Genomic DNA, 57,671 nt, shown 5'->3' with positions numbered 1-57,671 from the left:
CTTCCCACTATTGTTTAGGGGCGCCTTTTCCTCTATCAACTTTACAACAGGGAGCTGATGTCGTTGTTCAATCTGCACATAAAATGCTGCCTGCATTAACGATGAGCTCATTTCTTCATATAAATGAAAAACAATCTGATGCTTTTAGGCATAAGATAAAGGAAGCACTGACTATGTTCCAATCAAGTAGTCCTTCTTATTTGCTAATGGCGTCATTGGATGGAGCAAGAGCCTATATAGAAAGTCTCTCGAAAACAGAAATTGCTACAATTTTAGCAGGAGTTGAAGCGGTAAAAAAAGAATTATCTAACATTAAGCAAATAAAGGTTGTTAATTGGAATGACAACTATCATTGTGATCCATTAAAAGTTACAATAAAGACAACAACCAACTTAACAGGATTTGAGCTTCGAGATATTTTTATAGAACACAATCTTTACCCTGAACTTGCAGACGAAAAACATGTATTGCTTGTTTTTGGATTAGGTACAATCGAAGTTCCTAGCCACTCACTTCAAGCAATTCATCATTCATTAGAAGCTTATGATGTTGTAGAGGAGAGACGTAGTAACCCACTTCTTAACCTGAAGATCGGGGTGCAAAAACTCGAACTTCATTCAGATGAAGTACGCCTTACAATGAAGAAGAGAGTACCACTAGAAGAGGCTGTCGGGTGCATAGCGGCTGAAGCCGTTATACCTTACCCACCTGGTATTCCATTAGTGTTACCGGGCGAGCGAATGACTGAACAAGTGATCGATGAAATAAAGAAATTGCGAAACGTAGGGGCTACGTTTCAAGTTGAACAGGATTTGAAAGATGTTTTGGTAGTTGATGTGGAGGATGACAATGAGTAAAGGTTTTTTTGTAACAGTAGAAGGTGGAGAAGGGGCAGGGAAGACAACTGTCTTAGATCGAATAGAAGCAGAGCTAGTAAGTAAAGGATTCGATGTCATACGTACTCGTGAACCAGGAGGCATTCGGATTTCTGAACAAATTAGAACAGTTATATTAGATGTCACACATACAGAAATGGATAGTCGAACGGAAGCGCTACTATATGCAGCCGCTAGAAGACAGCATCTTGTTGAAAAAGTCATACCTGCCCTACAACAAGGGAGTATTGTCCTTTGTGACAGGTTTCTTGATAGTAGTCTTGCTTATCAAGGATATGCAAGAGGGATTGGGTTCGATGAAGTAAAAGCGATCAATGAATTCGCAATTGAAGGCTATTTGCCTGATTTAACATTATTTTTCGATGTTGACCCGCAAATTGGCTTATCTCGTATTCAAAGTGATGAAGATCGTGAAGTAAATCGACTCGACCAAGAAAAAATGGAGTTTCATGAACGTGTTAGGGAAGGGTACCAAAAAGTGATTGAGGTCTATCCTGAGAGAATTAAGGTTATTAATGCAAATCAGGACGTTGAGACTGTGTATAAAGAAGCAATCAACGAGATCAATCACTTTGTAGGTCGCATACTTTAGTAATAAAGGAGCTGTCTAAAGATGAAACTAATTATGGCTGTAATCCAAGATAAAGATAGTAATAGATTGTCTGATGCATTAGTAAAAGCTGACTACCGTGCAACGAAGCTTGCTAGCACAGGAGGCTTCCTAAAAGCAGGGAACACGACGTTTCTCATTGGTACAGAAGATGAAAATATTGAAGACGTTATGTCAATCATAAAAGAAAATTGTAAAAGTCGAGATCAACTTGTTGCACCTATTTCTCCAATGGGTGGAAATGCTGATTCCTATGTACCTTACCCAGTTGAAGTGCAAGTAGGTGGAGCAACAGTCTTTGTCTTGCCGGTTGAGCAATTTGAGCAATTTTAAAGGTGTTGAAACAGATGAAAACATGGAATCATTTAAAAGAAATACAACCGAGAATCATAGATTTACTAATTAAAACGTTACAAAAGGACCGTCTTGCTCATGCATACCTATTTGAAGGAAGCAAAGGAACCGGTAAGCGTGTAGTAGCTCTTCATTTAGCGAAGAGCTTCTTTTGTGAGAATAGAGACGAGGAGAATCCTTGTTTACAATGTCTGAATTGTAGAAGGATTGAACATGGCAACCATCCAGATGTACATTTCATTGAACCGGATGGTCTATCAATTAAAAAGCATCAAGTAGAGCATTTGCAAAAAGAGTTTTCATACCGAGGTGTGGAATCAGCTAAGAAAGTTTATATCGTTGAACATGCTGATTTAATGACGGTTGGAGCAGCAAATAGTATATTAAAATTTTTAGAGGAACCAGCAACAGAGACATTAGCAATTCTTTTAACAGAACAAGGCAGTAAGGTGCTGCCAACGATTCATTCTCGTAGTCAGCATATGACGTTTGCTCCTTTATCAAGAGATACTTTTTTGGACAAGCTCGTTCAGAATGGAAATTCTAACACAATTTCCAGTTTATTGGCTAGTTTAACAACAAGTTATCATGAGGCGAAGCAGTTATTAGAAGGAGATTGGATTGCACAAGCACGAACCGTAGTGATACAATTGATGGAGGAGCTCTCTACTAGACCGACTCAAGTTCTTTTTACATTACAAGAAAAGTGGTTACCACTTTTTAAAGAAAAATCACAGTTAGACATTGGATTAGATATGATTCTCTTATGGCTTCGTGATCTCATGTTTACAAAGGTCGGCAAGGTTGACTCTTTAAGTTATACTGATCAAATTGATCTATTACAACAGCAAGCCCTATCTAGCTCGCAGGATACAATTAGTCAAAAGATGTCTGCGGTTCTTCTTGCAAAAAGGCAGCTTGTTGCTAATGTTAATCCTCAACTTATGATGGAAAAGCTGTTGCTTAATATACAGGAGGGATAGAAGATTGCATCAAGTTGTAGGTGTGCGCTTTAAGAAAGCGGGCAAAATCTATTATTTCTCCCCTGGTTCATTTCAGCTGGAGAAGGGAGAAACTGTCATCGTCGAAACGTCTAGAGGCGTTGAATTTGGCCGAGTTGTCATTGGCACAAAGATAGTCGGTGAGAACGATGTTGTTCTTCCATTAAAGCAAGTAATCCGGATTGCGACTGAGAAAGATAAGTTAGTCGTTCAGGAAAATGTCGAACAAGCTAAGAAAGCGTTCGAGGTATGTACAGAGAAAATTATTGAACATAAGCTAGATATGAAGCTAGTAGATGTTGAATATACATTCGATCGGAATAAAGTATTATTTTATTTTACCGCTGATGGTCGGATCGATTTTAGAGAGTTAGTGAAAGATTTAGCTGCTGTATTTCGTACAAGGATTGAGCTTCGTCAAATTGGTGTGCGGGATGAAGCAAAAATGTTAGGTGGGATTGGTCCATGTGGTCGAGTTCTTTGCTGCTCATCGTTTTTAGGTGATTTTGAGCCGGTTTCTATTAAGATGGCCAAAGACCAAAGTCTATCACTAAACCCAGCTAAGATATCAGGCTTGTGCGGCAGGTTAATGTGTTGTCTCAAATATGAGAACGACATGTATGAGTCAGCGAAGCAAGAATTGCCTGATGTTGGGAAGAGGGTTAGAACACCTGAAGGAAGAGGAAGAGTGATTGGCTTAAACTTATTGGAAAAAGTCATTCAAGTTGAATTAGTTGAAGGTGAGCGAATAGTCGAGTTTACAATGGACGAACTAATGAGCAAGGAAAGCGTGCCGACTGAAGCCACAGAATAATGAGGTGGGAGCATCGTGGACAAAAAAGCAATTTTTACACAGGTGAGCCAACTAGAAGAACGGCTAGGTGAATTGCATCATGAGTTACGAGGGTTGAAGGAACAGTTGGCCTACTTAATCGAAGAGAATCATTATCTTCATATTGAAAATGAAAACCTTAGAGACCGTCTTGAAGCGCAAGAAGAAGTGCAAGAGGAAGGAAAGAACGATAAGACTAGTACAAAAAAGCCCTTTGTAGGTGAAGGGTACGATAACTTAGCGAGGCTCTATCAGGAAGGATTCCATGTTTGTAATACACACTATGGAAGTATTCGATCAGATGGAGACGACTGCTTATTCTGTTTATCATTTTTACACCAAAAGTAAAACATCAATCAAATAGATTAATTAAGGGGGACAGATCTTGCGTTATCGTTAGGTCTGTCTTTTTAGCCTATTAAAGGAGTGCACAAAAAGCGTGAAATTATTTGATGGAGAACGTTTAGACTATATAGCAGGAACCGACTTAAAAGTTCTTCAGAGTCCAAATGTTTTCTCATTTTCAATCGATGCCATTCTGTTAGGGCGGTTTGTACAAGTACCAATTCAAAAAGGGAATATATTAGATTTATGTACAGGTAATGGAGTCATACCTACCTTACTAACAACTAGGTCAAAAGCGAATATTATTGGAGTAGAGATTCAGAACAAACTAGTTGATATGGCGAGGCGAACAAGTGAACTAAATGAATTACATAATCAAATTCAATTTGTCGAATCAGATCTTAATCATATTCCAAGTGAACTGAAGCGAGGATTCTTTGATGTCGTTACATGTAACCCTCCTTATTTTGAAACTGTCACAGAGCATGAAATAAACCGCAATGAACATTTTGCAATAGCGAGACATGAAATTTATTGCACATTAGAAGACGTGGTCCGTGTTAGTAGTCAATATGTGAAGCAAAAAGGAAAAATGGCGTTAGTACACAGGCCTGAAAGATTAACCGACATTATTCATCATATGCGTACGTATCGTATTGAGCCAAAACGAATTCAATTTGTTCACCCTAAAGCGAATAAGGACGCTAATATGGTGCTTGTTGAAGGAATTAAAGATGGAAAAGCAGGTGTTACTTGTCTTCCACCGATTGTCGTTTACAATGAACAGGGGACATATACAGAACAATTTAGATCAATTTATGAAGGAAAATGAGCGAGGAAGGGATTATCATGAACCAACAAACGAGTTACAGTGATGGGGTGGAAGGAACGCTTTATTTAATTCCGACACCAATAGGGAATCTTGAGGACATGACATTTCGTGCTGTTCGAATGCTTAAAGAAGTCGATGTAGTTGCAGCAGAAGATACGAGACAAACCCGAAAACTGTTTAATCATTTTGAGATTGAAACATCGCTTGTCAGTTACCATGAGCATAACAAGAAAAAAGCTGGCGAGTCATTAATTGATCAAATGAAGGCAGGAAAACAAGTTGCTCTTGTCAGTGATGCGGGAATGCCCGCCATTTCTGATCCTGGTCAAGACCTTGTTCAGGAGGCATTAAAGGAAGGGATGAAAGTGATCTCTTTACCTGGAGCAAATGCAGCAGTAACAAGCTTAGTTGCTTCAGGCTTATCAACAGAACGATTTGAGTTCGTGGGATTTCTCCCACGACAAAACAAGCAGCGTCAAGCAATGCTCGAACAATTAAAAGGCAACCAGACTACGCTGATTTTTTATGAATCACCTCATCGTTTAAAAGAAGCATTAGAGGCGATGTTCAAAGTGTTTGGCAATCGTCAAATTAGCATTAGTCGTGAGCTCACTAAAAAATTTGAAGAGTATCAAAGAGGAACATTAGAAGAAGCAATAGAGTGGTGTGAAACAGGTACGGTTAAAGGAGAGTTTTGCCTTGTCGTAGAAGGAAGCAGTGAAAAGGAAGAAGAGGACAGTTGGTGGGACTCCTTAACAATCCTCCAACATACCAACCACTACATCGAACTTGGCATGCCATCAAAAGAAGCAATCAAACAAGTAGCCCGCGAACGAAATATACAAAAAAGAATTGTATATGCTGAGTACCATAGCTAACAAGAAAAGGGCGATCTTCCCTTTTCTTGTTAGCGAAGCGATGAGCGGAGCCGCCGTAATGTTTTAAGCCTAAAGGAGTGGGTTTCTCCTTTAGGCGCACGGCGAGAGGAGCCATCGCAACATGTTCGCACACGTAAAAAGAAAAAGGCCAGAGGATTCGCTATTTCTGTATAGCAAGAATGAGCGGAGCGGCCGTAATGTTTTAAGCCTAAAGGAGTGGGTTTCTCCTTTAGGCGCACGGCGAGAGGAGCCATCGCAACATGTTCGCACACGTAAAAAGAAAAAGGCCAGAGGATTCGCTATTTCTGTATAGCAAGAATGAGCGGAGCGGCCGTAATGTTTTCTAAACGGGGCAAATTGAACAGCAAAAAGGGTGGCTCACCGAGAACATACCAACAATATCAGGGATTGTGGTAGAACTAGGAGTAGCCACCCTTTTTAACAAGGAGTTAAGCTTGAGTAGAACGAGATACGTACTCTTGAAGCTCTTTAATAATTTCTTTTGCACCTTGTGGGCTTAGAATGATCTTGCCATTAGCAATCGAAAGATTCTCATCAGAAACTTCACCTGTCACTTGGCAAGTCATATTCGGTTTGTATTTTTTTAAGATGATGCGATCATTATCAACATAAATTTCTAATGCATCTTTTTCAGCAATGTCTAATGTGCGACGTAGCTCGATTGGAATAACTACACGGCCTAATTCATCAACCTTACGAACAATTCCAGTAGATTTCATTGAATAAGTCTCCTCTCAGACTAAAAAGTAATTTATTTTTTGGCGTCAATATTCGACAATTTTCTATCTGACTTTAGAGTACCAGTGTTTCCAAATCAAGTCAATTACTTTTTTATGTTAATTTAATATTAAAACAATTCTTTCTCAAAGTGGAAACCGTTGATAAAATAGTACTTTTAGTGCGAGGTGATTACAGTATATGTTAGAAATTAACCATGGTCTTGTAGAAAAACTAAAAAAGATGAATCAAAATTTGTTAACTATTTACCAAAAAACACCTACAGATAATTTAATTATTCGACAAAAACTTCAGTTGTCCAATGCAGAAATTCGACATATTCCTCGTTTTTCGACAAAGGCTTTGTCGGATTGGTTGAAAGGAAGAGAGTTAGCTGCTGTTGATGGCTCTGTTAATCAAACAAAAGGCGAGGCTCCACATATCCTCTACTTGTTTCAAGCGTTAGCGAAAACAACAAAAGGGTATCAGTGCCAAGCTACAGATATTTATTCGCCTTTGCTGCATAGTAAAGTCGAAGAAGACGAAAGCACCCCGGCTAATTACCGTTCACATTTATTAGCTAAATTAGAATTAGAAGTAGCGATACAATTATTAGAAGAAAGACCATTAGCTATTTTGCTTATGGATGGGGCCTTGTATCATTATCGGATTGATGCTCCAGATGAATGGGAAATGCTACGTAAAAAAGCCATAGAGAAGGATGTGTTACTAGTTGGCGTTTCTGAAGAGATAACGACAGAAAATTTAGTAAAACTAGAACCATTTTTACCGTTTGAAAAACAGCCCCATACATATGATCGGGATTTGTTGTTTGGTGTACTTGAGCAGGAGGAGATGGTCTTTGTAGAAAAGATTCAAAGTAAAGCGGGGTTGCAATCGGTCTGGATGAGGTTAACATCGGACCCTGCGATTACAGGCTTTGATGTGTTAGAGGAACAAGCTTCTTATAAAGATGAGATTGCGAGTCTATTATTAACTCTCACACCTCGCGATGGGCGGGGGGTTCCTCTTTGGCTAGACCATATTGATCGAGAGGTAAGAGTGACGGATAAGCTAGTCGAAGCACTTGTAGAACAATATATAGATACTGATATTAGGAAGAAGTTTTTTGAGAAAAAACGAGTTTCTAGACCGTATTAAGTGTGAGTTAGGGAAGAAGGAGGAAAAGTAAATGCAAATTGTAGGTGTTACAACGCAGCATGAAGTGTATGTTGCCTCAAAAACGCATAAATTTCGAATGAATGAGATGCTAGTTATCGAAGATGCTTCCCTTTATCAGCCAAAAGGCGAAGTTGTCGAAACATTTTCATACAATCGCTATATTCCTATGGGATTTGATAAAGGCATTGCTGATGAGCAAGTATTAAAGACACTTGAACATATTGGCTATGATATCGGGGCAGATGATATTCACTTAGCAAAAGTTCGATTATTTGAAGAGGCCATTCAACCAATTCAAACAGGAGCTAGTGTCCGCCATCCCCACTTTGATGAAATATCTGATTTACTAGTAAAGACAGCGCCAGAGGACGGACTTGTTTTAGGGGAGGTGAAATCGACTGATTTTATTGATTCTACATTGCCTGATTCGTTAAAAGGACTGTTGCATATCCACGACCATAATGGTTTGCGTGAGCAAAACGGCGTTCCTTTTGTTTTTGATATAAGAGCAATGCAGCAATATCCGCATATTGGTGTGTTTGGTGGATCTGGTTCAGGAAAATCATTTGGCCTTAGAGTTATGCTTGAAGAGTTAATGAAATTACAAATTCCAACTCTAGTCTTCGATCCTCATTTTGAGATGAATTTTGCAACGGAAGCGTTAGATACAAACGGGGCTATTTCTTATCAAGAGCGTTACACAGTAGTCCAGATAGGGCAAGATGTCGGAGTTGATTTTTCAGCACTTTCAACTAGAGATGTTGAACGGCTATTATCTGCTGCTGGATCGTTAACAGAATCTATGGTTAATGTGATTCAATCTGTTCATAAAAGAAAAGATAGCTATCAGTCTTTTAGCGACCGAATCGCTAATTTAGCGGAGGCGTTAGAACTAGGAAAGCATAAGATTGAAGGAATGCTTAACGATGGGGGAATGACTAGAGATGAGTTAACTCGCTTTTCAACATTCCGGAAATTGCTTGATCAATATGGAAGCCTTCCTTTAGCCTCAGTAAAAGGAATTTCATGGCGCGTCAACCGACTGTATCAAGCTGGTTTGTTCCAGCAAAATATCAGAGCGATTGAGCAAGGAATTCATGCCGGGAAGCTTGTTGTGATTCAAGGGCCCGTATGGTTGTTGCAGGTATTTTCCAGTTACGTCATTGGCGCATTGTACGGGAAACGACGGGCGTTTCGTGACGCCAAGCTTCAACAAAAGCAAGGGGAGTTTTTCCCACCGTTTGTTGTTGTTACAGATGAAGCGCATAATTTTGCACCAAAGGGTTATGACGCACCAGCGAAATCAGTCTTAAAAGAGATTGCGCAAGAAGGGCGGAAGTATGGTGTTTTTCTAATCTTTGCTACGCAGCGCCCGACCTTGCTTGATGAGACGATTACGGCTCAGCTAAATTCTAAGTTTGTGTTCAGGACGGTGCGCGGAACAGATATTCAAACGATTAAAGAAGAAACGGATTTAACGCATGATGAAGGAAAACGTCTCCCTTATTTACGCTCAGGAGATGTGTTTGTCTCATCAGCAATTATGGGACGGACCATGGCCATTCGAATTCGTATGGCACACTCTGCTAGTCCACACACATTAAATCCGTTTGATGAACTGAAAAAAATGAAAGAACAAGACTCGGAACAATTGGTAAAAGCCCTTGATTCTTATTTTCCATTAGCTGAGATGAATATTATGACTCACTTAACAAAACTAAACCAAGAAGCGGAGAAAAACTGGGATGTCCAAACGTGGAAACAGGAGCTAGATCGTCTGAGTAGTAAAGGGGTTATTAAAAAAGAGAAAACTCCTTTTGCGACAATGTATAACCGCTCTTGACGAGATACATTGAATTAGGTATATTTTGGTTAGAATTTTGACATGATACATATGTATGCTAAAACATGTCTTGAAAAATGGTTTTTCGATATATGATGTCCAATGAAGGGATGAGTACAAATAGAGATCTATAGGTAGCAATGCTATGCAGAGAGCCGGGGGAGCTGGAAACCGGTATAGATTCTAGTTGGAAGATGGTCCTGGGAGGAGCTTACTTTCGAGTGTTTGTACATAACATAAGGGAGTAACGTTGCTGGCGTTAACAGAGGAAGTCTTAGACTTCATGAGCCTTCTTATTGTGAAATAAGAAGGGAATTTTGGGTGGTACCACGTGAGATGCTCTCGTCCCGATCGGATGAGGGCTTTTTGTATTGTTTTTTAAAATGAGGAGGAAGTATTGTGACAGATCAAAAAAAGACTTTTTATTTAACAACCCCAATTTATTACCCTAGTGATAAGCTTCATATTGGTCATGCTTACACAACTGTTGCAGGGGATGCAATGGCACGTTACAAGCGTCTTCGCGGCTATGATGTCCGTTTTTTAACTGGTACGGATGAGCATGGTCAAAAAATTGAAACAAAGGCAGCAGAAAAAGGGCAGACGCCTCAGGAATTTACTGATCAAATTGTTGCTGGAATTCAAGAGCTTTGGAAAAAATTAGATGTATCCTATGATGATTTTATTCGTACGACAGAGGAGCGCCACAAAAAGGTTGTGGCACAAATTTTTGAGCGCTTACTTGAAAAAGGTGACATTTATTTAGATGAGTATGAAGGCTGGTATTCAATCCCTGATGAAACGTTTTATACAGAACGCCAGCTAGTCGATCCTGTAAAAAATGAAAACGGAGAAATCATTGGCGGAAAGAGCCCAGACAGTGGTCACCCGGTTGAAAAGGTACGTGAGCAATCGTATTTCTTTAAGATGAGTAATTATGCAGATCGCCTCTTAAAGTTCTATGAAGAGAATCCGACCTTTATTCAACCAGAATCTCGTAAAAATGAAATGATCAATAACTTTATTAAGCCGGGATTAGAAGATTTAGCTGTATCTCGTACTTCGTTTAAATGGGGTGTACAAGTTCCAAGTAACCCAAAACATGTCGTCTATGTATGGATTGACGCATTATCGAATTACATCACAGCTCTTGGCTACGGTAGTGAAGATGAGGAGTTGTATCATAAATATTGGCCAGCTGATGTTCACTTAGTAGGGAAAGAAATTGTCCGTTTCCATACTATTTATTGGCCGATCATGTTAATGGCTCTTGATCTGCCGCTTCCAAAGAAAGTATTTGGTCATGGTTGGCTCTTAATGAAAGACGGCAAGATGTCCAAATCAAAAGGAAATGTAGTTGATCCTGTACCACTTATTGATCGCTATGGTCTTGATGCTCTTCGGTACTATTTGCTACGTGAGGTACCTTTTGGATCAGATGGGGTTTTCACACCAGAAGGGTTTGTGGAGCGAGTAAATTATGATTTAGCAAATGATTTAGGAAACTTACTAAATCGAACAGTTGCTATGATCAACAAATACTTTGACGGCAACATTCCTGACTATGTGAAGGATGCAACACCGTTTGATGCGCCTCTTGTTGAGCTAGTCAAAGCAACAGTGGCAAAAGTAGAAAATGCAATGGAAGAAATGGAGTTTTCGGTAGCTCTAACAGCGATTTGGCAGTTAATTAGCCGTACGAATAAATACATTGATGAAACACAACCTTGGGTGCTTGCCAAAGATGAAGCGAAGAAAGAAGAGTTAGGATCTGTTATGTATCACCTTGCCGAGTCACTTCGTCAAGTGTCGATTATGATTCAGCCATTTATGACGGAAACACCAAAACGAATCTGGAAACAATTAGGCCTCACAAGCGAAGTGGTAGCTTGGAATACACTTGAAACGTTTGCTCAAATTCCGAGTGGTACAACGGTTGAAAAAGGAGACCCTATCTTTCCTCGCCTAGACATGGAAGATGAAGTTGCTCACATTGTTGAAATGATGGGCGGATCTGTGAAAAAAGCCGAGGAAGAGATCGTTCCTGAAGTAGAAGAGAATGAAATCACAATTGATGATTTCACAAAGGTAGAATTACGTGTGGCAGAAGTCATAGAAGCAGAGCCTGTAAAAGGGGCGGATCGCTTATTAAAAATTCAGCTAGATCTTGGCTATGAAAAGCGCCAAGTTGTTTCCGGAATTGCTAAACATTATTCACCGGAAGATTTGGTTGGGAAAAAAGTCATATGCGTAACAAACCTAAAACCGGTTAAACTACGTGGAGAACTATCTCAAGGGATGATTCTAGCTGGTTCAAAAGGGAAGAAACTGCAGCTGGCTACGATAGATGGAAATCTGCCAAACGGGGCACAAGTAAAGTAAGCAATTAGGGGAGGGAGCATCGGATTCTCTCTCCTCTTAACTAATTATCTGAAAGGAAGTATAGACAAAATGTTATTTGATACACATGTTCACTTAAATGCTGACCAATTTGATGAAGACCTGGAAGAGGTTATTTTACGTGCAAAGGAAGCTGGAGTGGAATACATGGTTGTCGTTGGTTTTGACGAAAAAACGATCAACCGTGCATTAGATCTAATTGAAAAGTATGAATTTATATATGCAGCTGTCGGCTGGCATCCGGTAGATGCGATTGATATGACAGATGAACATTTACAATGGTTAGAAGAATTAAGCTCACATCCAAAAGTTGTTGCACTTGGTGAAATGGGTTTGGATTACCATTGGGATAAGTCACCAAAAGAAATTCAGAAAGAAGTGTTTCGTAAGCAAATTCGTTTAGCAAAAAAAGTTCAATTGCCAATTATTATTCATAATCGTGAGGCTGATAAAGATATTGTTAACATTTTGAAAGAAGAGGAAGCAAGTGAAATCGGGGGGATTATGCACTGCTTTGGTGGAAGTGTAGAAATTGCTAAGGAATGTTTGGCCATGAATTTTCATATATCTCTTGGAGGTCCTGTTACATTCAAAAATGCAAAACGCCCGAAACAAGTTGCCAAGGAAATACCTCTTAATCGACTACTCATTGAAACAGACTGTCCATATTTAGCACCACATCCATTTCGTGGGAAAAGAAATGAACCGGCTTATGTGAAACTAGTAGCAGAAGAAATCGCTGAGCTAAAAGAGGTAGAATTTGAACAATTAGCGAAGCAAACAACAGCAAATGCGAAAGAAATTTTTGGCATTTCTTGATAGCGAAAAATCACTTGTTTTGCCGAGGCTTGTCTAAATATAGCTTCATTCGAAATAGTTCTACAAACTTAGGCGGATGCATAGAGTGGACTTGTCGATAAGTTTTTGTTTCTTTTGCTCGCGTTTTCATAGATAATAAAGACAATGCGGCAATTAACAAAAATAGTGAGTTGACAAAAGGAGGTACAGTGTTTATAATTCGGACGTTGAGAAGGAGGAATTCATTGAGATGGAAACAAACAGGAGCCAACTCCTTCCTGCTATAAGTTTTAGGAAAAAGTTGGTCATCTCCGTTATCAGTCTCATACTCTTTGGAGGCGTGATTACTTACGCTGTATACGAGGCGACAAAAGCAACAGTAACAATCTCCTTGGATGGGGAGGAAGTTACAGTGCAGACACATGCATCTACCGTTGCTGAACTGATGAAGGAGCAAGAATGGGAAGTCCAAGAATATGATTTTATAGATCCAGGGTTGGATACAGAGATAAAAGGAAATCTAACAATTACGTGGGATCAAGCCAAGAAAGTCTTTGTAACGATTCAAGGTCATGAAGAACCAGTATGGACGACTGCAGATGATGTGGAACAACTCATACAAGAATTGAATATTGACTTCAAAGAGGAACATGATTTAATTGCGCCAGCATTAAACGAAGAAATAACTGACAGAATGAATCTAATCTATGAATCTGCGTTTCAAGTTGAGCTTACTAGTGACGGCGAGCAACATGAATTATGGACAACTTCGACGACTGTCGCTGACTTTTTAGAGAGAGAAAGTGTTACCTTAGGTGAGCTTGATCGTGTTGAGCCGGGGTTAGATACAAGGCTTGACCGTGAATCAGAAATTCAAGTAATACGTGTAGAAAAAGTCACCGATGTGGTGGAAGAGTCCGTCGCTTTTGGAACAGTGACGAGAAAAGATAACTCATTAAGATCAGGAAAAGAAGAGGTTGTTCAAGCTGGTGAAGAAGGTACTGTCAATAAGCACTATGAAGTCGTGCTTGAAGATGGAAAAGAAGTATCTAGAGAGCTTGTGAAAACTGAGACAGTCAAAGAAAGTACAGACCGCATAGTCGCTGTTGGAACCCAACCTGCCCCTACTGTGTCACGTGGATCAAGCTCAAGCAGTAGCTCGAGTGGATCTGCTCCTAGTGGCGGTCGGACGTTAACCGTTACTGCTACAGCATATACTGCTGGTTGTAGCGGGTGTAGCGGGATTACAGCAACAGGTATTAATCTAAATAATAATCGTAATATGAAAGTAATTGCCGTTGATCCTAGCGTTATTCCTCTAGGCACACGTGTCCATGTTGAGGGATATGGAAATGCAATTGCTGGAGATACTGGCGGTGCAATTAAAGGAAATAAAATCGATGTTCATGTACCAACGAAAAGTGAAGCATTTCGTTGGGGTTCAAGAACGGTAAAAGTCACCATTTTAGATTAAGTGTCAGCCTATCACAGAGTGGTTATCCACTCTGTTTTTCTTATGCTTTAAGAAATGGAAAAGCCTCGCTCGGGCCTATTTTATACCCATTACCTATATTCTTTAAAATACATAAAACTCATGGAACATGCCTGAAAAACCTTGAAATTACTCAAGGAAGCCGCAATAGCTCCATATGTTGCGCTCATTTCTTAGAGGGTCATACCAAAGGGGAAACCGTCTTTTTCAGTGCACTCTGTTAATTCAATCATTTTCCGGCTAAAATAAGATTAGCCTAATTGTTAGGGGTATACTATGAAAATAAAAGAAGTGATTGTCGTTGAAGGGAAAGATGATACGGTAGCTATAAAGAGAGCTGTCGATGCAGATACAATTGAAACAAATGGCTCAGCGATTAACGAAAGTACTCTTGCTCAAATTGCCCTTGCGCAAGAACGGAGAGGAGTAATCGTTTTAACGGACCCTGACTATCCAGGCGAACGAATTCGTCGGATTATTAGTGAACGAATTCCAGATTGTTTGCATGCTTTTTTACCCAAAAAAGAGGCGATATCAAAAAAACAAGATGATCTCGGTGTAGAAAATGCAACTCCAGAAGCGATACGCCAAGCATTGATTCATGCGAAACAAGAGGATGATACAAAACAAGTGGAGTCAAATGTAATTGATTGGCAGGACCTACACGCTGCTGGTTTAATAGCTGGAAGCAATTCGAAAAGAAGGAGAGAACGTCTAGGTGACATTTTGCATATTGGCTATGCCAACGGAAAGCAACTTCATAAACGACTGCAAAAGTTTCGAATTACTGAAGCTGAGTTCAAAGAAGCAATACAGCGTGTGTTTGAGGAGGAACAAAGCGAATGATAAAAGACATAGCAACACCAGCACGTACGAAGGAGATATTAAATAAGTTTGGATTTAGCTTTAAAAAGAGTTTAGGACAAAACTTTCTAATTGATACAAATGTATTAAGAAATATTGTTGATGCAGCAAATATTAGCGAATTAACAGGTGTGATTGAAGTGGGACCAGGAATTGGTGCGCTGACAGAACAATTAGCGAAACGAGCGAAAAAAGTTGTCTCTTTTGAAATTGACCAACGGCTTCTTCCTGTGCTAGACGAAACACTAGCCCCTTACGACAATGTGAAAATTATTCACTCTGATGTTTTGAAGGCAGATATTCATCAAACGATAAAGGAGGAGTTCAAAGATACAAGTGACATTATGGTTGTCGCCAATTTGCCTTATTATGTCACAACTCCGATTTTGATGAAGCTATTAGAAGAGCATTTGCCAATTCGAGGCATTGTTGTCATGATTCAAGCTGAAGTTGCTGATAGAATTGCAGCAAAGCCAGGTACAAAGGAATATGGAGCGTTGTCCATTGCAGCGCAATATTTTGCAGAGGCAGAACGGGTGCTAACTGTACCTGCAACCGTGTTCGTACCACAACCAAGAGTGGATTCTGCTGTATTGCGTTTAACGGTTCGAGAAGAGCCGGCTGTATCGGTTTCTGATGAGCCTTATTTCTTTCAAGTGTTCCACGCGAGCTTTGCCAATCGAAGAAAGACGATTCTTAATAACCTAGTGCACAATTTAGGACCTAAAGAAAGAAAAACGGATATTGAAGAGGCTCTGCATGAAGCAAACATTGACCCTAAGCGTAGAGGAGAGACATTATCGCTTGAGGAGTTTGCCCTTTTAAGTGAAGCTCTTCTGAAAAGATTACCGAGAACTTAGCACACATGCCTCCTTTTCCACATATTTTAAGTGGAGAGGAGGCGTGACAATGAAGCTGAATAAAGGGGATATCGTCGCTCGCCTTTCGTATCAGTGTGATTTGTTGTTTAGGGTAGTAGAAATTTATGCCGACTATGTAGAACTCGCTGGAGAGGATATGCGTCTACTTGCCGATGCCCCGCTAGATGATGTTGTCATAGTTTCGGAAGAAGATCGAACAGCACATGCAAAAAAGGCGAGAGAACTTGAAGAAAATTCATATCGACTTTTCAGGCAAGATGCAAAATTGATGAAGCAACGTGGAGATTACCAAGTCACATCAGGATACAAAAGCGAAACTGCTTATTTTGAATTGCGAGGGCGCGTCCTTCATATTGACGGTGATGCTCTATACCTTCGTAAATGTACAGAGTTATATAATAAATTAGGTGTTCCGGTATATGGAGTCCACCTTCCTGAACGCGAGATGCCTGAACAGATAGGTTCGTTACTAGAAATGGTTAAGCCTGATATTGTAGTTGTAACCGGTCACGATGCGTATTTAAAAACAAAAGGAGATGAACGTGATGTGCGTGCATATCGTAACACAAAGTACTTTGCAGAATGTGTACGGATTGCACGGAAACATTCATGGCACCGTGATGATTTAATTGTTTTCGCTGGTGCTTGTCAATCTCATTTTGAAACACTCATCAAAGCTGGAGCTAATTTTGCTAGTTCACCTGAACGTGTGAATATTCATGCTCTTGATCCTGTTTATATAGCTTCAAAAGTAAGTTTGACTTCGTTTATGGATCGTGTGAGTCTAGCCAATGTACTTCGTAATACAATTAGTGGTGAAAAGGGATTAGGCGGAATTGAGACAAAGGGTGTCATGAGACGCGGCATGCCAATGAAATACGATTGAAAAGGAAGGCCCTTAGATCGGGACCCAGATTGGGTAAGGTCTAAGGGTTTTTTCGTTTTCATAAAAAAGAGATGGTCACTCTTTTTCATAGGCTGTTTTCGCATACCTTATTGTTTTTATGGGTGAAGTGTTCCTCACATGTTCGTTCCATTGCGCTCCAGCCACTCGCACCCGCAAGGAGGTGCCGAGCCTCCTCGTCTGCGCCTGTGGGGTCTCGCCCCTACCTCTTTATCCCGCAGGAGTCGAGTGACTTCCGCTCCATTACACTAAGAGAAAAAACTTTCTTTATAGCAACAATCTTTATAAAAACAGCCTCAACATAAAAATGGGAGAGCGACCGATTGCGATGGCTCCACTCGTCGTGCGCTTTTTGAGAAGATCGCTCAAAAAGCTTAAAACAAAACGCCGGCTCCGCGCATCGCATCGTTTTCACAAAAAAGAGAAGTTCGCTCTTTTTTGTGAAAACTTACATAATTTTTTTTGTTATTGGCATACTAAGGTCGAATTGGTAGTGGGGCTATTTTATTTTTTCGTCAAAATAGATTGACAAAATTCTTGTTCACTTGATATAATTTTAAATTTATTTGACGAAAATTGTAGATTGTGCTATACTACACATACAGTGAGGTGGGGTGTCGTAATGGCAAAAACGTTAATAGACATTAAGCGTGCATTAGATGCTAATGTTGGTAAGAGAATTACAATCAAGGCAAATGGTGGTCGTCGGAAAACGTCGGAGCGTTCTGGTCTTCTTGAGGAAACATACCCTTCTGTGTTCATAGTGAAATTAGATGAACAACAAAATGCATTTGAGCGCGTATCTTACAGTTATGCTGATATTCTTACAGAAACAGTAGAACTTATGCTCTGTGAAGAGGGTATTGATTCAACAGTTCTTAAGGCGTAATTGGGACTAGATATACGATATACAGACAAATATAACCCTCTGAAGGTTCAATTCAGGGGGTTATATTTGTTTTGATTTGAGTACATACTAAGTATGTCGTGTATAAAACGACATTTTCTGATATACAGAAAAGGAGTTGTTGTGACATGAGTAGGCGAAGAAGAATCATGTCTGACCAATTTAAAGAGGAACTTGCGAAGGAACTAGGCTTTTATGACACTGTTCAAAAAGAAGGCTGGGGCGGAATACGTTCAAGGGATGCTGGGAATATGGTCAAAAGGGCAATTGAAATCGCCGAAGAGCAGCTCGTCCTTCAACAAAACAATCGAAATTAATTACATGAAGCCAGAGCGAAAAGCCTGGCTTCTTTAATTATTAATTCTAGAGTGTGACAAAAAGACGGAATTTACAAGTGGAATTTTCTAATTCCTTTTTGTTATGTGATAATATGACTATATTGTAGAAAAAGAGACAACAGGTGGTATGTTGATTAGACAAATGATAAAATAGCCTAAGCAAATGGATATAGAAGGTGACGAGTGTGAGATGTTCAGTGAAAGCACCAGCGAAAATTAATTTGTCGCTTGATGCAATAAGAAAAAGGGAAGATGGATTTCATGAGGTTGAAATGATTATGACGATGGTTGATCTTGCTGATCGGATTGACCTGACTGATAGAGAAGATGGGGTTATTAAAGTGGACGTATCAGAAGGATTTGTCCCTAATGATCATCGGAATTTAGCTTATCAAGCTGCTGACCTTTTGAAAAAACGATATAACGTTAAAAAAGGCGTTTCCATTTATATTACAAAACGAATTCCTGTTGCCGCTGGATTAGCTGGAGGGAGTAGTGATGCAGCTGCAACATTGAAGGGATTAAATCAATTATGGCAGTTAGGATTGGGCATGGATGAACTTGCTCGACTTGGTGCTGAGATTGGATCGGACGTATCGTTTTGTGTATATGGAGGAACCGCTCTTGCTACGGGACGTGGAGAATTAATTCAACAAATTTCGCCCCCTCCTCCTTGTTGGGTGATCCTTGCTAAGCCGCCAATAGGAGTATCAACTGCAGAAGTGTATAAACGTTTAAATGTGCAAGAAATAGAGCATGCCAATACAAAAGCAATGATCGAAGCAATTGAGCAACAAAGCTTTGCAGGCATTTGTGAAAATTTACATAATGTACTTGAGTCAGTTACGTTGGATATGTATCCAGAAGTACGAAATATTAAAGAACAAATGATTCGTTTCGGTGCTGATGGTGTATTAATGAGCGGGAGTGGGCCAACTGTATTTGGACTAGTAGAACATGAATCAAGATTACATCGTGTTTACAATGGACTTAGGGGATTTTGTCAAGATGTCTACGCTGTCAGGTTAATTCGTTCAACAGACTCTTGATTAAAGCCGAACAAACGTGATATATTAAATTAAAACATTCGGTTTTTAGGTGGAGGTCGTATGAAAAAGCTTAAACGTAGTGGTCGTCTTGTTGATATGACCTATTTTTTACTGCAACACCCTCATGAGGTCATTTCCCTTACTCATTTTTCTGAACGTTATCAATCCGCTAAGTCTTCTATTAGTGAAGATTTAGTCATTGTAAAAGAGATTTTTGAAGGTGAAGGCTATGGCTCTCTTCTAACTATTTCGGGAGCTAGTGGTGGAGTCAAGTTCATCCCTCGTATTCACCCCGAGCAAGCTGAAGAATTCGTCAATGAGGTGATTGAACAGCTTGCTGTACCTGAGCGAATCCTTCCAGGTGGGTATTTGTACATGATGGATCTTCTTGGAAGTCCAAAGTTCATTCAACGCTTAGGACAAGTCTTTGCTTCTGTTCTAGCCAATAAAAAGATAGATGCTGTCCTAACTGTTGCGACAAAAGGAATCCCTCTTGCCTATGCGGTTGGTCAGTATTTAAATGTTCCGGTTAGTATTGTTAGACGAGACCATCTTGTCACAGAAGGGTCAATGGTTAGTATTAATTATGTATCTGGCTCCTCGAAACGTATTCAAACGATGACATTAGCGCGTCGAAGTTTAGCACCAGGGTCAAGAGTATTTATTGTCGATGATTTCATGAAAGCTGGTGGAACGATAAGAGGAATGATGGATTTGCTCGAGGAATTCCAAGCCGAGCTAGTAGGAATAGGTGTATTGGTAGAGTCTGTTGAAGTTGAAGAACGCTTAGTTGATGAGTATATGTCAATAACGAAGCTTTCAAATGTAGATGTTAGAAACAAAACAATTACAGTAGAACCAGGCAGTGTGTTAGAGTTACTACAAAAGATGGAATTGGAGGAGAACAAATGAAAACGATTCATACTAATTTAGCACCAGATGCAATTGGACCATATTCTCAGGGGGTAATTGTCAACAACATGTTCTATAGTTCCGGACAAATCCCTTTAACGGCTGAAGGGGAATTGCTACAAGGAACAGTAGAAGAGCAAACTCATCAAGTATTTAAAAACCTTAACGCTGTGTTAGAAGAAGCAGGCGCTTCATTTGAAACCGTCGTAAAAGCGACAGTATTTATTAAGAACATGGATGATTTCCCACGCATCAATGAAGTTTATGGAGAGTATTTTCATACACATAAGCCGGCAAGATCTTGTGTAGAAGTGGCTAGACTACCTAAAGATGTGTTAGTTGAAATTGAAGTCATTGCATTAGTAAAGTGATCGCTAAAAGAGTGGTTATAAGCCGCTCTTTTTCTTTTTTTTGGCTGTTTTCGTAAAGATTGTTGCTATGAAATAGTTTTTCCTCATAGTGAAATGGAGCGGAAGTCACTCGACTCCTGTGGGATGCAGAGGGAGGCCACTGAAAAAGGAGAAGAACATTACCTTTTTCAGTGACCTTGGAAAGCGAGTGGCTGGAGCGCAATGGAACGAACATGTGAAGGGTACGTAACCCATAAAAACAACAAAGTATGCGAAAACAGTCTTTTTTTTGGATCAATCAATTAATTAATTTTAAAATAGTGCTCTCTAGAGGTCAGAAATTTAAATGAAATATTGTAATCGCTTTCTTGGGAGTTTTCGAAAAAATCAATTTAAAAATCAAAAAAAATTTTGTCTAAAGAAGGAATTCCAAAATTTATAGAGAATTGTGTAAGTAAGAATAAACAAATATTAGGTGGTGGCCAACAATGCAGGTAACAGATGTGAGATTGCGTCGAGTAAATACGGAAGGCCGTATGCGGGCAATAGCTTCGATAACGATTGACCATGAGTTTGTGGTGCATGATATTCGCGTAATCGATGGTAATAACGGGTTATTTGTAGCAATGCCAAGTAAGAGAACTCCAGATGGTGAATTTCGCGACATCGCACACCCAATCTCTTCACAAACGAGAGAGAAAATCCAAACAGCCGTCCTAACAGAGTATGACAAAGCAGGAGAATACGAAGAAATTGAATTTGAAGAAGCTGGAGCTTCATAAAAACAGAAAGAGTCCTTAAATAGGGCTCTTTTTTTCGAAACGAATTACAAAGCTGTGTTTTTAAACGTAAGCTGTGCTTGAAAAGGTTTGGTTTTTACTTTTTCAATGCCCTCATTCGGGGGCGACATTCTTTTTATCTCACTAAAAAAGAAGTGACAAATTATTGTCATTGCTCAGGAAACTGATATTTCCTTGAAAAGACCACGGTTTTAAGATATATTCGTAATGGAAAACGCAACACCTGGAGGGGAATTATGAGCAATCGTTATGCGGTGATATTAGCAGCTGGTCAAGGAACAAGAATGAAGTCGAAATTATATAAGGTGCTTCATCCTGTTTGTGGAAAGCCAATGGTTCAACATGTTGTTGATCAAGTTTCTAGCTTAGGATTTGAAGAGAAAGTTGCTGTTGTTGGGTTTGGTGCGGAAGTTGTTCAACAACAATTAGGAGAAGAGGTCTCCTATGCTGTTCAAGAGGAGCAATTAGGCACAGGTCATGCAGTCATGCAGGCAGCGAGTATGTTAGAAGGCAAGGAAGGTACGACAGTTGTACTATGTGGTGATACGCCACTGTTAACGGCAGAAACGATTGATCAATTACTTACATGCCATGATAAAGAAAAAGCCAAAGCAACAATTTTAACAGCTGTCGCTTCTGATCCTACAGGATACGGCAGAGTGATTCGTAATAAAGAGGGTCTTGTTGAACGTATTGTCGAACATAAAGATGCAACAGAAGAAGAGCGAGGCGTAACGGAAATTAATACAGGAACGTATTGCTTTGATAATGTAGCACTGTTTGAAGCTCTTCAAAAAGTTGGAAATGATAATGTTCAGGGAGAGTATTATCTTCCTGATGTCATTGAGATCCTCCAAAAAAGTGGAGAGACGATCTCGGCATACCAAACACCTTCTTTTAATGAAACACTTGGTGTAAATGACAGAGTGGCTTTAGCTGAAGCGGAAGTAATTATGAAGCGTCGAATAAATAATCATTGGATGAAGCAAGGTGTAACTATTATTGATCCAAATAATACTTATATCTCAACAGAAGCTTCCATTGGTCAGGATACTGTTCTTTATCCTGGAACAGTTATCTTAGGTACAACAACAATTGGTGATGATTGCATCATTGGCCCGAATACAGAGATTAAAGACAGTAAAATTGGTGATGGGACGAACATTCGTCAATCAGTAGTGTATAATAGTGAAGTTGGAAACACTGTTACTATTGGACCGTTTGCACATGTCAGACCGGACTCGACAATTTCCGATGATGTTCGGATTGGAAATTTTGTTGAAGTGAAAAAATCAGTAATGGGTCAAGGGAGCAAAGCTTCACACTTAAGTTATATTGGTGATGCCGAAGTGGGCAAGGATGTCAATTTTAGCTGTGGCGCAGTAACGGTCAATTACGATGGCAAAAATAAATTTAAGACAGTTATTGAAGATGGGGCTTTCATTGGCTGTAACGCTAATTTAATTGCACCTGTAACAGTTGGGAAAGATGCATTAGTAGCAGCCGGGTCAACGATTACGGATGACGTCCCAAGTCAATCTCTTTCTATTGCTCGAGCTAGACAAACGAATAAAAGCGATTATTTGAAGAAGTAATGCTTTTAGATTTTTCTTTGCATCTTCAATTTTGAGTAAAATAAATTTAAAATTATAAGGTTAATTAGAATACCGGAGGGAAAATATAGTGGCTAAATATGGCGATCCTAGCTTAAAGGTTTTTACGTTAAATTCAAACAAAGGTCTTGCGCATGAGATAACTGAACATATAGGTGTACCTATGGGAAAAAGTTCCGTTACTCGTTTTAGTGATGGGGAAGTACAGATTAACATCGAAGAGAGTATTCGTGGTTGTGATGTCTATCTTATTCAATCTACTTCTGCTCCGGCTAACGAACACATCATGGAACTTTTGATTATGATTGATGCGCTGAAGAGAGCATCAGCACGAACAATTAATGTTGTATTGCCTTACTATGGTTATGCTCGTCAAGACCGAAAAGCACGTGCTCGTGAACCGATCACAGCTAAGCTTGTTGCAAACCTCATTACAACAGCTGGTGCAACAAGAGTCCTTACTCTTGACTTACACGCTACCCAAATTCAAGGATTTTTTGACATCCCTGTAGATCAGTTAATGGGTGTACCGATTTTAGCTGACTATTTTTCTGAAAAACAACTTGATGATATTGTCATTGTTTCTCCAGATCATGGTGGGGTAGTACGTGCTCGTAAAATGGCTGATCGCTTAAAAGCTCCAATTGCCATTATTGATAAACGTAGACCTAAGCCGAATGTTTCTGAAGTTATGAATATTGTCGGAAACATTGAAGGGAAAACAGCGATCATCATTGATGATATTATTGATACAGCTGGTACGATTACACTGGCTGCTAATGCATTAGTCGAGCATGGTGCAAAAGAAGTGTATGCGTGCTGTACGCATCCAGTATTGTCAGGACCGGCTATGGAGCGCATTAATAATTCCAAAATTAAAGAGCTTGTCGTAACAAACTCCATTGTTTTAGAAGATGAGAAGAAGAGCGAAAAAGTAACTGAGCTTTCTGTTGCAGCTTTAATGGGTGAAGCGATTATCCGTGTACATGAACATGCGTCTGTAAGTACATTATTTGATTAAGTTAGCTGGGTAAATTGCTAAAAAAAGGTTTAAATACTCTTTTTAAGGGAACATATGATATAGAGGATTTAAATCTAATTTGAGGTGATTACTATGGCAACTGTTTTACAGGCAAATCCAAGAGATGACCTTAGAGGGTCAGCTACGAGAAAGATTCGCAAAGAAGGGTATGTCCCTGCTATCTTGTATGGTAACAAAATCGAAAGTCAACCAGTTGCTGTCATGAGTGTTGATCTACTCAAAACAGTTAGAGAAGTAGGGAAGAATGGATTGTTCTCGTTAGATGTAAAAGGCAAAAAGAAGCATCAAGTCATGATTCATGACATTCAAATTGATCCTCTAAAAAACGAATATACACATATTGATTTCTTTGAAGTAGACATGACATCTGAAATTGATGCGAATGTTCCAGTAAGATTGACGGGTGAAGCTCCTGGAGAGAAAGAGGGCGGAATGGTTTCACACTTATCGTATGAAGTAGGAGTGAGATGTTTACCTGCTGATATTCCAGAAGAGATTACAGTCGATGTGTCTAGTCTAAATATTGGCGATTCTATTCAAGTAGCAGACATTCGTTCGCAAGTTTCAGTTGACATAACGAGTGAAGATGAAGAAACAATTGTTACAGTACAACCTCAGGCAGCAGAACAAGAAAATGGTCAAGCTCCTGATGAGCAGGCTGAAGAGGCAGAGGAAGATGAAGAAGGTAAGTCTGAAGAAGAATAAGGATTAAGGTGTCTCAAAAGGTATGGTATGCCTTTTGGGACACCTTTTTATAGAGGGAATTAGGATTCAATTGTAGAACCATACTTAAAGTAGAAATAAAGTTCAAGGGGATGTTGAAGTGAAACTAGTTGTTGGCTTAGGGAATCCAGGACCTAAATATGCCGGAACTCGTCACAATGTCGGTTTTGATTGTATTGACTATTGTGCAGAGCAAGTAGGAATAGAGTTGGATCAATCAAAGTTTAAAGGTGTATTTGGAAAAGGAATGATCAATGGTGAGAAAGTTATTCTTCTTAAACCTCTTACATATATGAATTTGTCAGGAGAAAGTGTTCGGCCATTAATGGACTATTTTAATATAGATGTAGAAGACGTCCTAATTATCTATGATGATATGGATTTACCAGTAGGAAAAATCAGACTACGTCAAAAAGGAAGTGCTGGTGGTCATAATGGAATAAAATCACTAATTCAACATTTGGGGACACCAGAATTCAAACGTATTCGAGTTGGAGTAGACCGCCCGCAAAATGGAGAATCAATTGTGAACTATGTTCTAGGTACGTATCGACCAGAAGAACGTGAGCATGTTGAACAAGCCATTATCCAATCTTCAAAAGCGGTTGAAGCATGGACGACAAAGACTTTCCTTGAAGTTATGAACGAATTTAATTAAAATCGTATAGAGAGACTTTTTGCTGTTAATAATAATGGGTACTTAATATAGCAAAAGGAGGCTTTTGCCTTGACTATCCATTATCATTGCCGTCATTGCAAGACAAATCTTGGCGCAATTGATCAGCAAATGCAGTCTGAGTCATTAGGTTTCAATCATTTAACAAACGACGAACGAACAGATATGGTATCATATCATTCAAATGGAGATATGCACGTACATGCAATCTGTGAGGATTGTCACGAAGCGTTAACGAGAAACCCAGACCTATATGAGTTGGATCATCTTATTCAATAATTTAAGGATTAACAAAGCTTTGGTTATTAACCAAAGCGTTTTTCTGTTATGTCATGCAGGATTCTAGTCATGAAGAAAGAATAGAGAAAAGAGAGTAAGAATATAGTAGGAAAGAGGAAATGAGCTACATATATTAAAATGAATACTGAAGGTGAAGAAATAACAGGGGGAACATCATGTCAGGATTGCAACAATATTTACGTACTAACGATGAGATAAAAGCGGTTTCAGATAGTTTAGAAGCAAATATGAAAGAACAACTTATTTCAGGTTTAACAGGATCGGCGAGAACGTTGTTTATGTCATCGATCTACTTAGAATCGAAAAGATCGATGCTAGTTGTTACTCACAATTTGTTTCAAGCACAAAAGCTTTATGAAGATTTAGTAGGACTTCTATCGGAAGAGGAAGTTTTGTTATATCCAGTTAATGAATTAATTTCTGCTGAAATTGCGATAGCAAGTCCAGAAATGAAAGCGCAAAGAATTGATGTATTAAATAAGCTCACTCAATCATTTCAAGGGATTATTATTGCTCCATTAGCAGGGGTGAGACGACAACTTCCACCAGCGCAATTGTGGAGAGACTGTCAGATTGATATCGAAGTGGGAACAGATATAGGTGAAATTTCTTCATTGCTTGAGAAGCTTGTTATGATGGGTTTTCAACGAGTAGATATGGTCGCTGCGCCGGGAGAAGTGAGTGTGCGTGGAGGCATTATTGATCTGTATCCATTAACGGAATCAGATCCAATAAGAATTGAGTTGTTTGATACAGAAGTTGATTCCATTCGAACGTTTGAAGTGGATAATCAGCGCTCGAAAGAGGAACGAAAAAACATCATTATCGGACCTGCTCAAGAAGTTCTCTTACTTAAAGAGCATTATCAACAAGCAGCAAACCGTTTATCAGAAGGCCTAACAACGACTTTGAAAAAAGTGAAGGCAAAAGAAACGAAAGAAAAATTATCACAACATATTTCTTATGAAATTGGACAACTGAAACAAGGGTCCACGTTTCAAGGAATGTATAAATATATGTCACTGTATTTTGAAGGACAGCATTCACTTTTATCGTATGTTTCGAGTGATACGGTTGTTGTCATGGATGAGATTTCAAGGGTTAAAGAAATTTCTGATAATTTAGAGAAGGAAGAAGCGGAATGGAACACGGCATTGCTTGAGCAAGGTGAAATTGTTCATGATGTCTCGATGTCTGTTCCGGTTTTTGAAGTGCTTAAACAATCTCCTCTATCGATTGTCTATTTGTCCCTTTTCCTAAAACACGTTGCAGCAACAAATCCAGAAAATGTGATGACGATTTCGTGTAAGTCGATGCAACAATTTCACGGCCAAATGGAGCTTCTTGTATCTGAAGTCAACAGATGGGTTAAAAGCAATCAAGCTGTTGTATTTCTTGCTGCTTCCAAGGAACGTGCTAACAGGCTTTCGCTGAACTTAGAAGATGAGGGAATCGATACAAGAATTATTGAACAAGCTACCGAGCTAGTTGGTGGCAGAGTTCAGATTGTTGTCGGTAGCTTGCAATCAGGGTTTGAACTTCCATCAAGTAAGCTCGTCGTTATTACTGAGGAAGAAGTGTTTGCAAAAAAGCAATCTAAAAGGCCACAACGCAAGCAAGCTATCTCTAACGCCGAGAGAATTAAGAGTTACTCTGAGCTTAAGGTTGGCGATTTAATCGTTCATACGAATCACGGGATTGGAAAATATCTTGGTGTTGAAACGCTTGAAATCAATGGCCTGCATAAGGACTATCTTCATTTGCGTTATGCAGGAAATGACAAGCTCTACGTCCCTGTCGAGCAAATTGACCAAGTTCAAAAGTATGTAGGCTCAGAGGAAAAAGATCCAAAAATATACGCCCTTGGCGGAAATGATTGGAAGAAAGTAAAGAAGAAGGTTCAGTCATCGGTAGAAGACATTGCTGATGATTTGATTAAGCTTTATGCAGAACGTGAAGCAAGTGTTGGGTTTGCATTCTCAGAAGATAACAATGAACAGGCTGAATTTGAATCATCTTTTCCATATCAAGAAACGGAAGATCAAATTCGTGCTATATCAGAAATTAAAGAAGACATGGAAAAAACAAGGCCAATGGATCGACTGTTATGTGGAGATGTTGGCTATGGTAAGACGGAAGTTGCTATTCGTGCTGCTTTTAAAGCAATTATGGATGGGAAACAAGTAGCTATTTTAGTACCAACAACCATTTTGGCCCAACAGCATTATGAAACAATCAAAGAAAGGTTCTCGGAGTTTCCGATTAATATTGGTGTATTAAGTAGATTCCGTTCTAAAAAAGAACAAACAGAAACGTTAAAAGGAGTAAAGGCTGGATCAGTTGATTTGATCGTTGGGACCCACCGCCTTTTGTCAAAAGACGTTGTGTTTAAAGATTTAGGTTTACTGATTGTCGATGAAGAGCAGCGTTTTGGAGTAACTCACAAAGAAAAAATTAAACAGTTAAAAGCAAATATTGATGTTCTTACATTGACAGCAACTCCGATACCAAGAACGTTGCACATGTCAATGCTTGGCGTGCGTGATCTGTCTGTTATTGAAACGCCGCCTGAAAATCGTTTCCCTGTTCAAACGTATGTCGTCGAATATAATGCTGCATTAATTCGTGAAGCTATTGAACGTGAAATGAGCCGCGGTGGGCAAATTTATTTTCTTTATAACCGTGTAGATGATATTGAGCGAATGACAGAACAATTAGGTATGCTCGTTCCTGATGCTCGAATTAGTTACGCTCATGGGCAAATGAATGAGCGTGAACTAGAAACGATTATGCTTGAATTTTTAGAAGGAAATAGTGATGTGTTGGTGACAACAACCATTATCGAGACGGGCGTCGATATTCCAAATGTAAATACGTTAATTATTTACGACGCTGATAAAATGGGATTATCCCAACTTTATCAAATTCGAGGACGAGTCGGTCGTTCGAATCGAGTTGCGTATGCATATTTTACGTATCAACGCGATAAAGTACTAACGGAAGTAGCAGAAAAACGATTGCAAGCAATCAAAGAGTTTACAGAGCTTGGTTCTGGTTTCAAAATTGCAATGCGTGATTTAACGATTCGAGGCGCAGGAAATCTCTTAGGTGCTCAACAGCACGGATTTATCGAGTCGGTAGGGTTTGATCTATATTCACAAATGCTAAAAGATGCGATTGAAGAACGAAAAGGGGATAAGCCTAAGGAGCCTCCTTTCCAGGTCGACCTTGATGTCAAAATTGATGCTTATATTCCGGAGTCGTACATTCAAGATGCGAAACAAAAAATTGAAATGTATAAGAGATTCAAAGGTGCGGAATCAGCTAGTGATTTAACTGACTTGAAAGACGAGATGTTCGACCGTTTTGGTGAATATCCTACGCAAGTGGACTTCCTTCTTCGTTTAACACATATTAAATTAATCGCTAATGAAGAAAAAGTTGAACAAATTACAGAAACAAAAGATCAAATTGAAATGATTTTATCAGAAGAGACCTCTAAAAATATGGATGGGGCGAAGCTGTTTGAAGTATCTCATAAATTAGGGCGAGAAATTGTTTTAGGTACAGCAGGAGATAAAATCAAATTTGTGATTAAAACAAAATCTTTAAGTGATGAGCAAGTGTTGCTCTTTATTGAAAAATTACTTCAGGGGCTTCAAGACGCAAAAAAGTAGCAAGTATCGCCTCGTTTTTCTAAATTGTGGCATAGGTGGAATGTTTAGCCTATCAAACAAATTCATGAATTGGTGAATAGTTCTTTTTTTACGAAAGATACTAGTGATAAGAAAAGAAATGGTTATTTTCTTACCACTTACCATCAAGTGAATACATCATTAGAAAGTGAGGCAATACAGTATGAAAGCTACAGGTATCGTACGTCGTATTGATGATTTAGGACGGGTTGTTATCCCGAAAGAAATCAGGAGAACACTTCGAATCCGAGAAGGAGATCCTCTCGAGATTTTCGTTGATCGTGATGGCGAAGTGATTTTGAAGAAATATTCGCCTATTTCCGAGTTGGGTGATTTTGCCAAGGAGTATGCGGAAGCACTTTATGATAGTTTGAATCAATATGTGCTTATTGCAGATCGTGATACTTTTATCGCAGTTGCGGGGGCACCGAAAAAAGAGTATGCCAATAAAGGCATCGGTGAAATTGTTGAAAAGGTTATGGATGAAAGAAAAACAAAGGTGGAAACGACAGCAGGAGAACATAACCTCGTTGGTGACCACACGGATGATTTAAAAGGCTATGTAGTTACACCTATTATTGCTAATGGGGATCCAATTGGTGCTGTTGTGATCTTTAGTAAAGAGCAGGAGCTTTCGGGTACAATAGAACAGAAACTTGCAGAAACGGCAGCAAGCTTTTTAGCTAGACAAATGGAACAATAAATTAATATTGGTTAAAGCTCGTCTTCTTTTGGAGGACGGGCTTTTTATTGCATAGAGTAAAGAAGCTATTGACACATTACAACATTTGTCTTTGTTATGATAAGATGATGGAAAGAAAGGTGAGAATCATGTGAGAAATAAAGATTTATTACAAGGGGTAGCTATCCTTTCGGTTGCCGCATTGCTTGCTAAAGTACTTAGTGCTGCTTACCGGATTCCGTATCAAAATTTATCTGGTGACATGGGCTATTATGTCTATCAACAAGTCTATCCTCTTTATGGGATTATCATAACTCTTTCGATGTATGGATTTCCTGTTGTTTTATCAAAGCATCGTGCAGAACTATTGGCAGTCGGGAAGAATGAAGAAGCGAGAAAGATAACGAGCTTACTTTTTTATGGCTTACTCATAGTAGCTGCATTAAGTTGGAAACTTTTGTTTTTCCTTGCTCCTATGATTGCTGAAATGATGGGTGATAAGAATCTTATTAGTCCAATTCGGGCAATGAGCTATGTTGTTTTTTTACTGCCATTTTTAAGTGTTGGACGAGGGTATCATCAAGGAGCAGGAGAATTGATTCCTACGGCAGTTTCCCATATTGTTGAACAGTTTGTAAGGGTTGTGCTTATACTAGGTTTTACATATTTTTTTGTCATAGCAGGATTTGATGCTTATCAAATTGGTTCTGGTGCAGCATATGGTTCCTTCTTTGGCGGGTTAATTGGAATCATTGCTTTGCTTTTATTAACGAAGGGTGTGTGGATGAAAGAACTCCTACATCCGAATAAGCTTAGAGGTCGAAATATTTTCAAGCAAAATTGGAGTATGTTTAAGCATAGCTTATTTATTTGTTTAAGTGCGCTTATGTTTGTACTCATGCAACTTGTCGATGCGTTTACAATTGTCCAGCTTTTGCAAATGAGTGGAGTTCAACCCGAAGTAGCCTTTAAAGCGAAAGGGGTCTATGACCGTGGTCAGCCTCTTATTCAGTTAGGAACGGTGTTAGCAACAACATTAACATTGGCGTTAGTTCCGATGCTCTCAAAAGCCGTCACAGAGAATGAAATGTATATGGCAAAAAAATATCAAAATCTCTCCTACCGCTTGGTATTTTTAATAGGGGGAGCTGCGACTGTGGGTCTGGTCATCATTATTGAGCCGACCAATCATATGCTTTTTACAGATACTACAGGCACAGATGTACTGGGTGTGCTTAGTATTGCAATAGTACTCAGCTCGTTTTTTGTTACCCTTTCCGCCGTATTACAAGGATATAATTATACGTATGTACCAGCGATTGCAGTAGGGATAGGCGCTACAGCAAAATTAGGATTAAACGTCTTATTCGTCCCGATTTTTGGAACAATAGGAGCAGCTTGGTCAACTGTCGTTGCGATGTTGGTAATGGTTATCTATTTGGTAATGTCATTAAAAAGAAAGAGACAATTGTATGTTGGCCCTTTTTCCCTCTATGTCCGTATTGGATGTGTTTTAGTGATGATGGGACTTCTGACTTCATTATGGAAAAGTGGGATAACAACCGTCCTGCCAATGGAAGATCGAGGAATGGATACAATCATTGCTCTTTCGTCAGCCGGAGTTGGTGGCATTGTGGTCGTTTGTTGTTTGTTTTTGTTACCTATATTCACAGAAGAAGAGTGGAATAAGATTCCGAAATTAAATAAAGTTAGGGCACGCTTTGGAAAAAGGAGAAGGTGAAAGTGAAAAAAATTAATATTATCGGCTTAGGTGCTGGTGATCTTGAACAAATGCCATTAGGGATTTATCGTCACCTTAAGAAAGAACCGCTCGTTTATACGCGAACCAATGATCATCCGGCTATAACGGAACTTGAAAAGGAAGGTGTTAGGTTTCAATCATTTGATCATATATATGAACAACATGATGAGTTCCATTCTGTCTATGCAACGATTACAGAAGTACTAATGCAACAGGCAGAAGAAAATGAAGTTATTACATATACGGTCCCTGGCCATCCTCTTGTTGCAGAAAAAACCGTTCAGCTTTTGTTAGAAGAACAGAGGGACGGAAAGGTTATAGTAGAAATCTTAGGGGGACAAAGCTTTTTAGATGCCATGTACACCTCCTTGCAAATTGATCCAATTGAAGGTTGTCAAATCGTTGATGGGACTGCACTTAGAAGAGATGAGATGGAACTAAACCACCATATTATTATTGTTCAAGTGTACGATGCGATGATTGCATCTGATGTTAAGTTAACATTAATGGAGCGCCTTCCAGATGATTATGAAGTGACGATCGCTACAGCTGTTGGTTCTTCTGAGGAACAACTGATAAAGGTCCCGTTGTATGAATTAGATCGTGCAACAACATTGAATAATTTAACAGCTGTTTACATCCCGCCTGTTCAAAAGGAGCAAGATTTGTATGGGGAATTTTCCAAGCTTCGTGAAGTCATTGCAACACTTCGAGGTCCGAATGGCTGCCCATGGGATCAAAAACAAACACATAAGTCATTAAAAAAATACTTTGTCGAAGAAGTCTATGAAGTGTTAGAAGCTATTGATGAGGAAAATGATGAACATTTGGCAGAAGAGCTAGGAGATGTTCTTCTACAAATTATGCTCCATTCACAAATTGGAGAAGATAACGGCTACTTTTCCGTACGAGATGTCATTTCAAATGTGACAGAAAAGATGATTCGAAGACACCCTCACGTATTTGGAGAAGTAACGGTTGAAAACGCTGATGAAGTCGTGAGTAATTGGGATGAGATTAAAAAACAGGAAAAAGGAAAAGAAGCAGAAGAGTCGATTTTATCAATTCCAAAAGGTCTGCCTGCTTTAATGGAGGCAGAGAAGCTGCAAAAGAAAGCGGCAAAAGTTGGTTTTGATTGGGATGACGCCGCACCGATGTGGATGAAACTTCAAGAAGAGCTTGGGGAATTCATGCTTGAGATCAAAGCAAATGATCCTGAAAAAATGCACAAAGAACTAGGAGATATTCTTTTTGTCGTTGTCAATCTTGCCCGGTTTTACAAGATTGATGCAGAAGATGCGTTACAAAGCACAAATCGAAAGTTTAAAAAGCGTTTCGGTTATATTGAGACAGTTTTGCAAGCAGAAGGAAAAAATATTCTGGAAATGACATTAGAAGAGCTCGATCAAAAATGGGAAGAAGCCAAACAGTTTGATTCCAAATAGGGGGGATATGCTATGCGTTTAGATAAATTTTTAAAAGTCTCAAGATTAATCAAACGTCGTACGTTAGCAAAAGAAGTGTGTGATCAAGGGCGAATTACAATAAATGGCCAGGTAGCTAAAGCTGGTTCAGCGGTGAAGGCAGGAGATGAATTAGTCGTTCGCTTTGGTCAAAAACTTGTAACTGTTCGAATTGATGATGTCCGTGAGATTGTAAGAAAAGATGAAGCTGCTACGATGTATACCATTATTAGTGAGGCACCGGTATCGTAAGCTGCAAAAAGAGATAGCTTGTTCTAATTTAAATCCCTTCCTCATACACTGCTATGAAAGCATATGGAGGAGGGATTTTTGGATGGAGCAACATTATGAATTTGGTACACCAATGGGACGTGAACGACAAACGAACGACCACGATGTCATCTTAAAAGGAAGAAGGCAATTAGATATTACAGGTGTGAAACAAGTAGAGAGTTTCGATAATGAAGAGTTTCTTTTGGAAACAGTAATGGGCTTCTTATCTGTACGAGGTCAGAACTTGCATATGAAGAACTTGAACGTCGAGCAAGGAATTGTTTCCATTGAAGGGAAGGTATATGATTTAATTTACCTTGATCAAAGTCAACAAGATAAATCAAAAGGTTTCTTCGGGAAGTTATTTAAGTGACGCTGACCGTGCAATTCTATACGATGTTATCAATGGCTGCAATGGGCGTGTACATTGGTGCAGCTATTGATACGTATGGACGATTCACTCGTAAACGGAAAAAACCTTCTTTCAATTGGATCATTGCTTGTAATGATGTATTGTTTTGGCTCGTACAGGCCCTCATCGTTTTTTATGTCTTGCTGCAATCAAACTATGGCGAAATACGCTTTTATATTTTTTTAGCTTTAGTATGCGGATTTTCTGCCTACCAAGCTTTATTTCGAACCTTTTATCAAACGTTACTTGAGCGTATAATTGAGAATGTTATCAAATTATACCGAATAACTATAAAACTTTTTACAATATTATTGATCAACCCTGTTAAGTACTTATTGAAACTCCTCTATTCCTTATGTATTATGGTATTAACAACTTGTTTGACAGTTCTGTTGTTCTTGCTTCGCCTCATTTGGAGACCAATAAAATGGGTGTTACTCCTTCTTTATAAATGGACAGGGCTACACAAACAAGTGAAAAAAGTAGAACCCATTTTACGTAAAATAAAGGGATTTTTCCAATCAATGAGGAAGAAGAAAGAATAAGGGGTGATGAATGATGGTCACAGATCGTACGTCTAGAGTGAGAGAGATGGATAAATCCTATATCCAGCAACGAGAACAAGAACTAGAAATGGCGGCACGAAAGAGAAGAGGTCTCTTTCGTAGGCTAAGTGTAATAGCCATATTCGTTGTAACTTTAGGTAGTATTGCATGTGTGTCAATCTATACCCAAGCTTCTGCATTAGAGGAAAAAAGGCAAGAGCAAGTGGCGTTAGAAGAGGAACTCAAACAACTGCAATTCGAGGAAGCAAGGTTACGAGAGGACATTAAGAACTATAATGACCTTGACTATATTGCTGAGATTGCAAGAAGAGACTATTATCTAACGAAACCTGGTGAAACGTTGTTTAAATTACCTGAATCATCGTCAAATTGACACGTTTTTTTCTATTCGGGTATAATATAAAAAAATGAACATTTTCAGATTTCTTAAGGAGGATCTATTTTTTCATGTCAATCGAAGTAGGCAGCAAGTTACAGGGTAAGGTTACAGGAATCACTCATTTTGGTGCATTTGTCGAGCTGCCGGGTGGTTCTACTGGCCTTGTACACATTAGTGAAGTCGCTGATAATTATGTTAAGGACATTAACGAATTTTTGAAGGTTGGGGACGAAGTAACAGTTAAAGTCGTAAACGTTGAAAACGATGGCAAGATTGGACTTTCCATTCGTAAAGCAGTTGATCGCCCTGAACGACCAGCAGCTCCTGAACGACCAGCGCGTACAGACCGTCCAAGTCGTCCTTTCAACAATTCACAACGTCCAGGTGGCGGCCGTCCACAAGGCGGAAATCGCCCACAAGGTGGTCGTGGACCAAGAACCAACCAAGCACGTCCGTCTTTGTCATTTGAAGACAAAATGAGCCGCTTCTTAAAGGATAGTGAGGAGCGCATCTCAACATTGAAGCGTCAAACAGAATCTAAACGCGGGGGTCGAGGCGCCCGTAGAGGATAACTTGCTGCTCTAATGCGAGGGACATCTAGGTAGAGGATGGCTTACGTTGAAGTCATCCTCTTTTTAATGTTAAATAGAATCATGGAATTTTTTATTGACAATTGATTGAGTTGTTAGTATACTTATTAATGTCGCAAATGACAATTTGGCGGTGTAGCTCAGCTGGCTAGAGCGTACGGTTCATACCCGTGAGGTCGGGGGTTCGATCCCCTCCGCCGCTACCAAATACATAATTATAAACCTGTACTCGTTGGAGTGCAGGTTTTTTGTTTTTTTAAAAGTAACCTCGTAACAACTACTTTTTTATAAATCTATCCTCACCTTTCTCCATAGACTACAATAATCCACCATAATAATAGTTTCTATGTCAGATTCCTTATCTATTACTACCTATTTTGGCCGAAAGAAGTCGAACGTTTTTTGGTATTCGTCCTGCGATTTTGACAAAAAATGAAGCTTCTATCTGTTTATAATGGGTACACGAATAAAACTAGGGTGGTGGATGTTGATGATTCAGAAGTTGACGAAAGAATGGACGGAACCCGCTGAAGAAGGAAGGACTTTACGGAGTAAGTGGATGGGCTTTGGTAAAGGAGTAACTGAAAAACTTGCTTCTGCTACAAAAGCGTCTATTTATCAATATGGTTTAATGGTCGCTATTGTTGGTTTCTTACTCGGGAGGGCAATGATCTTATCTGAACTTACGCCATTTGTCCTACCGTATTTAGCGGCTATTTATATGCTGAAACGTGAGCGTGCACCAATTGCGGCCCTTTCGTTAGTTGCTGGAGCAATGACTGGATACCATGGCCAGGTTGGTTTTGTGATTTTGGCCATCATTACGTATGTGCTTATTCAAAAAGTAGTTGCCAAATACGTTCAAAATCCAACGAAAGCACTGCCATATACGGTTTTTGGAGCTAGTATGGCAACTCGGCTAGGAATTGTTTTCTTCTTAGATGGGACGATTTCGAACTATGCTTTAATGATGGCTACTGTCGAAGCGGGGCTAAGTTTTATTTTAACAATGATTTTCTTGCAGAGTGTTCCTATTGTGACATCTCGTAAAATGAAACAGCCACTTAGAAATGAAGAAATTGTTTGTTTAATCATTTTACTGGCTTCTGTTATGACAGGTACGGTAGGGTGGATCATTTATGATATGACAGTTGAACATGTTCTGGCGAGGTATTTAGTTCTTGCCTTTGCTTTTGTAGGAGGTGCTGCAATTGGTTCGACTGTAGGTGTTGTGACAGGATTAATCCTCAGTTTAGCTAGTGTGGCAAGCTTGTACCAAATGAGTTTGCTAGCTTTCGCCGGTTTGTTAGGAGGTCTCCTAAAAGAAGGGAAAAAAGTTGGTGTTGGGATTGGACTTCTCGTAGGGACACTGTTAATAGGCTTGTACGGCGAAGGAGCAACACAAGTGTCCGTCACATTAATGGAGTCAATGGCAGCGATTTTAGTCTTCTTTTTAACACCTAAGAGTGTATTTACGAATTTGGCTAGGTATATTCCAGGTACAGTGGAACATTCCAAAGAGCAGCAGCAATATTTACGAAAAATTAGAGATTTAACAGCTGGTAGAGTTGAACAATTTTCGACTTTGTTTCAAACGTTATCTAATAGCTTTCAAACCCCAGCTCAAATGTCTAACAGAGAAGATGCAGAAAGAGACGTTGACTTTTTCCTTAGCAACGTCACGGAAAAGACATGTCAGACATGTTTTAAGAAGGAACGCTGCTGGGTACAGAACTTTAATAAAACATATGATTCTATGCAACGTATTATGACTGAAACAGAAGAATATGGAGAAATAAAAGATCAGGTGCTTATGAAAGAGTGGAAAAAGGAATGTATTAAACCAGAGAAGGTCGTGCAAGCAATTAGGAATGAGCATGGTCAATATCAAGCAAACCAAAAGCTTAAGCGACAAGTGATGGAAAGTCGTCGGTTAGTAGCTGACCAACTGCTAGGTGTTTCGCGTGTGATGGGGGACTTTGCAAAAGAAATTCAAAAAGAAAAAGCAGCTCATCATTACCAAGAAGAGCAAATGCTAGATGCCCTTCGTGAAGTGGGATTAGAGATTGGGCATATTGATATTTATAGTTTGGAAAAAGGAAATCTTGAAATTGAAATGAGCATATCTTCTGACAATGGTCATGGTCAATGTGAGAAGGTCATTGCACCGATTCTTTCTGATTTGTTAAGTGAAACAGTCATTGTAAAAAAAGAGGAGATAGGATTTTATCCGAATGGCTTTAGTCATGTATCGTTTGGATCTGCGAAACAATTCGTAATAGATACGGGTGTGGCTCATGTTGCTAAAGGAGGGGCTTGGGTATCAGGTGACTGCTATTCAACAATTGAGTTAGGCTCTGGAAAATATGCCATTGCGATCAGTGATGGGATGGGCAATGGAGAGAGAGCTCACTTGGAGAGCAACGAAACATTACAATTGCTTCAAAAAATTCTTCAATCTGGCATTGAGGAGACAGTCGCAATTAAATCGGTGAATTCCGTTTTGTCGCTTCGTACGACAGATGAGATCTTCTCGACACTTGACCTAGCAATGATAGATTTGCAGGATGCGACTACAAGGTTCTTAAAAATAGGTTCAATCCCAAGTTTCATTAAACGAGGAAACAATGTAATAAAAGTTGAGGCAAGTAATCTCCCGATGGGGATGATTCAAGAGTTTGATGTTGATGTAGTAAGCGAACAGTTAAAAGCTGGTGATCTGCTTGTCATGATGAGTGATGGAATCTACGATGCTCCTAAGCATGTAGAGAATAAAGAAATGTGGATGAAGCGATTACTAAGTGAACTAAAAACGGATGATCCACAAGAGGTGGCGGATGTCATTTTAGAAAAAATAATCCGGAATGAACAAGGGAACATTAATGACGATATGACAGTGATTGTCGCAAAGGTTAAACGAAACACGCCGAAGTGGTCAGCGATTCCATTATATAAATCACCAAAACTAGTAAAGAAGAGAGGAAGAAAGTCTTCGTGAAAAATAGAAAATTGAATAGATGAAAAGATGACATCATTGACTAACTAACATTAGTTTTGAGGAGGGGAAGAGTTTTAAGAAAAAAGGGAAGGGCGTCCTTTTTCTTGGAAATTAGTAGTCTTGAGGGATGTGCAATGGCTCGCGCGCCGTGCGCCAAAAGGAGAAGATTGCTCCTTTAGGCTTAAAAGATAACGGTGGCTCCGCTCATTGTAAGGGTTTTAAAAAAAAGGAAGGGCGTCCTTTTTCTTGGAAATTAGTAGGTAGGAGGGATGTGCAATGGCTGCGCGCGCCGTGCGCCAAAAGGAGAAGATTGCTCCATTAGGCTTAAAAGATAACGGCGGCTCCGCTCATTGCAAGAGTTTTAAGAAAAAAGGGAAGGTCGTCCTTTTTTTCTTGGAAATTAGTAGGTAGGAGGGATGTGCAATGGCTGCGCGCGCCGTGCGCCAAAAGGAGAAGATCGCTCCATTAGGCTTAAAAGATAACGGCGGCTCCGCTCATTGCAAGAGTTTTAAGAAAAAAAGGGAAGGTCGTCCTTTTTTCTTAAAACTCTTCGACAAAGTTCCTCTTTACGTATAAAACCTCTAAGGCTAGTGAATGATGGTAACATCTGACTACTTGGAGGGGATACAAAGTGAGTAAAGGTACGTTAAAGCAGATTTTGTTATTAACAGACGGTCATTCAAATCAAGGTGAGGATCCAGTCGCGATTGCAGCACTTGCTAGAGAGCAAGGAATTACTGTAAATGTAATTGGTGTCGTTGATGGCAATCACTTAAATGAACAAGGAATAGAAGAAGTAGAAGCGATTGCAATGGCAGGCGGTGGGGTAAGTCAAGTTGTCTTTGCAAAGCAGTTAGCGCAAACTGTTCAAATGGTTACAAGAAAAGCAATGACTCAAACGATTCATGGTGTGGTTAATAAGGAGCTCTCGCAAATTCTTGGTGGAAATCAAGAGATGGAAGACCTTTCCCCAGCTAAAAGAGGTCAAGTAATGGAAGTGGTAGATGAGCTTGGTGAAACGATGAATTTAGATGTGCTTATTTTAGTAGATACTAGTGCTAGTATGAAAAACAAACTGCCGATGGTTCAAGAAGCATTAACTGATTTATCTATCAGTCTTACTTCGAGAATGGGAGCGAATCGCTTTGCTTTGTATTCATTTCCCGGGAAGAAAAAGGATATCGATAAGTTACTTGATTGGTCGCCGCAGCTTAATTCACTTTCAGGAATCTTTCAAAAGCTTTCTTCTGGCGGGATTACTCCAACGGGTCCTGCTTTGCAAGTTGCCCTGCAGAAGTTTACGAAATCAGGCTCAAGAAGGAGTTTGATGGCTGGTGATGAAGAACAGCTACTCGAAGAATCAGGCATGTAAATTACAATCTGGGGCCAAAGTTGTTGGGAAATGGCATAGTCATCCTTATGAAATTATCCGTCCTCTTGGGGCAGGAGCGACTGGATCTGTCTACTTAGCTGATTCGGCTAAAGGTTTGGTTGCTTTAAAAGTGGGTATGGATAGTATGTCAATAACATCAGAGGTTAATGTATTAAAACATTTCTCGAAGGTTCAAGGACAAATTCTTGGACCTTCTTTGCTAGATGTCGATGACTTTGTCACAGCAGAGGGGACTTTTCCATTCTATGTAATGGAATATTTAAAAGGGACTCAGTTCATTGAGTATATGCAAAATAAAGGGGCAGAATGGCTTGGTATTTTAATGATTCAATTACTTGGAGACTTGGACCGCTTGCATACAGCTGGCTGGGTATTTGGAGATTTGAAACCAGACAATGTCCTAGTCGTTGGACCGCCTGCTAGAATTAGGTGGCTTGATGTAGGGGGCACAACACTAGTTGGCCGTTCAATCAAAGAATATACGGAATTTTATGATCGAGGTTATTGGGGACAAGGTTCTCGTAAAGCTGAGCCAAGTTATGATTTGTTTGCAGTAGCAATGATGATGATTAATTGTGCCTATCCAAGTAGGTTTGAGAAGCAAGGGGAAAAAACTCTTTCGCAGCTGAAACAACGAATCGATGAAAAGGCGTTGCTTATCCCGTATCGAGACGTAATCTTAAAGGCTCTGCAAGGAAAGTATCATTCAGCTGTAGAAATGAGAAAAGATATGGTTAAAGCTGTTTCAAAAAGTTCTAGCTATAAACATATCCCAGTAAAAGAGAAAATGAAGCAGAAAAGCAAACCAAAACAAGTGAAAGGATCACGAAAACAAAGTGCACAGAAAAAGGAAAAGAAATCCTCCTACTTTGTTGAAATCTTCCTGCTTTCCTCTTTTCTTCTATTAGCTTATATCCTATACTTATTTGGACAAATGATGTGAGGATGAAGGAGAAATGAAATGAATGCCGATCGGATGATGGATATATGTTTGCTTGCTGGTGAAATCATGCTTACATATGGGGCGGAAACGTATCGAGTTGAAGAAACTTTGGAGCGGATGGCTAAATCAGCACAGTTTAAAAATGTCCATAGCTTTGTGACGACAACTGGGATTTTTCTATCGTTTGAGGACGATGGCAAGGGTGATGTCATGCAGATGATCCGTATTGATGATAGGCTGCAAGACTTAAATAAAGTGACCCTTGTAAACCAAGTTTCTAGAGAGTTTGTAAGTCGAACAATTACGGACGATGAGGCACTAAGAAAGCTTGAAGAAATAGCAAAAGCACCGATGAATTACCCTCCGATTCTCCTGCATTTTTCCTCCGGGGTTGCTGGTGGTGCTTTTTCCTATTTGTTCGGGGGAAACTTATATGATACAATTCCGGCGTTTATCGCAGGATTTGTTGCTAGTTGGTGCATCGTTATGATTCAAGACTATACAAAGGTTAAGTTTTTTGCCGAATTCACGTCTGCATTTTTAGGTGGGACGGTAGCTATTTTTCTCGTTCTTTTAGGACTTGGAGAAAACCTAGATCAAGTCATTATAGGAACGTTAATGCCTTTAGTCCCTGGAATTCCACTAACAAATGCTGTTCGAGATTTAATGTCAGGTGATCTTATTGCTGGTGTGAGTCGTGGTGCTGAAGCGGTCATAACAGCTCTTTCGATTGCAACAGGAATTGCACTAGCTATCGCTCTATTTTTATAGAGGTGGGTTCGGGAGGAAAACAATGATTATTGAATTATTATTCTGTTTCTTTGCTACAGTGGCATTTGGTATTATCTTTAATGTTCCAAAGCAGGTCTTATGGATTGGTGGGGCAATTGGTGCTCTAGCCTGGTATATTTATTCGATATTGCCGGCGCTTGGTATGTCAGATGTTTTCGCTACAGCAGTTGCTTCATTTATTTGTGCTACTGTTGCTCATCTGTTAGCAAAAAAGTTTCGAGTTCCAGTTACAACTTTTAGTATTCCAGCAATCATTCCTTTAGTTCCAGGGAGTAGAGCGTATTTTACAATGCTTGCATTTGTAGATGGTGACTATATAAATGGATTGCAGTTAGGTATTGAAACGATGCTTCGGGCTGGAGGAATCGCCGCAGGACTTGTTTTTGCTTTATCTATTTTCTCCATTGGAAAAGGAGGGATTGGACAGCGCTATGAAATCAGACGTCCATAATTTTATAAAACGGCATCATCTATTTGAAGATTGTAAGCTTGTCATTGTTGCTGTTTCTGGCGGACCAGATTCCATTGCTCTCCTTCACTACCTCTGGTCGAATAAAGAACACTATCAAATTGAAGTCGCTGCTTGTCATGTTCATCACCAACTAAGAGGGGAAGAGGCTGATGAAGATGCTCACTATGTTGAGCTTTTCTGTAAAGAGCGCGGAATATCTTTCTATCAGAGGTGTGTAAATGTGAAAGAGTATGCTTGTAAAAATAATGTGGGTACTCAAGTAGCTGCTAGAGAATTGCGTTATTCTTATTTTGAAGAGCTCCTGTCGCGATATCCTAATAGCATTTTAGCAACAGGTCATCATGGGGATGACCAAGTAGAGACTGTACTTATGAGGATGGTTAGAGGGAGTCTCCCCTTATTTACATATGGAATTCCAGTCAAACGTAAATTGGGGCAAGGTGTAATAATTCGTCCATTTCTAGGAATAACTAAAGAGAAAATTGAGCAATATTGTATAGAAGAATTATTGTATCCAAGACGTGATTCCAGTAACGAATCGTCTGCTTATACAAGGAATCGTTTCCGACGAGAAATCCTGCCTTTCTTAAAAGAAGAAAACCCGATGGTCCATACCCATGTACAAAGGAAACATGAATGGGAAACGGATGATCAAAGTTTGTTAATGGCTTTAGCAGAAGAGGCGAAATCTACTATTATTACAAAAAAAAGTGAACGAAACGTTACAATTTCCCGTATCGCTCTTCTTAACATAGCCCTCCCTTTACAAAGAAGGGTGATTCATCTAATATTAAATTATCTTTACGGGAAAAATTCACCATTGATTACGTCTATACATATTGAGCAAGTACTCGAAGTGCTTCGACATGAAAAACCATCAGCCGATCTTCATTTCCCAGACTCTACCCTCATCCGACGTGAGTATGATTTATGTCATTTTATGAAAGATCATATACATGAGGTTGAACAAATAGTCCAAACGCTGCCCGTTCCTGGGAGTCTTTCGACGAAAACATGGATAATTGAGTCATATGTGACAGAAGATCAAGATATAGTTGAAAAGGACAACCAAATTGTCTTGGATTATGACATTGTATCTGGCCCTTTACTTGTTCGAAGTAAAAAACCATCCGATCGCATGACGTGTAGAGGTATGGATGGGACGAAAAAGGTAGGACGACTGTTCATTGACAGGAAGATCCCGAAACAAGATAGGGAACATTGGCCCATCATTATTGATAGTGAAGGACAAATTGTATGGGTGCCATTTTTACACAGGTCTAAAGTTGCCAATGTTGGACACGATACGAAAAAGGTATTAGTTTTGACAAGTTATAGGAACGAGAGATCTGATGAATAGTAGGAGGTTTGTTTGACATTGATAAGGGATGAAATTAAAGAAATACTTATTTCTGAGGAGCAAATACAGGAAAAGTGTAAAGAGTTAGGGAAACAAATAACAGAGGAATATGACGGAAAATTTCCATTAGTTATTGGTGTACTAAAAGGTGCTATGCCTTTTATGGGTGATTTAACAAAGCGCATTGACACTCACATAGAAATGGACTTTATGGACGTTTCTAGCTACGGAGCAGGGATGGTCTCTTCAGGAGAAGTGAAAATTGTTAAAGATTTAGATACATCTGTTGAAGGCCGTGATGTGCTCATTTTAGAAGATATTATTGATAGCGGTCTAACACTAAGTTATCTTGTGAAGCTTTTCCATTACCGAAAAGCTAAATCAGTGAAAGTAGTAACGCTATTAGATAAACCAGATGGAAGAAAAGTTGATCTCGTTCCGGATATGGCTGGATTTACGGTTCCTGATGCGTTTGTCGTTGGTTACGGACTCGATTTTGCAGAACGATATCGTAACCTACCTTACATAGGAGTTTTAAAACCGGAAATTTATGAGAGTTAATGTTTGTGAACGAAAGAACAATTATGGTACGATAAACAAAGCTGTATTGTCGTGGGAGGAGGTCAAGGATGAATCGTATATTCCGTAATACTATTTTTTATTTACTTATCTTTCTCGTTATTATTGGAATTGTAAATGTCTTTAGTACTGATCAAGCACAAGTTGAAAACGTTACGTTTACTGAATTTACTGAGAGACTTGAGCAAGGTCAGGTTAATGAGCTTTCTGTAAAGCCAGTAAGGCAAGTTTATTTAATACGAGGACAATTTACTGACCAACAAGAGGGAGAGTATTTTGAAACATATGTCCTGCAAAGTGAGCAGACTGCAGATCTGCTATTTGGACCAGGAGGAGCTGCTGCTGGCTTTGAGGTAGATGTTCAACCTGCTGATGAGACAAGTGGTTGGGTTACATTTTTTACATCGATCATTCCTTTCATCATTATCTTTATTTTATTCTTCTTCTTATTGAGCCAAGCTCAAGGCGGCGGTGGCCGTGTCATGAACTTTGGAAAGAGCAAAGCTAAGCTAGTAAGTGATGATAAGAAGAAAGCGAAGTTTAAAGATGTTGCAGGAGCGGACGAAGAGAAGCAAGAACTTGTTGAAGTTGTTGAATTCTTGAAAGATCCACGTAAGTTCTCTGCTATTGGTGCACGTATTCCAAAAGGGGTTCTTTTAGTTGGACCGCCAGGAACGGGTAAAACATTGCTTGCAAGAGCAGTTGCTGGTGAAGCGGGCGTACCGTTCTTCTCAATTAGTGGTTCGGACTTTGTTGAAATGTTTGTCGGTGTCGGTGCTTCTCGTGTACGTGACTTATTTGAGAACGCGAAAAAGAATGCACCATGTATTATCTTTATTGACGAGATTGACGCAGTAGGTCGTCAACGTGGAGCTGGACTTGGTGGCGGACACGATGAGCGTGAGCAAACATTAAACCAGTTGCTTGTTGAAATGGATGGTTTTAGTGCGAATGAAGGGATTATTATCATCGCAGCGACAAACCGTGCTGATATCCTAGACCCTGCCTTATTACGTCCGGGGCGTTTTGACCGTCAAATTCAAGTTAACCGTCCAGATGTAAATGGTCGTGAAGATGTCTTAAAAGTACATGCTCGTAACAAGCCATTAGATGATGATGTTGATTTACGAGCAATTGCAGAACGAACTCCAGGATTCTCTGGTGCAGACCTTGAGAATTTGTTAAATGAAGCTGCTTTAATTGCTGCAAGAAATAATAAAACAAAAGTAAATATGATCCATGTTGAAGAAGCGATCGACCGCGTTATAGCTGGACCTGCGAAAAAGAGTCGTGTCATTTCTCCTAAGGAGAAGAATATTGTTGCTTGGCACGAAGCTGGACATACGGTTGTAGGTGTTAAGCTTGAGAGTGCTGATATGGTTCATAAAGTTACCATTGTCCCAAGGGGTATGGCTGGTGGTTATGCGGTTATGCTTCCTAAAGAGGACCGTTACTTTATGACGAAACCTGAGTTGCTTGACAAGATTATTGGGCTACTCGGAGGGCGTGTTGCTGAGGAAGTTCAATTTGGCGAAGTAAGTACAGGAGCTCATAATGATTTCCAACGAGCAACGGCAATTGCTCGCAAGATGGTGACAGAGTATGGAATGAGTGAAAAGATGGGGCCAATGCAGTTTGGTTCTGGCAATTCTGGGGGGCAGGTTTTCTTAGGCCGAGATATTCAGAATGAACAAAATTATAGTGATGCATTCGCTCATGAGATTGACCTAGAAGTACAGAAGATTATTAAAGAGTGTTATGAACGTTGTAAACAGATTTTGACTGAGAATAAGGCAAGTTTAGATCTTGTTGCAGAGACGTTAATAAAGCTCGAAACACTTGATGCAGAGCAAATTAAATCGTTAATTAACGAAGGCAAGCTTCCTGATAACCATCATACGAATAAGTATTTAGATGGGGGCAGTGAGGCGGATATGAAGGTGAATATCAACTCTAAAAAGGATGAAGATACAACTCCGGAAGAGGTTGATGAAAAGAAAGATGAGAAGCCTTCTGCTGAAGATAAGAAAAAAGATGAATAATGATCAGGGGATGTCATATTGGCATCCTCTTTTTGTTTCGCTGTGGGACAATCTGCAAGTCCAAATGGAAGCATAAAAATGTTGCTTGTTTTATAATGAACATTGGTAAATTAAAATTGGTCTGTCTGTTATTGTGTTGATTTGCACAAAATAGGAGAGATAGCCTTTAGTATAGAGAGAAGTTGGCGGTGAGTACATATGATAATGGTAGTAGATGTAGGAAATACAAACATCGTACTAGGTGTCTATAAGGGGAAAGAGTTGCGCTATCATTGGCGAATTGCAACAAGTAGGCAAAAGACAGAAGATGAGTGGGCCATGTCATTAAAAGGCTTATTCGAACATGAAAAATTATCGTTTGGAGAAATAGAGGGAATTATTATTTCTTCAGTCGTTCCCCCGATCATGTACACGTTAGAACTAATGTGTAAAAAGTATTTCGGCATTAAACCAATGGTCATTGGCCCGGGTATTAAGACTGGTTTAAATGTTAAATATGACAATCCAAAAGAAGTAGGCGCGGATCGAATTGTGAACGCAGTTGCAGCTATTCAACTTTATGGTAGTCCGCTTATCGTTGTTGACTTTGGTACAGCAACGACATATTGCTACATTAATGAGGATAGACAATATATGGGTGGAGCTATCTCGCCAGGCATTTCAATTTCAACAGAAGCATTATATACAAGAGCATCGAAATTACCAAGAATTGAAATAGCAAAGCCAAAAAATGTACTTGGAACAAATACTGTCCACGCGATGCAAGCGGGAATATTTTACGGTTATGTTGGCCAAGTAGATGGTATTGTTAACAGGATGAAAGCCCAAGCTAGTACGGTTCCAACAGTCATTGCAACAGGAGGAATGGCTTCATTAGTGGCCTCGGAAACAGAGACCATTGATGTAGTCGAACCGTTCTTAACGCTAAAAGGGTTACAAATGATTTACGAAAAAAATGCTTAAGAAAAGAAGGGAAAAACGATTATGGAAGATTATTTAATTAAAGCAATTGGATTTGAAGGAAAAGTAAGAGCGTACTCATTAGTCGCAACGAATATGGTCAATGAAGCAGTTAGAAGGCAAGGAACATGGCCTACAGCGTCCGCTGCCTTAGGTCGTGCGATGATGGCCAGTACGATGATGGCAACGATGCTAAAGGGTAATTCAAAGCTAACGGTCAAGATTGAAGGGAAAGGTCCAATCGGGGCGATCGTGATTGATGCAAATACAAAAGGCGAGACAAGAGGGTATGTAACAAATCCGCAAACTCACTTCGATTTAAATAGCCAAGGTAAACTGGATGTTGCTCGTGCTGTAGGGACAGATGGCTTTCTTTCAGTTGTGAAAGATTTAGGATTGAAAGAGAATTTCACAGGTAGTGTACCCCTCGTCTCAGGTGAACTAGGGGAAGATTTTACGTATTATTTTGCATCGTCTGAACAAACACCATCTTCTGTTGGTGTAGGAGTGCTTGTTAACCCGGATAATTCGATATTAGCAGCGGGGGGGTTTATCATTCAAATCATGCCGGGAGCTGATGATAGCATCATTGATGAGATCGAAAAGCGTCTTTCCTCGATCCCTCCAATCTCAAAGCTGGTAGAGGCTGGCATGCCGCCAGAAGAAATGCTTTATGCACTACTTGGGGATGACAATGTGAAAATCCTTGATAAGTTACCAATTGCATTTAAATGCCAATGTTCAAAAGAGCGAGTTGAAAATGCCATCATCAGTTTAGGGAAAGATGAAATTCAAGCGATGATTGATGAAGATGGAGGTGCAGAAACCGTTTGTCATTTCTGTAACGAGGTGTATAAATTAACAGCTGAGGAGTTAAAAGAATTAGCAGAGCAAACATAATAAAAACAATAAACCTCACCTTGAAAAAAATAGGGAAATTGTAACATGTTGATTGACTTATCAGAAAACGTCTGATACTATAATCTTAACAAAACCAATAAAGTTACTAGGGATTGAGGAGGCGTCTTTATGAAAGTTGTAAATTCAGTTACAGAACTTATCGGCCAAACACCATTAGTTAAATTAAATCGTCTTGTATCAGATAAGCATGCAGATGTTTATTTAAAATTAGAGTATATGAATCCAGGAAGCAGTGTAAAAGACCGTATTGCTCTTGCGATGATTGAAGCGGCAGAAAAGGCTGGCGTGTTAAAGCCTGGCGTTACAATCGTTGAGCCTACTAGTGGTAACACAGGGATTGGACTTGCGATGGTTGCAGCAGCAAAAGGGTATAAAGCAAAATTAGTTATGCCTGAGACAATGAGTATGGAACGTCGTAACTTATTACGTGCTTATGGTGCGGAGCTAGTATTAACTCCAGGACCAGAAGGTATGGGTGGAGCGATTCGCAAAGCGACAGAACTTGCGAAAGAAGAAGGACACTTTATGCCACAACAATTTGAAAACGAAGCAAACCCTGAGATTCACCGTAATACAACAGGAAAAGAGCTTCTTGAGCAAGTTGACGGGCAAATTGATGGATTTGTTTCTGGTATTGGGACAGGTGGAACAATCACAGGTGCAGGTGGGGTACTAAAAGAAAACTTCCCGAATCTTCACATTGCAGCAGTTGAGCCACAAGATTCACCAATTCTTTCAGGTGGAAACCCTGGACCTCATAAAATCCAAGGGATCGGTGCTGGATTTGTACCGAAAATTCTAGATACAGATATTTATGATTCAGTTATTCAAGTTTCGACTGAACAAGCGTTTGAATATGCACGTGCTGCAGCGCGTGAAGAAGGAATCCTAGGTGGAATTTCTTCTGGTGCAGCAATTTATGCAGCTCTTCAATTAGCAGAGAAGCTTGGACCTGGTAAGAAAGTAGTAGCAATTATTCCTTCAAACGGTGAGCGTTACTTAAGTACACCACTATATCAATTTGAAGACTAATGTATAGCGAAAAAGACTATGAGGGTAGGCCTCATAGTCTTTTTGTGTTGATTAAAGTGCATTGAATTGCATTTGGGGGGAACGATAAGAGTTGATTAGAATGTGAAAGGAGCATACGAAAAAGTGAGTGAAATCATTGTTATTTTGCTTAGGACCATTGTAGTGTTTATCATCATTCTAACGTTTTTTAGATTTATGGGAAAAAAGGAATTAGGAGAATTAAGTTTACTAGATATTATCGTTTCTCTTATGATCGCGGAACTTGCCGTTATTGCTATTGAAGATCCAGAAGTTTCAATGGCGAGGGGATTAGCTCCTATTTTCTTATTAATCCTAATTCAAGTAATACTCACTACAGTGAGTTTGAAAAATCAACGATTTAGGGACCTCATTGAAGGTAGGCCAGTCATGATTATAGAAAAAGGGAAGATCAATCAAACAAATATGAGAAAGCAGAGATACAACCTTGATGATGTCTTATTCCAACTTAGAGAAAAAGGAATTTCTGATATTAGACAGGTTGATTTTGCTATTTTAGAAAGGTCAGGAAACTTATCAATTTTCCGGAAAGAAGATACGAGTTCCCTCTTCACTCTCCCGTTAATCCAAGATGGTGTCATCCAAGACGACCACCTGAAGGTCATTGAAAAAACAAAAGAGTGGTTGTTATCGGAATTAGCAAAAAGAGGGTACGAACAAATTAAAGATATTTTTTATTGTAGCTACATGAAAGGGCAGTTTTTTATAGAAGAGAAAGATAAGAGGACTGTTAGTAAGTGATTTGTGGAATTAAGGAATTCATTAGAGCCTGTCCAAAAAGGGGAAAATCACCTTTTTTAGACAGACTTTTTAATAATTTGTTTTTACCTCTCTAATGTTCTCATGTAGAATAGACAAAAAGGAATGGAGACGGGAGTGAAGGCATTGCAACAGAATAAGACGAAATCATTAAACCGGACAAGCAGAGTGAAGTCTTTCTCTCTTAGTCAAGAAAAATGGTTTGAAAGTTACCGGGCATTAGCAGCAAGTGAACCTCAACATGTTCTATTAGAGAGTGGAAGAGGGGGACGTTATCATATTATCGGACTAAAACCATTTGCAACGATTTCTGGAAAAGGACAGACGTTGTCTTTTGAAAAGGGCGGGCACATTGAAACGAAAAAAGGGCCGTTACTTGAAAGTTTAAAAGAAGTTCTTGCGTCATATACTCAAGAGACAATTCCAGAACTGCCTCCTTTTCAAGGTGGAGCGATTGGGTATTTTTCGTATGATATTGTCCGAGAAATCGAAAACATACCGGAAATAGGGGCAGATGACTTAGCCTTACCTGATTTATACTTTATGCTTTTTAACGAAGTGTTTGTTTATGATAATGACAAAGAGGTCATGTGGGTCATACTTCATGGGCAAAAGCATGAGGGTGACATGCTAGAGAAGAAAGTAGAACAATATACAAAGCAGTGGAAAGAAGGTAGCGAGGAGGATGTTGTACGGATCAGGAAGAAGAAGGAAAGAGCAACTACTGTTCAGTCTTCCTTAACTGAAGAAGCCTTCTGCGAAGCTGTTGAAAAGATTAAGAAATATATAGCAGCAGGAGATGTCTTTCAAGTTAACTTATCGGTAAGGCAATCGAAGGAAATGGTAACTGAGCCATTTCATGTGTATGAAGTATTACGAAAGTTAAATCCATCACCATATATGAGTTATTTTCAAACTCCTCAATTTCAGTTTGTAAGTGCCTCACCTGAGCTATTGGTTAAAAAAAATGGTTCAGAGTTAAGTACAAGACCTATTGCTGGGACTCGTTCACGAGGAAAGAACGAGCAGGAAGACCAACAGCTAGCTGATACATTAATTAATAATGAAAAGGAACGGGCTGAACACGTTATGCTCGTTGACTTAGAAAGAAATGATTTAGGTCGTGTTTCTGCTTATGGAACAGTAGAAGTCGATGAGTTGATGGTGATAGAAAAGTACTCACATGTGATGCACATTGTATCCAATGTTAAAGGGACGTTATCAGATCAACATGACCTTTATGATGTCATTCGGGCAACGTTTCCAGGAGGAACGATTACAGGTGCACCGAAAGTGAGAACGATGGAAATTATAGAAGAGCTTGAACCTGTGCGAAGAGGCATTTATACTGGATCTATAGGCTGGATCGGATTTGATGAGAATATGGAGTTAAACATTGCTATTCGTACAATGGTTTGCAAAGATGGAAAAGCCTACGTGCAGGCTGGTGCAGGTGTTGTCATTGATTCCATTGCAGCTAATGAATACAAAGAGTCATTAAAGAAAGCTAGAGCACTTTGGCATGCGCTAGAGATTAGTGAAGAAGAGTTGAGTGAAGATATTGTCAGTTTGAGTTGAGGAGGAGTTTTTAATGATATTAATGATTGATAATTATGATTCTTTTACGTACAATTTGGTTCAATATTTAGGAGAAATGGGGCACGAATTAGTTGTCAAACGTAATGATCAAATTACGTTAGAGGAAGTTGAAGAGCTCTCCCCTGATTTTATTATGATTTCACCAGGGCCAAAAAGTCCAAACGAAGCAGGGGTAAGTTTAGATACGATTAAGCATTTTGCTGGAAAAATCCCTATCTTTGGGGTTTGTCTTGGGCACCAATCGATCGCTCAAGTTTTCGGGGGTGATGTCATTCGTGCTGAACGCTTGATGCACGGGAAAACGTCAGATATTACTCATAACAATGAAACCATTTTTAAGGGGCTGCCTTCCCCGCTGACAGCAACAAGGTATCATTCACTTATTGTAAAGAAAGAGACGCTGCCAGATTGTTTTGTTGTAACAGCTGAAACAGATGAAGGTGAAATTATGGCCATTCGTCACCGAGACTTGCCGATAGAAGGGGTTCAATTTCATCCAGAGTCTATTATGACAGCAGAAGGCAAGCAGCTCTTGAGGAATTTTATAGAAACGTATGGCAAGGAGAAATCAACGTGTTCGTCTATATAAATGGTCAGATTGTAAGCAAAGAGCAGGCGGTCGTTTCAGCCTTTGACCATGGATATATGTACGGTCTAGGTCTGTTTGAAACGTTTCGCGTTGATGATGGTCATCCATTTTTATTGGATGACCATTTTCGGCGTTTACAGGCCGGCTTGCAGACGTTAGGCATAAGCTGGTCGATGGAGCGGGAAGTTGTTCTAGAGATTATTCAAAGGTTGCTGAGGGCAAATAACTTACAGAGTGCGTATGTAAGGTGGAATGTATCAGCTGGCCCACAAGATCTTGGTTTGTATACAGGAGAGTATGAGGAGCCAACGGTCATTGTTTATATGAAGCCGCTCCCTATAGGTCAAGTAGATTCGAAGCGAGCGAAAGTATTAACTATTAAGAGAAATACTCCAGAAGGATCAACGCGGTTAAAGTCACATCATTATTTAAATAATGTTTTGGCAAAACGCGAAATAGGCGATGATAATACGGTGGAAGGGATCTTTTTAACTGAAGATGGGTTTGTTGCAGAGGGAGTGGTTTCCAATCTTTTTTGGGTGAAAAACCAAGTTGTTTATACACCATCGATTGAGACAGGGATTTTAAATGGGATTACGAGACAGTTTATTCTTGCTTTATTAGAGGAAAAAGGAATTTCGTATGAGCATGGTTTTTATCGTTTGGACGATGTGATGAATGCAGATGAGGCGTTTATTACAAACTCGATACAAGAGGTTGTTGTCTTGTCCTCTTTTAACGGAAAGGAGTATAAAGGGGAAGCGGTTTTAACTGAACAATTAAAGCGAGCGTTTCATATTTATCGGAAACAGCTTTGGAGTAGAGTGGATCTTAAAGGAGGAAGCGAATGAGTAAGGACTTAGAGAGTAAGCGCACACGTATAATGGGGATTTTAAATGTCACGCCAGATTCCTTTTCGGATGGGGGCAAATATACGGATATAGAACTTGCCGTCGAACGTGCTAAACAACTTGTCGCAGATGGTGCTGATATTATTGACATCGGCGGTGAATCAACGAGACCAGGAGCAAAGCAAGTTGAGGTAGGAGAAGAAATAAGACGAGTCATTCCAATTATTGAAGCAGTTGCAAAAGAGATAAATGTACCGATTTCTGTTGATACATACAAAGCAGAGGTAGCCAAGCTTGCGATTGAAGCTGGGGCCGATATTATTAATGACGTCTGGGGAGCGAAATGGGACAAGGATATGGCAAAAGTCGCTGCGGATTATAATGTTCCGATTATCTTGATGCATAATCGTAATGATCCAACTTACCGCAATCTCATGAAAGATGTTATTCATGATTTAGAAGAAAGTATTTCTATATGTTTAGGTGCAGGTGTTTCAAAAGAAAACATTATATTGGATCCTGGCATTGGTTTTGCTAAAAGTCATGAGGAAAATCTAGAAGTGATGAGAAATTTAGATTTAATTGTAAAAATGGGATATGAGGTACTGCTTGGTACTTCTAGGAAGTCTTTAATTGCTAAAACATTGAATCTCCCTGTTGATGAGCGAGTAGAAGGGACAGGAGCAACGGTTTGTTTTGGAATTATGAAGGGATGTCAAATTATGCGCGTACACGATGTGAAAGAAATGTCTCGGATGGCGATCATGATGGATGCCTTAGTAAGGAGTGAGTAGACGATGGATAAAATTTATATGAATCAGCTTGCTTTTTATGGTTATCATGGCGTTTTTCAAGAAGAAAACAAATTAGGTCAGCGATTTCTTGTGGATTTAATTTTAAATGTAGACTTAAAAAAAGCGGGAACAACAGATGATCTTCAAACGACGATTAATTATGGAGATGCCTATAAAAGAGTTAAGGATATAGTTGAGGGAAAACCCTACAGGCTTGTTGAATCCGTTGCAGAAGCGATTGCAAGTGATTTACTAAGTGCCTATGAAATGCTACAGGAAATTACAGTGAAAGTGATAAAACCGGATCCGCCGATTCCAGGACATTATCATTCTGTTGCTGTAGAAATAACGAGGTCAAGATCATGAAGCATGACGTATATATCGCATTAGGATCAAATATTGGTGATAGAGCTGACCACTTGGAAAAGGCCCTACAGTTGCTAAAAAGCCAAGAAGATATTCAACTAATTACACGTTCGTCGATTTATGAAACAGATCCAGTTGGATACGTAAATCAGCAATCGTTTTTGAATATGGTCGTGCATATAAAAACAACAAAGTCAGCAAGGGAAATATTGGATGTAACTCAGTCAATTGAGCATCAATGCGGACGTGAGAGAGAGATCAGATGGGGTCCTCGAACAATTGATCTTGACATTTTACTGTATGGCGAAGAGAATATGATGTTGGAGAACCTAATTATCCCTCACCCAAGAATGTGGGAAAGGGCATTTGTGATTGTCCCACTTATGGAAATTCATCCGACTCTCTACGCAGAGCACCTTGAACAAACAATTCAAGAGATATATGATGAACTACCAGATAAAGAAGGGGTAAGAAAATGGAATCCACAAACTATGGCAAAAAAATAAGAGCTTACCGAAAGCTCAAAGGATATACGCAACAAGAATTTGCAAAACAAGTAGGGATGTCTGTGTCTGTTTTAGGTGATATCGAGAGAGGCAATAGGCAGCCAAACGATACAATGCTAGAACAGATGGCGAAAGTATTAAATATATCAAAGTTTCAATTGCTATAAAAGTAGAACCGTTTTTTTTGGAGGTGAAAGGTATGTTAAAGATCGGGAATATTGAAATGAAAAATCAAGTTGTGCTTGCACCAATGGCCGGTGTTTGTAATCCAGCCTTCCGATTAATCGCAAAAGAATTTGGTGCTGGTTTAGTCTGTGCAGAGATGGTTAGTGATAAAGCGATTTTACATGGAAATGAGAAATCACTAAGCATGTTATATGTTGATGAACGTGAGAAGCCATTAAGTTTACAAATTTTTGGCGGTGAAAAAGAAACATTAGTAGAGGCTGCCAAGTTCGTTGATAAAAACACAAATGCAGATATTATTGATATTAACATGGGATGCCCAGTGCCCAAAATCACAAAATGTGATGCTGGTGCAAGATGGTTGCTTGATCCAAACAAGATTTATGAAATGGTTGCAGCAACAGTTGACGCAGTAGATAAGCCTGTAACAGTAAAAATGCGTATCGGTTGGGATTCTGATCATGTCTATGCTGTAGAAAATGCCCGTGCAGTTGAACGTGCAGGAGGTAGTGCAGTGGCTGTGCATGGTCGTACACGAGTTCAAATGTATGAAGGGAAAGCCGACTGGAATATCATTAAAGATGTAAAAGACTCTGTGAACATTCCTGTTATCGGAAATGGAGATGTAACGACTCCGCAAGAGGCACGTCGTATGTTAGATGAAGCGGGGGTTGATGGCGTTATGATTGGACGCGCAGCGCTAGGGAACCCTTGGATGCTTTATCAAACGATACAATACTTGGAGAATGGTACACTTACTGATGAACCAACTCCACGTGAAAAAATTGATGTGTGCATGATTCATTTAGATCGTCTCATCAAATTAAAAGGCGAACATGTTGCTGTTCGTGAAATGCGTAAGCATGCAGCGTGGTATTTAAAAGGGATGCGCGGAAATGGTCGAGTGCGTGATAAAATTAATAGCTTTGAATCAAGAGCTGATGTAGCAAATACTCTTTATGCATTTGTAGATGAGGTAGAAGCTCAAGAGGCTGAGCAATCAAGTGCTGTTTGACTTTTCTAATAGACTTCACTATAATTCGTTTGTAATTATTAAACTGTCAGTGTGATACGCTGGCAGTTTTTCTACATATAAAAACAGACAAAATAGGCTAAAATGATTGATGATAGAGGAGATGATGTATATGACTCAAGAGCTTGAGTTAAATGATCAGCTAGCTGTACGTAGGGACAAGTTAGCAAAACTACAACAACAAGGACAAGACCCTTTTGGCGGACGGTTTGAGCGCTCTCATACGGCAACTTCGATGAGCGGGGCATACGGTGAACAAACAAAGGAAGAACTAGATGAAGCAGGTCATGAAGTGACTCTTGCTGGACGAATTATGACAAAGCGTGGCAAAGGAAAAGCGGGATTTGCCCATATTCAAGATTTAACGGGACAAGTACAAATCTACGTTCGGAAAGATGCAGTTGGCGATGAACAATATGATTTGTTCAATACAATTGATATTGGTGATCTTGTAGGTGTAACGGGTACGGCGTTTAAGACAAAGGTAGGAGAGCTTTCTATTAAGGTTACCAATTTTCAGTTGCTTTCTAAATCGCTAAGACCGTTACCCGATAAATTCCATGGATTAAAAGATATCGAACAGCGCTATCGTCAACGTTATGTCGACCTCATTGTTAATCCAGAGGTGAGAGATACGTTTGTATTACGTAGTAAAATTTTGCAATCTATGCGTCGTTATTTAGATTCAAAAGGATATTTAGAGGTAGAAACCCCGACAATGCATTCAATTGCAGGGGGAGCTTCAGCTCGTCCGTTTGTTACTCATCACAATGCATTGGATATGACTCTTTATATGCGAATTGCCATTGAGCTGCATTTAAAGAGACTTATTGTTGGTGGTTTAGAAAAAGTTTATGAGATTGGTCGTGTGTTCCGTAATGAGGGTGTATCAACTCGCCATAACCCTGAATTCACAATGATTGAGCTGTATGAGGCATATGCTGACTACAATGACATAATGGAATTAACGGAGGAATTAGTTGCTCACATTGCTAGAGAAGTACTTGGAACAACTAAGGTTACTTATGGTGAATATGAAGTGGACCTAGAGCCAAAGTGGAAACGAGTTCACATGGTTGATGCTATTAAAGAGAAGACTGGCGTTGATTTCTGGAAGGAAATGACTGATGAAGAGGCGCGTGCAATTGCAAAGGAACATAATGTACACGTGAAAGAAACAATGACATATGGACATGTTGTTAATGAGTTCTTTGAGCACTTTGTCGAAGAGGATTTAATTCAGCCGACTTTTATTTACGGTCATCCTTTAGCTATTTCGCCATTGGCTAAGAAAAATCCAGAGGACCCTCGTTTTACAGATCGTTTCGAATTATTTATTGTTGGCCGTGAGCATGCTAATGCATTTACGGAGTTAAATGATCCAATTGATCAACGTGAACGTTTCGAACAGCAGCTCGTTGAACGTGAGCAAGGGGATGATGAGGCTCATATGATGGATGAAGATTTCGTTGAAGCCCTTGAGTATGGTATGCCTCCAACGGGTGGTCTTGGAATTGGGATCGACCGTCTAGTTATGCTATTGACGAATTCTCCTTCAATACGAGACGTTCTTTTATTCCCGCAAATGCGACACCGTGAGCAAGGGGAGTAAATGCTCTAGTTTTCTTTTGTAAACAGGATAGTTAAAAGGGGCATGGTTCTAGAAAAATATTTAGCTTGAATTCATGCCTCTTACTTATTGTTGAGCTTCTTTTTGATATTTAATTTAAATATTTTTTTAAAAAGGGTTGCAATAAAAATGTAGGGATGTTATATTATTTCTTGTCGCCAAGACGACTTAAAGAAATTCAAAAAACAAGTTGACATTACAATTTGGTTTTGGTATGATACAAAAGTCGCCAAGATACGACAAGTTAGTTCTTTGAAAACTGAACAAAAGCCAAGCGAAGTAGAGATACATGATATCTCGTTAATTTCTTAGTGATTTTTAAATCACATAAAGTATCGTTAGCGATACATTTTGAGCTAATCAGCTTGCCATTTTTATGGAGAGTTTGATCCTGGCTCAGGACGAACGCTGGCGGCGTGCCTAATACATGCAAGTCGAGCGGACT

60 protein-coding genes, 1 tRNA gene and 1 rRNA gene (1 of these 62 running past the window's edge) are annotated in these 57,671 nt (G+C 39.5%); 61 read left to right on the top strand and 1 reads right to left on the bottom strand.

Features of this window, described 5'->3' with window-relative positions; genetic code table 11:
* From SAY88_RS16850 to rsmI, 8 genes are all read left to right on the top strand, one after another.
* Window positions 1-857, top strand: the 3' portion of a protein-coding gene (locus SAY88_RS16850; protein ID WP_332633245.1) for an aminotransferase class I/II-fold pyridoxal phosphate-dependent enzyme. The gene continues 592 nt to the left of window position 1, outside the view; only the last 857 of its 1,449 coding nucleotides appear in the window; the start codon falls outside the window, past its left edge; it ends in the stop codon at window positions 855-857.
* A complete protein-coding gene (gene tmk / locus SAY88_RS16845) occupies window positions 850-1,488 on the top strand; it encodes a dTMP kinase (protein WP_332633243.1) in 639 nt (212 codons plus the stop codon). The genes SAY88_RS16850 and tmk overlap by 8 nt, the downstream gene beginning before the upstream one ends.
* A 21-nt stretch (window positions 1,489-1,509) precedes the next feature.
* Window positions 1,510-1,839 (top strand): cyclic di-AMP receptor DarA, encoded by a 330-nt coding sequence (locus SAY88_RS16840; protein WP_034633666.1) that lies wholly within the window; start codon window positions 1,510-1,512, stop codon window positions 1,837-1,839.
* Between the two features lie 14 nt (window positions 1,840-1,853).
* The gene (gene holB / locus SAY88_RS16835) at window positions 1,854-2,843 is read left to right on the top strand and encodes a DNA polymerase III subunit delta' (RefSeq protein ID WP_332633240.1); all 990 of its coding nucleotides are present in this window, start codon (window positions 1,854-1,856) and stop codon (window positions 2,841-2,843) included.
* A gap of 4 nt (window positions 2,844-2,847) precedes the next feature.
* Window positions 2,848-3,675 carry a PSP1 domain-containing protein gene (locus SAY88_RS16830; protein WP_332633238.1) on the top strand — a complete coding sequence of 276 codons (828 nt, stop codon included), beginning with the start codon at window positions 2,848-2,850 and terminating at the stop codon, window positions 3,673-3,675.
* Window positions 3,676-3,690: 15 nt separating this feature from the next.
* Window positions 3,691-4,041 (top strand): DNA replication initiation control protein YabA, encoded by a 351-nt coding sequence (gene yabA, locus SAY88_RS16825; RefSeq protein WP_332633236.1) that lies wholly within the window; start codon window positions 3,691-3,693, stop codon window positions 4,039-4,041.
* 91 nt (window positions 4,042-4,132) lie between these two features.
* Window positions 4,133-4,870, top strand: a complete 738-nt coding sequence (locus SAY88_RS16820; protein ID WP_332633234.1) for a tRNA1(Val) (adenine(37)-N6)-methyltransferase — start codon at window positions 4,133-4,135, stop codon at window positions 4,868-4,870.
* Between the two features lie 17 nt (window positions 4,871-4,887).
* Entirely contained in the window at window positions 4,888-5,748 is an 861-nt protein-coding gene (rsmI, locus tag SAY88_RS16815; protein ID WP_332633232.1) for a 16S rRNA (cytidine(1402)-2'-O)-methyltransferase, read from the top strand.
* A 449-nt stretch (window positions 5,749-6,197) separates the two neighbouring features.
* Here rsmI and abrB read toward each other — a convergent pair whose 3' ends face one another.
* Window positions 6,198-6,488 (bottom strand): transition state genes transcriptional regulator AbrB, encoded by a 291-nt coding sequence (abrB, locus tag SAY88_RS16810; protein WP_250098149.1) that lies wholly within the window; start codon window positions 6,486-6,488, stop codon window positions 6,198-6,200.
* A 199-nt stretch (window positions 6,489-6,687) separates the two neighbouring features.
* Between abrB and SAY88_RS16805 the strand changes: the two genes are divergently transcribed.
* The 53 genes from SAY88_RS16805 to SAY88_RS16545 form a co-directional block, all read left to right on the top strand.
* A complete protein-coding gene (locus SAY88_RS16805; protein WP_332633230.1) occupies window positions 6,688-7,647 on the top strand; it encodes a DNA double-strand break repair nuclease NurA in 960 nt (319 codons plus the stop codon).
* Between the two features lie 31 nt (window positions 7,648-7,678).
* Entirely contained in the window at window positions 7,679-9,511 is a 1,833-nt protein-coding gene (locus tag SAY88_RS16800; protein WP_332633228.1) for an ATP-binding protein, read from the top strand.
* Between the two features lie 399 nt (window positions 9,512-9,910).
* Entirely contained in the window at window positions 9,911-11,893 is a 1,983-nt protein-coding gene (gene metG / locus SAY88_RS16795) for a methionine--tRNA ligase (protein ID WP_332633226.1), read from the top strand.
* Window positions 11,894-11,962: 69 nt separating this feature from the next.
* Window positions 11,963-12,730, top strand: coding sequence for a TatD family hydrolase (locus SAY88_RS16790; RefSeq protein WP_332633224.1), 768 nt, complete (start codon window positions 11,963-11,965; stop codon window positions 12,728-12,730).
* Window positions 12,731-12,959: 229 nt separating this feature from the next.
* Complete coding sequence (locus SAY88_RS16785; RefSeq protein WP_332633223.1) at window positions 12,960-14,183, top strand: resuscitation-promoting factor; 1,224 nt, start codon at window positions 12,960-12,962, stop codon at window positions 14,181-14,183.
* A gap of 294 nt (window positions 14,184-14,477) precedes the next feature.
* The gene (gene rnmV, locus SAY88_RS16780) at window positions 14,478-15,047 is read left to right on the top strand and encodes a ribonuclease M5 (RefSeq protein ID WP_332633221.1); all 570 of its coding nucleotides are present in this window, start codon (window positions 14,478-14,480) and stop codon (window positions 15,045-15,047) included.
* The gene (gene rsmA, locus SAY88_RS16775) at window positions 15,044-15,925 is read left to right on the top strand and encodes a 16S rRNA (adenine(1518)-N(6)/adenine(1519)-N(6))-dimethyltransferase RsmA (protein WP_332633219.1); all 882 of its coding nucleotides are present in this window, start codon (window positions 15,044-15,046) and stop codon (window positions 15,923-15,925) included. Before rnmV ends, rsmA begins: the two co-directional genes overlap by 4 nt.
* Before the next feature lie 49 nt (window positions 15,926-15,974).
* A complete protein-coding gene (gene yabG, locus SAY88_RS16770; RefSeq protein WP_332633218.1) occupies window positions 15,975-16,832 on the top strand; it encodes a sporulation peptidase YabG in 858 nt (285 codons plus the stop codon).
* A 640-nt stretch (window positions 16,833-17,472) separates the two neighbouring features.
* Window positions 17,473-17,739, top strand: coding sequence for a biofilm formation stimulator Veg (gene veg, locus SAY88_RS16765; protein ID WP_034633697.1), 267 nt, complete (start codon window positions 17,473-17,475; stop codon window positions 17,737-17,739).
* A gap of 146 nt (window positions 17,740-17,885) precedes the next feature.
* On the top strand, window positions 17,886-18,074 hold the full coding sequence (locus SAY88_RS16760; protein ID WP_332633216.1) for a small, acid-soluble spore protein, alpha/beta type: 189 nt from the start codon (window positions 17,886-17,888) through the stop codon (window positions 18,072-18,074).
* Window positions 18,075-18,271: 197 nt separating this feature from the next.
* Window positions 18,272-19,144, top strand: a complete 873-nt coding sequence (gene ispE, locus SAY88_RS16755) for a 4-(cytidine 5'-diphospho)-2-C-methyl-D-erythritol kinase (protein WP_332633214.1) — start codon at window positions 18,272-18,274, stop codon at window positions 19,142-19,144.
* 60 nt (window positions 19,145-19,204) lie between these two features.
* Window positions 19,205-20,056 carry a pur operon repressor gene (gene purR, locus SAY88_RS16750; protein WP_250098139.1) on the top strand — a complete coding sequence of 284 codons (852 nt, stop codon included), beginning with the start codon at window positions 19,205-19,207 and terminating at the stop codon, window positions 20,054-20,056.
* Window positions 20,053-20,427, top strand: coding sequence for a RidA family protein (locus tag SAY88_RS16745; RefSeq protein ID WP_332633212.1), 375 nt, complete (start codon window positions 20,053-20,055; stop codon window positions 20,425-20,427). The genes purR and SAY88_RS16745 overlap by 4 nt, the downstream gene beginning before the upstream one ends.
* Window positions 20,428-20,894: 467 nt before the next feature.
* Complete coding sequence (gene spoVG, locus SAY88_RS16740) at window positions 20,895-21,188, top strand: septation regulator SpoVG (RefSeq protein ID WP_034633708.1); 294 nt, start codon at window positions 20,895-20,897, stop codon at window positions 21,186-21,188.
* Window positions 21,189-21,442: 254 nt separating this feature from the next.
* Window positions 21,443-22,801: a bifunctional UDP-N-acetylglucosamine diphosphorylase/glucosamine-1-phosphate N-acetyltransferase GlmU gene (gene glmU / locus SAY88_RS16735; protein ID WP_332633210.1), complete on the top strand. Its 1,359-nt coding sequence runs from the start codon at window positions 21,443-21,445 to the stop codon at window positions 22,799-22,801.
* Window positions 22,802-22,889: 88 nt separating this feature from the next.
* On the top strand, window positions 22,890-23,840 hold the full coding sequence (locus SAY88_RS16730) for a ribose-phosphate diphosphokinase (protein ID WP_250098136.1): 951 nt from the start codon (window positions 22,890-22,892) through the stop codon (window positions 23,838-23,840).
* A gap of 93 nt (window positions 23,841-23,933) precedes the next feature.
* Complete coding sequence (locus SAY88_RS16725; protein WP_332633209.1) at window positions 23,934-24,566, top strand: 50S ribosomal protein L25/general stress protein Ctc; 633 nt, start codon at window positions 23,934-23,936, stop codon at window positions 24,564-24,566.
* A gap of 118 nt (window positions 24,567-24,684) precedes the next feature.
* The gene (gene pth, locus SAY88_RS16720; protein ID WP_332633207.1) at window positions 24,685-25,242 is read left to right on the top strand and encodes an aminoacyl-tRNA hydrolase; all 558 of its coding nucleotides are present in this window, start codon (window positions 24,685-24,687) and stop codon (window positions 25,240-25,242) included.
* A 69-nt stretch (window positions 25,243-25,311) separates the two neighbouring features.
* A complete protein-coding gene (gene fin, locus SAY88_RS16715) occupies window positions 25,312-25,539 on the top strand; it encodes an anti-sigma-F factor Fin (RefSeq protein WP_332633205.1) in 228 nt (75 codons plus the stop codon).
* Between the two features lie 176 nt (window positions 25,540-25,715).
* Window positions 25,716-29,237 (top strand): transcription-repair coupling factor, encoded by a 3,522-nt coding sequence (gene mfd / locus SAY88_RS16710; RefSeq protein ID WP_332633204.1) that lies wholly within the window; start codon window positions 25,716-25,718, stop codon window positions 29,235-29,237.
* A 181-nt stretch (window positions 29,238-29,418) separates the two neighbouring features.
* Window positions 29,419-29,958 carry a stage V sporulation protein T gene (gene spoVT, locus SAY88_RS16705; RefSeq protein WP_332633202.1) on the top strand — a complete coding sequence of 180 codons (540 nt, stop codon included), beginning with the start codon at window positions 29,419-29,421 and terminating at the stop codon, window positions 29,956-29,958.
* A gap of 130 nt (window positions 29,959-30,088) precedes the next feature.
* Window positions 30,089-31,678: a putative polysaccharide biosynthesis protein gene (locus SAY88_RS16700; RefSeq protein ID WP_332633200.1), complete on the top strand. Its 1,590-nt coding sequence runs from the start codon at window positions 30,089-30,091 to the stop codon at window positions 31,676-31,678.
* Between the two features lie 2 nt (window positions 31,679-31,680).
* Complete coding sequence (yabN, locus tag SAY88_RS16695; protein WP_332633198.1) at window positions 31,681-33,144, top strand: bifunctional methyltransferase/pyrophosphohydrolase YabN; 1,464 nt, start codon at window positions 31,681-31,683, stop codon at window positions 33,142-33,144.
* 12 nt (window positions 33,145-33,156) lie between these two features.
* Window positions 33,157-33,414: an RNA-binding S4 domain-containing protein gene (locus tag SAY88_RS16690; protein WP_332633196.1), complete on the top strand. Its 258-nt coding sequence runs from the start codon at window positions 33,157-33,159 to the stop codon at window positions 33,412-33,414.
* A gap of 82 nt (window positions 33,415-33,496) precedes the next feature.
* Window positions 33,497-33,808 carry a sporulation protein YabP gene (gene yabP, locus SAY88_RS16685; protein ID WP_332633194.1) on the top strand — a complete coding sequence of 104 codons (312 nt, stop codon included), beginning with the start codon at window positions 33,497-33,499 and terminating at the stop codon, window positions 33,806-33,808.
* Entirely contained in the window at window positions 33,805-34,392 is a 588-nt protein-coding gene (yabQ, locus tag SAY88_RS16680; RefSeq protein WP_332633192.1) for a spore cortex biosynthesis protein YabQ, read from the top strand. Before yabP ends, yabQ begins: the two co-directional genes overlap by 4 nt.
* A gap of 10 nt (window positions 34,393-34,402) precedes the next feature.
* Complete coding sequence (locus tag SAY88_RS16675) at window positions 34,403-34,786, top strand: FtsB family cell division protein (RefSeq protein ID WP_332633191.1); 384 nt, start codon at window positions 34,403-34,405, stop codon at window positions 34,784-34,786.
* 74 nt (window positions 34,787-34,860) lie between these two features.
* Complete coding sequence (locus SAY88_RS16670) at window positions 34,861-35,364, top strand: S1 domain-containing RNA-binding protein (protein WP_332633189.1); 504 nt, start codon at window positions 34,861-34,863, stop codon at window positions 35,362-35,364.
* Between the two features lie 147 nt (window positions 35,365-35,511).
* A tRNA-Met gene (locus tag SAY88_RS16665) sits at window positions 35,512-35,588 on the top strand.
* Between the two features lie 284 nt (window positions 35,589-35,872).
* The gene (gene spoIIE, locus SAY88_RS16660; protein WP_332633187.1) at window positions 35,873-38,380 is read left to right on the top strand and encodes a stage II sporulation protein E; all 2,508 of its coding nucleotides are present in this window, start codon (window positions 35,873-35,875) and stop codon (window positions 38,378-38,380) included.
* A gap of 276 nt (window positions 38,381-38,656) precedes the next feature.
* Entirely contained in the window at window positions 38,657-38,791 is a 135-nt protein-coding gene (locus SAY88_RS16655) for a hypothetical protein (protein ID WP_332633185.1), read from the top strand.
* 12 nt (window positions 38,792-38,803) lie between these two features.
* A complete protein-coding gene (locus SAY88_RS16650; protein ID WP_332633184.1) occupies window positions 38,804-38,956 on the top strand; it encodes a hypothetical protein in 153 nt (50 codons plus the stop codon).
* Window positions 38,957-39,011: 55 nt separating this feature from the next.
* Window positions 39,012-39,752, top strand: a complete 741-nt coding sequence (locus SAY88_RS16645) for a VWA domain-containing protein (protein WP_332633182.1) — start codon at window positions 39,012-39,014, stop codon at window positions 39,750-39,752.
* Window positions 39,718-40,716, top strand: coding sequence for a serine/threonine protein kinase (locus tag SAY88_RS16640; RefSeq protein WP_332633251.1), 999 nt, complete (start codon window positions 39,718-39,720; stop codon window positions 40,714-40,716). The genes SAY88_RS16645 and SAY88_RS16640 overlap by 35 nt, the downstream gene beginning before the upstream one ends.
* 18 nt (window positions 40,717-40,734) lie before the next feature.
* Window positions 40,735-41,487 (top strand): threonine/serine exporter family protein, encoded by a 753-nt coding sequence (locus tag SAY88_RS16635; protein ID WP_332633180.1) that lies wholly within the window; start codon window positions 40,735-40,737, stop codon window positions 41,485-41,487.
* Between the two features lie 22 nt (window positions 41,488-41,509).
* Window positions 41,510-41,959, top strand: coding sequence for a threonine/serine exporter family protein (locus SAY88_RS16630; protein ID WP_332633178.1), 450 nt, complete (start codon window positions 41,510-41,512; stop codon window positions 41,957-41,959).
* Window positions 41,940-43,340: a tRNA lysidine(34) synthetase TilS gene (gene tilS, locus SAY88_RS16625; RefSeq protein ID WP_332633176.1), complete on the top strand. Its 1,401-nt coding sequence runs from the start codon at window positions 41,940-41,942 to the stop codon at window positions 43,338-43,340. Before SAY88_RS16630 ends, tilS begins: the two co-directional genes overlap by 20 nt.
* A gap of 21 nt (window positions 43,341-43,361) precedes the next feature.
* Window positions 43,362-43,901 (top strand): hypoxanthine phosphoribosyltransferase, encoded by a 540-nt coding sequence (gene hpt, locus SAY88_RS16620; protein WP_431308887.1) that lies wholly within the window; start codon window positions 43,362-43,364, stop codon window positions 43,899-43,901.
* Between the two features lie 68 nt (window positions 43,902-43,969).
* Entirely contained in the window at window positions 43,970-45,961 is a 1,992-nt protein-coding gene (gene ftsH / locus SAY88_RS16615) for an ATP-dependent zinc metalloprotease FtsH (protein ID WP_332633174.1), read from the top strand.
* Between the two features lie 198 nt (window positions 45,962-46,159).
* The gene (locus SAY88_RS16610; RefSeq protein WP_332633172.1) at window positions 46,160-46,924 is read left to right on the top strand and encodes a type III pantothenate kinase; all 765 of its coding nucleotides are present in this window, start codon (window positions 46,160-46,162) and stop codon (window positions 46,922-46,924) included.
* A gap of 21 nt (window positions 46,925-46,945) precedes the next feature.
* The gene (hslO, locus tag SAY88_RS16605) at window positions 46,946-47,821 is read left to right on the top strand and encodes an Hsp33 family molecular chaperone HslO (protein ID WP_332633170.1); all 876 of its coding nucleotides are present in this window, start codon (window positions 46,946-46,948) and stop codon (window positions 47,819-47,821) included.
* 129 nt (window positions 47,822-47,950) lie between these two features.
* Window positions 47,951-48,874 carry a cysteine synthase A gene (gene cysK / locus SAY88_RS16600; RefSeq protein ID WP_332633168.1) on the top strand — a complete coding sequence of 308 codons (924 nt, stop codon included), beginning with the start codon at window positions 47,951-47,953 and terminating at the stop codon, window positions 48,872-48,874.
* Window positions 48,875-48,997: 123 nt separating this feature from the next.
* Window positions 48,998-49,654 carry a DUF421 domain-containing protein gene (locus SAY88_RS16595; protein ID WP_332633166.1) on the top strand — a complete coding sequence of 219 codons (657 nt, stop codon included), beginning with the start codon at window positions 48,998-49,000 and terminating at the stop codon, window positions 49,652-49,654.
* Between the two features lie 123 nt (window positions 49,655-49,777).
* Window positions 49,778-51,250, top strand: coding sequence for an anthranilate synthase component I family protein (locus SAY88_RS16590; protein WP_431308886.1), 1,473 nt, complete (start codon window positions 49,778-49,780; stop codon window positions 51,248-51,250).
* Between the two features lie 13 nt (window positions 51,251-51,263).
* Window positions 51,264-51,860, top strand: a complete 597-nt coding sequence (gene pabA / locus SAY88_RS16585; protein ID WP_332633163.1) for an aminodeoxychorismate/anthranilate synthase component II — start codon at window positions 51,264-51,266, stop codon at window positions 51,858-51,860.
* A complete protein-coding gene (gene pabC / locus SAY88_RS16580) occupies window positions 51,845-52,711 on the top strand; it encodes an aminodeoxychorismate lyase (RefSeq protein WP_332633161.1) in 867 nt (288 codons plus the stop codon). The genes pabA and pabC overlap by 16 nt, the downstream gene beginning before the upstream one ends.
* Window positions 52,708-53,505 carry a dihydropteroate synthase gene (folP, locus tag SAY88_RS16575; RefSeq protein WP_332633159.1) on the top strand — a complete coding sequence of 266 codons (798 nt, stop codon included), beginning with the start codon at window positions 52,708-52,710 and terminating at the stop codon, window positions 53,503-53,505. The genes pabC and folP overlap by 4 nt, the downstream gene beginning before the upstream one ends.
* A 3-nt stretch (window positions 53,506-53,508) precedes the next feature.
* The gene (folB, locus tag SAY88_RS16570; protein ID WP_332633157.1) at window positions 53,509-53,871 is read left to right on the top strand and encodes a dihydroneopterin aldolase; all 363 of its coding nucleotides are present in this window, start codon (window positions 53,509-53,511) and stop codon (window positions 53,869-53,871) included.
* Window positions 53,868-54,377, top strand: coding sequence for a 2-amino-4-hydroxy-6-hydroxymethyldihydropteridine diphosphokinase (folK, locus tag SAY88_RS16565; protein ID WP_332633155.1), 510 nt, complete (start codon window positions 53,868-53,870; stop codon window positions 54,375-54,377). Before folB ends, folK begins: the two co-directional genes overlap by 4 nt.
* A complete protein-coding gene (locus SAY88_RS16560; RefSeq protein WP_250098108.1) occupies window positions 54,347-54,544 on the top strand; it encodes a helix-turn-helix domain-containing protein in 198 nt (65 codons plus the stop codon). Before folK ends, SAY88_RS16560 begins: the two co-directional genes overlap by 31 nt.
* A 32-nt stretch (window positions 54,545-54,576) precedes the next feature.
* Window positions 54,577-55,578: a tRNA dihydrouridine synthase DusB gene (dusB, locus tag SAY88_RS16555; protein WP_332633153.1), complete on the top strand. Its 1,002-nt coding sequence runs from the start codon at window positions 54,577-54,579 to the stop codon at window positions 55,576-55,578.
* A 130-nt stretch (window positions 55,579-55,708) separates the two neighbouring features.
* Window positions 55,709-57,208, top strand: a complete 1,500-nt coding sequence (gene lysS, locus SAY88_RS16550; protein WP_332633152.1) for a lysine--tRNA ligase — start codon at window positions 55,709-55,711, stop codon at window positions 57,206-57,208.
* A 391-nt stretch (window positions 57,209-57,599) separates the two neighbouring features.
* Window positions 57,600-57,671 (top strand): 16S ribosomal RNA (locus SAY88_RS16545); the annotation flags it as partial.

The sequence above is a fragment of the Halalkalibacter flavus genome, assembly GCF_036663575.1.
In the GTDB taxonomy this organism is placed as follows: Bacteria; Bacillota; Bacilli; order Bacillales; family Bacillaceae_D; genus Halalkalibacter; species Halalkalibacter flavus.
The sequence above is the reverse complement of the archived record's forward strand: the minus strand, read 5'-3'. Positions and strand labels throughout refer to the sequence as shown.

Coding starts and splice junctions, on each gene's coding strand:
- tmk (WP_332633243.1), top strand. CDS start 850: ATGAGTAAAGGTTTTTTTGTAACAGTAGAAGGTGGAGAAGGGGCAGGG.
- SAY88_RS16840 (WP_034633666.1), top strand. CDS start 1,510: ATGAAACTAATTATGGCTGTAATCCAAGATAAAGATAGTAATAGATTG.
- holB (WP_332633240.1), top strand. CDS start 1,854: ATGAAAACATGGAATCATTTAAAAGAAATACAACCGAGAATCATAGAT.
- rsmI (WP_332633232.1), top strand. CDS start 4,888: ATGAACCAACAAACGAGTTACAGTGATGGGGTGGAAGGAACGCTTTAT.
- abrB (WP_250098149.1), bottom strand. CDS start 6,488: ATGAAATCTACTGGAATTGTTCGTAAGGTTGATGAATTAGGCCGTGTA.
- SAY88_RS16805 (WP_332633230.1), top strand. CDS start 6,688: ATGTTAGAAATTAACCATGGTCTTGTAGAAAAACTAAAAAAGATGAAT.
- SAY88_RS16800 (WP_332633228.1), top strand. CDS start 7,679: ATGCAAATTGTAGGTGTTACAACGCAGCATGAAGTGTATGTTGCCTCA.
- SAY88_RS16790 (WP_332633224.1), top strand. CDS start 11,963: ATGTTATTTGATACACATGTTCACTTAAATGCTGACCAATTTGATGAA.
- SAY88_RS16785 (WP_332633223.1), top strand. CDS start 12,960: ATGGAAACAAACAGGAGCCAACTCCTTCCTGCTATAAGTTTTAGGAAA.
- rnmV (WP_332633221.1), top strand. CDS start 14,478: ATGAAAATAAAAGAAGTGATTGTCGTTGAAGGGAAAGATGATACGGTA.
- rsmA (WP_332633219.1), top strand. CDS start 15,044: ATGATAAAAGACATAGCAACACCAGCACGTACGAAGGAGATATTAAAT.
- yabG (WP_332633218.1), top strand. CDS start 15,975: ATGAAGCTGAATAAAGGGGATATCGTCGCTCGCCTTTCGTATCAGTGT.
- veg (WP_034633697.1), top strand. CDS start 17,473: ATGGCAAAAACGTTAATAGACATTAAGCGTGCATTAGATGCTAATGTT.
- SAY88_RS16760 (WP_332633216.1), top strand. CDS start 17,886: ATGAGTAGGCGAAGAAGAATCATGTCTGACCAATTTAAAGAGGAACTT.
- purR (WP_250098139.1), top strand. CDS start 19,205: ATGAAAAAGCTTAAACGTAGTGGTCGTCTTGTTGATATGACCTATTTT.
- SAY88_RS16745 (WP_332633212.1), top strand. CDS start 20,053: ATGAAAACGATTCATACTAATTTAGCACCAGATGCAATTGGACCATAT.
- spoVG (WP_034633708.1), top strand. CDS start 20,895: ATGCAGGTAACAGATGTGAGATTGCGTCGAGTAAATACGGAAGGCCGT.
- glmU (WP_332633210.1), top strand. CDS start 21,443: ATGAGCAATCGTTATGCGGTGATATTAGCAGCTGGTCAAGGAACAAGA.
- SAY88_RS16725 (WP_332633209.1), top strand. CDS start 23,934: ATGGCAACTGTTTTACAGGCAAATCCAAGAGATGACCTTAGAGGGTCA.
- mfd (WP_332633204.1), top strand. CDS start 25,716: ATGTCAGGATTGCAACAATATTTACGTACTAACGATGAGATAAAAGCG.
- spoVT (WP_332633202.1), top strand. CDS start 29,419: ATGAAAGCTACAGGTATCGTACGTCGTATTGATGATTTAGGACGGGTT.
- SAY88_RS16690 (WP_332633196.1), top strand. CDS start 33,157: ATGCGTTTAGATAAATTTTTAAAAGTCTCAAGATTAATCAAACGTCGT.
- yabP (WP_332633194.1), top strand. CDS start 33,497: ATGGAGCAACATTATGAATTTGGTACACCAATGGGACGTGAACGACAA.
- SAY88_RS16675 (WP_332633191.1), top strand. CDS start 34,403: ATGATGGTCACAGATCGTACGTCTAGAGTGAGAGAGATGGATAAATCC.
- SAY88_RS16670 (WP_332633189.1), top strand. CDS start 34,861: ATGTCAATCGAAGTAGGCAGCAAGTTACAGGGTAAGGTTACAGGAATC.
- spoIIE (WP_332633187.1), top strand. CDS start 35,873: ATGATTCAGAAGTTGACGAAAGAATGGACGGAACCCGCTGAAGAAGGA.
- SAY88_RS16655 (WP_332633185.1), top strand. CDS start 38,657: ATGGCTGCGCGCGCCGTGCGCCAAAAGGAGAAGATTGCTCCATTAGGC.
- SAY88_RS16650 (WP_332633184.1), top strand. CDS start 38,804: ATGGCTGCGCGCGCCGTGCGCCAAAAGGAGAAGATCGCTCCATTAGGC.
- SAY88_RS16640 (WP_332633251.1), top strand. CDS start 39,718: ATGAAGAACAGCTACTCGAAGAATCAGGCATGTAAATTACAATCTGGG.
- SAY88_RS16635 (WP_332633180.1), top strand. CDS start 40,735: ATGAATGCCGATCGGATGATGGATATATGTTTGCTTGCTGGTGAAATC.
- SAY88_RS16630 (WP_332633178.1), top strand. CDS start 41,510: ATGATTATTGAATTATTATTCTGTTTCTTTGCTACAGTGGCATTTGGT.
- tilS (WP_332633176.1), top strand. CDS start 41,940: ATGAAATCAGACGTCCATAATTTTATAAAACGGCATCATCTATTTGAA.
- ftsH (WP_332633174.1), top strand. CDS start 43,970: ATGAATCGTATATTCCGTAATACTATTTTTTATTTACTTATCTTTCTC.
- SAY88_RS16610 (WP_332633172.1), top strand. CDS start 46,160: ATGATAATGGTAGTAGATGTAGGAAATACAAACATCGTACTAGGTGTC.
- hslO (WP_332633170.1), top strand. CDS start 46,946: ATGGAAGATTATTTAATTAAAGCAATTGGATTTGAAGGAAAAGTAAGA.
- cysK (WP_332633168.1), top strand. CDS start 47,951: ATGAAAGTTGTAAATTCAGTTACAGAACTTATCGGCCAAACACCATTA.
- SAY88_RS16590 (WP_431308886.1), top strand. CDS start 49,778: ATGGAGACGGGAGTGAAGGCATTGCAACAGAATAAGACGAAATCATTA.
- pabA (WP_332633163.1), top strand. CDS start 51,264: ATGATATTAATGATTGATAATTATGATTCTTTTACGTACAATTTGGTT.
- folP (WP_332633159.1), top strand. CDS start 52,708: ATGAGTAAGGACTTAGAGAGTAAGCGCACACGTATAATGGGGATTTTA.
- folB (WP_332633157.1), top strand. CDS start 53,509: ATGGATAAAATTTATATGAATCAGCTTGCTTTTTATGGTTATCATGGC.
- folK (WP_332633155.1), top strand. CDS start 53,868: ATGAAGCATGACGTATATATCGCATTAGGATCAAATATTGGTGATAGA.
- SAY88_RS16560 (WP_250098108.1), top strand. CDS start 54,347: ATGGAATCCACAAACTATGGCAAAAAAATAAGAGCTTACCGAAAGCTC.
- dusB (WP_332633153.1), top strand. CDS start 54,577: ATGTTAAAGATCGGGAATATTGAAATGAAAAATCAAGTTGTGCTTGCA.
- lysS (WP_332633152.1), top strand. CDS start 55,709: ATGACTCAAGAGCTTGAGTTAAATGATCAGCTAGCTGTACGTAGGGAC.